Raw genomic sequence first — 57,671 nt, forward strand, 5'->3', positions numbered from 1 at the left:
CGGCGCCGTCGCCGTGTACATGTGCACCACGACGTTCGGCAGTCCCTCGACCGACTCGTACGTCCTGGCGATCAGATCGTCGCGGGCCGCGGTGAAGACGACGATCGTCACGTCCTCGGGCACCAGGTCCAGACGCACGAGGTCGCGGACGAAGTCGAAGTCGGTCTGGCTCGCTGACGGGTATCCGACCTCGATCTCCTTGTAGCCGATCGAGATCAGCAGTTCGAAGAATCTGCGTTTGCGCTCCGGATCCATCGGCTCGGCGAGGGCCTGGTTGCCGTCGCGCAGATCGACGGGCACCCACAGCGGGGCGGTGGCAGTGCGTTGCGCCGGCCAGGTGCGGTCGAGGTCGGGGACGGGAACGCGGTCCCAGATCGCGCGGTAGCGATCGGAGGGCATCGGCGAGGGTTGCTGGTTGTTCCATGTGGGGACGGTGCCGGTCATGACGGTCTTCTCCTGGGAAATGGGATGCACGAGACGACCGACGCGGCGAAACCCCGCGGCAGGGTGCCGGCCTTCAGGCCCCGCCGCGGCAGTGGAGGAGAAGTCCACGGAACGCCACGGCGCTAGACTAGGAGAAAATCACTCATCAGACAACCTGAGGAGTTTTGCGTGACCTCGTCGATACGACGCCACCTGCTGACGGACCAGGCGGCGGACCTGCTGCGCGCGCGGATCGCGAGCGGAGAGTGGGAGGTCGGTGCCAAGCTCCCCGGGGAGACCACGCTGGCGGCCGAGCTGGGCGTCGGGCGGTCGACCGTCCGTGAGGCCGTCCGGATGCTCGCGGGCCTCGGCATGGTCGAGTCACGGCAGGGGGCCGGCGTGTTCCTCCGCAGGTCGTCGCCGCGGCAGGATTGGGACCGGGTGCTCCGGACCGAGGAGATCCGGCACGTCGTCGAGGTGCGCCACACCGTCGAGATCGAGGCGGCCCGGCTGGCGGCGTCCCGGCGCGACGAGTCCGATGTCGCGGCGCTCCGTCGGGCGCTGGACGCGCGGGCCGCGGCGTCCGGAGCCAGTGCTGCCGCGTTCGTCGACGCAGACATCGCGCTGCATCGCGCGGTCGTGGTCGCCGCACACAACCCGGTGCTGACCGAGTTGTACGAGACATTCGTCCCGCGGCTGCGGGAAGCGATGCTCGACCTGACGGCGGCGCTGGACCTGAGTGCGGACAACGAGCCCGACGCGGACGCCCACCGACTGCTGGTCGAGGCGGTCGCCGACGGCGACGCCGAGGAGGCCGTCCGGGTCAGTACCGACCACCTCATGCGGCTTCGCCACCCGTGAGTACTTGTTAACCGCCGGCGGTTAACAAGTACTCACGGCTGGGAGTCGGGCTCGGGGTCCCCGGTGTGCGGCGTGCGCTTGGTGGTCGGTGAGGACTGCTCCCGGCGCTCGAACTCGAGGTCCATCTCCAGGTCCTCGTGCTGGTTGTGCCGGAACAGGATGAAGAAGACCACCCAGCCGACGAGCGCGACGAGGATGTAGCTCACGACGCGGTAGACGAACACGGCCGCGAGGGCCTGCGACGCGGTAGCTCCCGCCGCCGTCAGCGTCGCGATCAGGGTGCCGTCGACGAACCCCAGCCCGCCCGGGGCCAGTGGAATGCTGCCCACGGCCTTGGCCGCGGCGAACGCGATGAGCAGACCCGCGAACGACGGTTCCGCGCCCACCGCCCAGCACGCGAAACCGAGGCAGGCGACGTCGGCGAGCCGGTGCACCGCCGACCACCCGAACGTGATGACGGAATCCTTGCGGCTCAGCTCGACCGAATCGAGCTGGCTCAGGATTTCCTTCCACCGCTCGACGCCGGTCTCGGGGGGATTCTTGCGGAACTTGTTGTACCGGGTCAGCACCCAGTGCCCGATCGACTCGATCGAGTCGGGATTACGTGAGATGTAGCGCAGCCCGTAGAACAGGGCGAACGCGGCCACCAGCGACAGCGCCAGCGTGACCGGACTCACCTTGGTGCCCACCGCGAACGCGCCTGCGGCGCCGAGCAGCGCGAGGCTGCCCGCGGCGATCACTCCGGAGATCGCCAGCTGCCAGGACGCGACGATGGGGGTGGCACCCCATTTGCGGGTCTGCTTGTAGGTGAAGGCGGTGGAGAACACCTGACCGGCCGGCAGGCTCACGGCCATCGCGGTGCTCGCGTAGATCACCGACACCGACTTCAGCTGACTGACGACGACACCGCCCGCCTGCAGCAGGCGCTGCTGGACTGCGCCGTACCCGCTCAGGGAGACGGCCTGGGCTGCGATACATGCCGCGACCCACCCCCAGTGGATCTCGGTGAGTGCTTTCCACGAGTCGCTGAGCGTGGGCCACAGGTAGATGCCCTCGACGGTCAGCAGGGCCAGGAGGCCGGCGCCGAGTAGCCATTTGATCCACCAGTATCGACTTCGCTGCCGAGGAGGCTCGGCAGTGGGCGGGTCGGATCGAGGCTGGGCCACCTGGCCAGCGTAACCAACGGGTAGCGGATTACTCCGGATAGTCCTCCGGCCAAGCCAGATGGGTGTTGCGGCGCCGCCCCCGCAACTGGACTTGTTCGCCGAGTTCCCAGTGCGCCTGTTCGTCGTCGTCCGCGAAATACAGGGCACTCGTCGAGGCCAGCACGCGGCTGGGGTGGAGTTTGGCGAGTTCGGTGAGCCGCGACGCCTCGTTGACGGGGTCGCCGATCACCGTGTACTCGAAGCGTTCGGCGGCGCCGATGTTGCCGGCGACGGCGAGGCCTGCGGAGACGCCGATGCCGACGTCGAGGCCGGTGATCTCGTTCAACGCGAACCGCAGCTCCCGGGCTGCCGCCAGCGCCGCCGTCGGTGCGTCGGGGCGGTCGAGCGGGGCGCCGAAGATCGCGAGAGCCGCGTCACCCATGAACTTGTTGACGAAGCCGTGGTGCCGGTCGATCACGTCGACGACGACGCGGAAGAACTCGTTGAGCAGGTTCACGACCTCGCCGGGGGGACGCTCCGCGGCGGCGCCGGTGGAGCCGACCATGTCGACGAACAGCACCGCGACGAACCTCGTCTCGCCGCCGAGTTCGGTACCGAACTGCAGTGCCCGCCGCGCGACGTCCTCGCCGACGTGCTGGCCGAACAGTTCGCGCAGCAGTCGCCGTTCGTCCGATTCGCGCATCATGCGGTTGAACCCGACCTGCAGTCGCCCGATCTCGCTGCCGTCGAACACCTCGACGCGGACGTCGGTGGCACCGCGCTGGACGCGTTCGATGGCCCGCCGCAGCTGCTTGATCGGGTCGGAGATCTGGCTGGCCGTCAGCATCGACAGCGCGAAGGCCTGCGCGATCGCGATGATCGACAGCAGCATGATCGCCCACGCGAGCGCGTTCGGGGAGAACACCAGGTCGGTAGTTATCTGCGTCACGCACAGCAGGATGATGCCGATGACGGGCATCAGCGTTCCGAGCCCCCAGGTCATGGCCATCCGGGTGCCGACGCCGGGCGCCATGGTCCGGTCGAACTCGCCCTCGCTGAGCGCGCGGGCGGCCACGGGACGCAGGATGCGTTCGCCGAGCATGTATGTGAAGCCGAACGTCGTGGTTGCGGCCATGCAGACGGTGACGATGACGGCGACGGCGAGTTCCGGCATCTCGGTGATGGTGAGCAGCACGAAGATGATGCCGCCGAGGATCCACAGCACCAGGTGCACGATCGCCTGCCGCAGCGGTGCGTGCAGCGCCGACATCTGCTCGCTGCGCGTCGGCGGACCCCCACGCAACTGCCAGCGGACGACCGACCTCAGCATCATCGCGGCGGCCGTGAGACTCACCACGGCGGCGAATGCGAGGTAGCCACCGAAGATCGCGACGTTGCGGACCCGGTCGGCGATGATTTCCTGCGATTCGGGGATCGGCACGCCGTACCGCACGAACGCGAAGACGAGGATGGCGCCGATGAAATTGGCGAGGAGCATCGAAACCATATAGAGCGGCCATCTGCTGCGGACCGTCGCCGCGATCGCTCTATAGGATTTCCGCACGCCGTTCAATTTAGCGGGGGGTGTACCGGGTGGCGTAGGACACGTCCCCTAAAGGGCGCATATGCGTTCCCCGCGCGCGTGTTTCCCACGCGAATCGCCCGGCACTGTCCGAACCTCGATACGCTCCGCACGTGAACGCGAACGAGCAACGCTCGGACACTGCCGCGGTAACACAGGGCGGGGGCCATCCCTCGGCGTCCGTGCACCCGGTGGTGCGGGTGGCGGCCGAATGGACGTGGCGGCTCCTGGTCATCTTCGCGGGTCTGCTGACCCTCGGCTACATCGTGACCAGGCTCGACACCGTTCTCATCCCGGTGGGTCTGGCGCTGCTCTCGTCGGCGCTGCTGGTGCCGCTCGTCGACTGGCTGCAGGCCAAGGGCGTGCCGCGGTCGGCTGCCGTCGTGGTCGTCCTCATCGGTTCGATCGGCATCGTCGCCGGGATCATGACGTTCGTCGTCGAGCAGTTCATCGAAGGTCTCCCCGGCCTCACCGAGCAGTTCGAGGCGAGTGTCACACAGATCCAGGGGTGGCTCACCGACGGCCCGTTGCACTTCAGCGAGGATCAGATCCGGCAGGCCGGCGACTCGGTGGTGAAATCCATCCAGGACAACCGCCAGCAACTGACGAGTGGGGCACTGACCACCGCCACGGTCGTCGGCGAGATCTTCACCGGTGCCCTGCTGACGCTGTTCACGCTCATCTTCTTCCTCTACGGCGGGTCTCAGATCTGGGAGTTCGTCACCCGACTCGTCCCCACCACGTCACGACGGCGGGTCCGGCTGGCGGGGAGCCAGGGGTTCGGCTCGCTGATCGGATACGTCCGGGCCACGGTGGCGGTGGCCGCCGCGGACGCCGTCGGAATCGGCGCGGGCCTCGCGATCCTGGGGGTACCGCTCGCCCTGCCGCTGGCGTCGCTCGTGTTCATCGGCGCGTTCATCCCGATCGTCGGTGCGTTCCTCACCGGATTCCTCGCGGTGCTCGTCGCCCTCGTCACCAAAGGATTCCTCACCGCGCTGATCGTGCTCGGCATCATCATCGGGGTGATGCAACTCGAGGCCCACGTGCTGCAACCGCTGCTGCTGGGGCGCGCGGTCCGGCTGCACCCGCTCGCAGTGGTGCTCGCCATCACCACCGGCATCGTCCTCGCCGGGATCGTCGGCGGCCTCCTGGCGGTGCCGATCGTCGCACTGCTGAACACGGCGGTGCGCTCGCTCCTGTCCACGGATCCCGACGCCACCTACGACGCGCTCGAGGTCGACGATCCGGCAGTCCCGCTCTACCCGGCGGAGGCCGACGGCCCGCACCCGCCGCACCCCGCCGACCCGCATCTCGCCGACCCGCATCTCGACGACCCGCATCTCGATGACACAGCGCAGACCCATGACCGACCGGAATGAGCACCGCACCACCCGCCTCCACTACCGCCCACGAGCGACGACCGAGCTCGACACCCAGCCGGACGCACCGCTGTGGCGGGCGGCGCAGGCGTTCCGCCTCGTCACGCTGGTGTACGCGATCAGCTACCAGATCGTGTCCGTGCAGTACTACACCCATCAGCGGCTGAGCTGGTTCCTCGTCGCCCTGATGGCGGTGTGGTCGGGACTCTCGGCCGTCCTGCTGTCCCACGGGAAGGTCCCGCGCTACCAGGTGGTGATCGCCGACCAGCTGATCGTCATCGCGCTCATGGCATCGACTCGCCTTGTCTCCGATCACGATTGGTACAGCCACCATCAGACGCTGCCGACGACGCTGTGGGTCACCAACGCGGTGATCTCCGCCGCCGTGTTCGGCGGTCCGTGGCTCGGGATGGCGTCCGGTGTGCTGATGGCGACGGTGAGCGCGGTGGTGCGCGACCAAGTCAACCTCGACCTGTGGCGGGACGCGACGGCACCGGTCCTGGTGTCGGTGGGTCTGGCGCTCGGGCTCGCCACCACCACCGCGAGGCGTGCGCAGGCCCAGCTGGAGCAGGCCGTGCGGTTGGCCGCCGCCACCGAGGAACGGGAACGACTCGCCCGTGAGGTGCACGACGGCGTCCTGCAGGTGCTCGCGCTCGTCCGTCGCCGCGGCAACGAGATCGGGGGACCCGCAGCCGAGCTCGCGGATCTCGCCGGCGAGCAGGAGGTGGCCCTGCGCATGCTCATCTCCGAGCAGGGGGCGGGTGTGGCGTCGGATCTGGGTGGAAGCGTGATCGATGTGCGACTGCTGCTGGGCACGCGGGCGAGCACCACTGTGTCCGTGTCGACGCCGGCGGATCCGGTGACGATCGAGCGTGGCCGGGCAACGGAACTCGTCGCAATCGTCGACACCGCACTGTCCAACGTCGCACTGCACGCGGGGACCGGTGCCCGGGCGTACGTGCTGCTCGAGGATCTGGGCGACGAGGTGATCGTCAGCGTCCGCGACGACGGCAGCGGAATCGCCCCGGGACGGTTGGCCGAAGCCGAGGCCGAGGGTCGCATGGGAGTATCGAAATCCATTCTGGGCCGCGTCGGTGCGCTCGGCGGCACCGCCGAACTCGACACCGAACCCGGTCAGGGCACCGAATGGGAGATCCGCGTGCCGAAGGGAGACGAAACGCATGGGTGACACGGAGACCGACGAGCAGATCACCGTGATGGTCGTCGACGACCACCCGATGTGGCGGGACGCCGTGGCCCGCGACCTCGAAGGCGCCGGATTCACCGTGGTCGCCACGGCCGACGGCGTCGCCACCGCGGGACGTCGGGCGGCGGCGACCCGACCCGCCGTCGTGCTCATGGACATGCAATTGCCCGACGGAAACGGTGCCGCGGCCACCGCCGCCGTTCTCCAGGTGTCGCCGGACAGCCGGGTGCTGGTGCTGTCGGCGTCGTCCGAGCGTGACGACGTCCTCGACGCAGTCAAGGCCGGCGCGTCCGGGTACCTCGTGAAGAGCGCGTCCGTGGTGGAACTGCTGGACGCGGTGCGGGCCACCGCGGCCGGGCAGGCGGTGTTCACACCGGGGCTCGCCGGACTCGTGCTGGGAGAGTACCGCCGGATGTCGAGTGCGCCCGCCGACGAGCAGGGTCTTGCCGTCCCCCGACTCACGGAACGGGAGACCGAGGTCCTGCGGTTCGTCGCGAAAGGGCTCAGCGCCAAGCAGATCGCGACCAAACTGTCGCTCAGTCACCGCACCGTCGAGAACCACGTCCAGGCGACCCTCCGCAAGCTGCAGCTGGCAAACCGCGTCGAGCTGACCAGGTATGCCATCGAGCAGGGCCTCGAGTAGCCGTGAGTACTTGTTAACCGCGGGCGGTTAAGAAGTACTCACGGGCGCTAGCCTGGTCGGTATGGAGGCACGGGACCTACGCGTATCGGATGCGGAGCGCGAACACGTCGGCGAATTGTTGCAGCGGGCGGTGGGCCAGGGGATGCTCTCGCTCGGTGAGTTCACCGAACGGATGGACACGGCACTCGCCGCGAAGACGCGGGCGGAGCTGAACGTCGTCCTGGTGGATCTGCCGGGAATCCAGCTGATCTCGGAGTTCACGCCGCCGCCGTACCCCGACCAGCCGTACGTGTCTCGCCCGGCGCCGCCGGTTCCGCCGGTCGCGCACCGGTCGCCCGCGCCGCCGCCGGGCGACGTCATCCGGGGCCGGATGTCGTCGGTCAGCCGCACCGGCTCGTGGAGCGTTCCTCCCGCCCTCCAGGTGAACACCCGGCTGTCGACGGTGACGCTCGACTTCACGCGGGCCGTCATGGCTACGCAGGTGGTGCACGTGACCATCGACGACTACGCGAGCACGATCTCGCTGGTCGTGCCCGAAGAGGCGACGGTCGACCTCAACGGCGTCGAAACGGTTGGCGGTTCCGCGACCAACAAGGTGCGGACCGGCCCTCCCATCGGCCCGCTGCACGTCGTCGTCCGGGGCAAGGTCAGGTTCGGGAACGTGACCGCCAAACACCCTTTCGGCACCTCGATTCGCCGAATGTTCGGGTAGCGCGACGCAGGCCTCTCGAGTAGGCCTACTCATGTGTGGGGGCCGTCGCCGCAGGACGATTGATCCATGTCCACACCTGGTACTCCTTCGATCGACCCGCGGCTGGTCGCGCAGCTTTCCGGTGACTTCTCGGCGCTCGGGCAGCAGATGCGTCACGTGGGTGAGAACCTCGCGGTCCTGCAGGCTCAGCTCGCAACCATCCAGAGGCCCCAACCCCAACCCCAGCCGGCGCCGCAGCCGATGTACCGACCCCCGGTCGCCCAGCCGCCCCCGCCGCCCGCACCGGCCGTCCCGTACCGCCCCGCTCCGCCGCCACCGCCCCGGGTGGCTCGGGTGGCTCGCGAACCCTGGTGGCAGCGCGACGGGGTGATCAGCCGCGTGCTGGCCGTCGCGGGTGTGGCCGTCACCCTGATCGGAGTCGTGATGCTGCTGGTGCTGGCGGCGCAGGCCGGATTCTTCGGTCCGGAACTGCGCGTCGTGGCGGGCGGGTTGTTCTCGGCCGGTCTCGTCTACACCGGTGCCCGTGTCTTCGGGCGGCCCGGCGGCCGGGTCGGCGCGATTGCGCTCGCGGCAACGGGTATCGCCGGCGCCTACCTCGACGTCGTGGCCGTCGCGGTCGTCTACCACTGGTTGCTGCCGGTGCTCGCGATGGTCGTGGCACTCGGGATCGCGGGAGCCGGTGTCGCACTCGCGGTGCGGTGGGGTTCGCAGCCCCTCGCGCTGCTCGTGGTGACCGGCGCCGCCGTGCTCGCACCCGTCCTCACCGACGGCATCACGCTCACCCTCATCGGATTCCTGTTCGTCATCCAGGTCGCCAGCTTCCCCGCGCAACTCGGTCGCGACTGGCTGTACCTGGCGATCGCGCGGACGTGCCCGGTGGTGATCGCCTTGCTGATCGCGATCGCGAGTTCCGGACTGTCCGACCGGCCGGAGAGGTTCTGGCTGCTCGCGTCCGCCGCTCTGGTCGCCCTGTTCGGGCTCGTCTCGTCGATCATCCTGTTGCGCAGCAATTCTCGTGACGTCACCGCGACCGCGATGATCGTCACGACGGCCGTCCCGACGCTGGTGATCGGCCACCTCTTCGACCGGCTCGGGTCCACGCTCATCGCGTTGGTCCTGGCCGCCGCGATGTTCGCCGCGTTCGCGGCGGCGCGGTCGTTGCCGCGACACGCACGGATCGCGCTCGCGGGCGTGGGTACCCTCGCCCTGCTCGAGGCCTGCCTCATCGGATCGAGCGAAGACCTCGCGCCACTCGTCCTGCTCGGGGTGGCGGCACTGTTCCTCACCCTCGGCGGGCAGGCGGACTCGCGGATCGCGTATGCCGTCGGTGCGGTCTTCACCGTCGTCGGCGGGTTCGCCTTCGTGATCACCGTGCCCCCGTTCGTCCTCGTCGACGAGGACAGCGCGCTCGACTCGCTCGGGGTGACCACGGTGCTGTCCTCGCTGGTGCTGGCGGGAACCGTGTTCCTGTTCGTCTGGTACGCGCACACTCTGAAACTGTTGAGCGCCAACACCGCCCAGCCGTGGTGGGTGCTCGCCGGGCTGGTGATCCTGTACGCCGTCACCGCTGCGACGGTGTCCGCGGGCACGGCGCTCACCGGGACGTCGGCAGGATTCATCGCCGGACACTGCGCCGCGACCATCGCGTGGATGGCGGCGGCGACGGCGGCCCTGGTGTTCGGACTGGCCCGCCGCGACTACGCGCACACGGCACTCGGGGTCGGACTGGGATTGACCGCCGCGGCGCTGGCCAAACTGTTCCTTTTCGACCTGGCCACCCTCGACGGCCTGTTCCGCGTCCTCGCGTTCCTCGTGGTCGGCCTGCTGTTGCTCCTCGCCGGCACCCGCTACGCGCGTGAATTCGCGGAGCGGGAGGCCGGACGGGGAACGCCGAACGGCTCCGTCAGCGCCGGTTCTGCCGAGCGATGAGTTCGCTGACGCTGACGGCGTTGCCGTCGTCCGCGCGGTGCCTGCCGCTCGAGGCGTCGTCCGGATCGACGGGCGGTTCCTCGACGCTGCGGCGGCGCGAGCCGTTGGCAGGCGTTCCGTTGGCAGGGGCGCCGTTGGGCGGGGTGCCGTTCGCGGGCGAGCCGTTGCTGCGCCTGCCGCCGTTCACGGGTTCCGAAGGCTCGGCGGCGCGACGTCTCGACGGAATCGGCGGCACCGGGCGGGTAGGAGACGACTGGGGGGTCTCCTGCTCGTACGGTGCGGGCACCGAGCGCGGCGAGCGGGTCGGCAGTGACGGCGCCGACGCACTGGGTCGCGGTTCGGCGGGCGAGGAGATCGGCCGCGGTTCGGCGGCCGACGTGGACCGGAGGTCCGCGAGCCAACTCTCGATCGGACGCGACTCGGTGGCCGGACCCGGGGCGGGGGCCGCCGGACGGGGCCGCGGAACAGGACGCGACTGCGGTGCGGGCCGCGACTGCGGTGCGGGCCGCGACTGCGGTACGGGCCGCGACGGCGTCGGGGCCGGGCGCGGCGGAGCAGGCTGCGGCAGCACAGTGGTCTGCGGTTCCGCGGTCGGGGTCTCCTCGATCTCCTCCGGTGCCCGAGCGGGACGGCCGGTCGCCGACCGGCGGGCCTCGTTCTGCGCCCGGCGCGCCTTCGCGTCGTCCTCGGACATCTTCGCGGCCAGCGCCCGCGCGGTGACCAACGGGATCGGCTCGGTGAGCGGTTCCGGTTTGCGGGGTGCGGGCGGCGCCGCGAGCTTGCGCTGCGGCGGGACGGCACCGATCGGGGTGAGCTCCGGGACGTCGGTGGGCATCAGCTCGTTGTCGAGGATGGGCTCACCGAGACCCGTCTTCTCCTGGATTCGCTTCATCCACGCCGGCGCCCACCAGCAGTCGTCGCCGAGGAGTTTCATCGTGGCGGGGACCAGGAACATACGGATGAGGGTCGCGTCGATGATCAGCGCGGCGATCATGCCGTAGGAGATGTACTTCATCATCACGAGTTCCGAGAACCCGAACGCACCGGTGACGACGATGAGGATGAGCGCGGCCGCGGTGATGATGCGGCCCGTGTGCGCCGTGCCGATGCGGATCGACTCCGTCGTACTCGCCCCCTGCGCCCGCGCCTCGACCATCCGCGAGAGCAGGAACACCTCGTAGTCGGTGGACAGGCCGTAGACGATCGCGATGATCAGCACCAGCACCGGCGACATGATCGGGCCGGGGGTGAAGTTCAACCACTCCGAACCGTGACCGTCGATGAAGATCCACGTCAGGATGCCGAGCGTGGACCCGAGGCCCAGCGCGCTCATCAACGCCGCCTTGATCGGCAGCACCAGCGAGCCGAACGTCAGGAACATCAGCAGCGTCGTCAGGACGAGGACGGAGATCACCATCGTGGGCAGGTGGTCGAGCAACGCGGCGATACTGTCCTGCTCGATCGCCGGGGTACCGCCCACCAGTACCTGCACGCCGTCCGGACTGTCCATGGCGCGCAGATAGTCGATGGTCGGCTTGGACTCGTTGCGGTCGACGAGGCCCGCCTTGAGGACGACCACACCGTCCTTGGCCGCACCCTCCGGGGTGAATCGCTCGATCAGCCCCGGCGCGCCACTGGCCTCCTTGATGATCTGGCCGAGCGCCTTGTTGTCGGCGTCGGACACGACCAGCTTGACCGGTTCGGTGCGCAGGTTCGGGAAGATCTCGTCGAACTGTTCCTGCGCGGCTCGCGTCGAGCTGTCCGGGGGAAGATAGGTCTCGTTGATGCCACCGAACTTGATGCCCGTCAGCGGCACGATCAGCAGGAGCAGACCCACGACGATCGGGATGGTGACCTTGAGCGGGTTACGCATCACCCAGCGGGTGAGCCGGCCCCAGATGCTCGCCTCGATCTCTTCGGTGTTCTTGGTCTGACGGAAACGGTCGAGGCTGAGGGCGTCGATGCGCTTGCCGAGGATGCCGAGGATCGCGGGCAGGATCGTGATCGACGTCAGCGCCGCCAGGCCGACCGTGGCGATGGCGCCGTAGGCGACGGACTTCAGGAAGCCCTGCGGGAACAGCAGCAGACCGCCGAGGCTGGCGACGATCATCGTCGCCGAGAAGACCACGGTGCGACCCGAGGTCATCACCGTTCGGCGGACGGCGGAGCGGGTGTCGTACCCCTCCGCCATCTCTTCTCGGAACCGGCTGACGATGAACAACCCGTAGTCGATGGCCAGACCGAGCCCCACGAGGGAGACCACGGGCGCGACGAACGAGTTGACCTCGGTGAAGTTGGTGATCAGCCGGACGACGCCGTTGGCCCCGACCACGGTCAGGCCGCCGATGATCAGTGGCAGCGCCGCCGCGACGACACCGCCGAACACGAAGAACAGCAGGATGCCGACGGCCGGGATCGCGAGGATCTCCATTCGCCTGATGTCCTTGGCCATCGTGTCGTTGAGCGCACCCGACACGGGCTGGAGTCCGGCGAGCTGCACGTCGACGCCGTCGATGTAGAACTCGTCCTTGACGTCGCGGAAATTGGCCGTGACCTCGGTGTCGTTGTCACCGACGATCGCGATGCTCTCGATCGCGTGCTGCTTGTCGGCGTCCGCGGCGGACGCCAACTGTGGTGCGCTGCCGACCTTGAAGTAACCGCCGTTGATCTTGAGGATCTTGTCCGGGTGTTCCGCGGCCAGCCGCTCGAGGTTCTCGACGACCTTCGCCTGGAAGTCGGGGTCCTCGATCGTCTTGCCCTCGGGCGCCGTGTAGAGCGCCACGACGTCGCTGTTGGTGTCGCGACCGAAGGTGCCGTCAGCCAGCTTCGCCGCGGCGACCGACTCCGAGCCCGGATCGTCCCAGCCGCTCTGGCTGAGATGCTTCTCGAGGCCCAGGCCGTACGCGGCCGAACCGAGCAACAAGGCAACCATGATGCCGATGACGGTGAATCGGGCCCGGTAGACGACGCTTCCCCAGCTCGCGAACACTGATCAACTCCTACTCGGCAGCACTCTTCCGCCCGACGAGCAGGGCGGAAAGCGGTCGGAACGGCTGCAACCAGGCACCCTCGTCGGGCAGTGTGTCGAGGCTGACCCGAGGGAGTGGCTCCCGGAACACGCCGGGGATGTCCTCGAGATCGACGAAGTCCAGAAGGTCGGACGCGACCGCCCAGCTGGCGTGCTCGCGGAACCCGAGTATCTGGACCGGAATGCCGGTCGCGGCGATGTCCTCCAACGGTTCGCGAAACGCTTGACCGTCGGCGGAGGCGACCATGACACCGGCCAGCCCTTCGCCGTGACGAAGGGCGATGTGGTCCAGCATGTCGGAATCGACGTCGCTGTCCTCATCGATCTTCGGCTTGGCGAACACCGCGAAGCCCACATTACGCAAGGCTTCGACCCACGGTCTCACGACATCGGCGCTGCCAGCCGCGATGTTGGTGAAGACCGTCGCCTCGGGTTCGAGTGTGTCGGTGCCGGACGCGGACAGTTCCGCGGTCCGGGAGAGCAGCCAGCGGCCGAGTGCGTCGAATCGTGGCCGGTAGGCCGCCGTGGGCCGGCCGCCGAGGATGGCGCCTAGACCCATGTCGAGGTTGGGTGCGTCCCAGACGAGAAGGACCCGCTTCTGGTGGCGTCCGTCACGTGCACCCACCACGGGAGATCCTGACGACACCGCGGTGCCTGCCGGGGCCGCGCCGGCTATGTCGGAGTACTGCTCGCTGACGCTCATGACCTGATCTTCCCCCAAATCAACTCGGTGATCGCACTGCCGACCTGGTGGGCCTTGTCCTCGAACTTCGTCACCGGACGCTCGTGCGTCATCGGCGATTCCCAGTCGAGGGAGGTCAGGAGGGGTTCCGCGTTGCCCGCCTCGGCGATGGCCTCGGCGTACTCGGCATGATCTGTTGCGACATGCAACACACCGCCGGCCTTCAGCCGACTCGCGATCAGGGCGAAAGTGGGGGACTGCAGCAGGCGCCGCTTGTGATGGCGGGCCTTCGGCCACGGGTCCGGGAAGAAGACACGGACTCCGGTGAGCGATTCCGGTTCGATCATGTTCTCAAGGACATCCATGGCGTCGCCGCGCAGGACCCGGATGTTCGGGATCTCGTCCCGTTCGATCTGTTGAAGCAACTGTGCGAGCCCGGGCCGGTAGACCTCGACGGCCATGAGGTTCACGTGGGGTTCGGCCTTCGCCATCGCCGCGGTGGCGGTGCCCGTTCCCGAGCCGATCTCGAGGATGAGAGGGGCGTCACGGCCGAACCACGACGGCGCATCCAGGCGATGGTCCGAGACGTCCGCGCCGATCCGGGGCCATTGCCGGTCCCACGACTCCTGCTGCGCAACGGTCAGAGCGCCCCTGCGCGAGCGGAAACTTGTCACCCTCGGGTGGAGACGGGACCCCTTCGAGTCCTTCGTCTGCCCCTCCTCGGGGACGGCGGGTGCATCCTGATCAGCGTGGTTCACCGGACCATTGTCACGCATGAGGGGCGTTTCTGGCATACGGGTCTGAAGTTCACCTTGAGACTTTTTCGATAATCCGGTGCCCAGCCTGCACGGTTGCCCACGCCGATTCGGGGTGGGTCTGACAGAATCGGCGCGGGACGAAGGGGGGTGACTGCGTCGTGGGCACTGCTGATGCCGGGGGCAGGGAACTGGCGGATCTCGCCGAACGAATGGCGGCACTGGACGGGGATTCCGGCGACCGTGTGCGCGACGCCGTGGCCGCGTTTCGGGCGCCGATCCGGGTCCAGACCGCGGGTCGAGCGGGTGTGGGCAGGTCGACCGTCGCCGCGGCACTGACCGTGAACGGGATCGCCGACGCCGTCGTGGAGGAAGCGGACGCCGTCGACGTGCCCGGCGCACCCGACCCCGCGCTGGACGGCGACGTCGTGGTCTACGTCCTCGTCGAGTCGGTGCGCGACGCCGACCGGGACGCCGTGCGGACACTGGATCCGGCGCAGGCTCTGTTCGTCCTCAACAAATCCGACACGTTGGGCGCGTCGCGCGCGGCAGCCGACGCCTGGGCGACGGCGACCGCGCGTGCCGCCGAGTGCTCGGACGAAGGCGGCCTCCCGGCTCTGCCCCTCATCGGAACGCTCGCAGGAACGTCAGCGGAGTCCGGAATCGATGCGGTGTCGGCCGCCGTCACCGACCGGATCGCACGCACCCGGGCGCGCCGCGGCGAGACCCTGCTGAACGCGCTGCGGTCGCACGCGGCGCGCAGCCCCGCGTCCCGCGACGTGCTGGAGCGGTATCTCGCCGGCGACCACGCCGTCGCGCTCGCCGCCGCCGCGGCCCGGCTTCATCTCGCCGACTTCGCCGCGGAGGCGCCGGAGCCACCGCGCAGCGCCGCGGACGCGGCCCGGTGCGCGGACTGGTGGCGCGCGCAACTCGCCCGGCAGCCGACGGCCCGCCGCCGCCGGGCGGTCGTCGACGTCCGGCGTCACTACGTTCGCGTCTGGCAGCAGCTGAGCGGCAGCCCCGGAACGTGACGACGCAACGGCTGTCGGATCTACCCGCCGAGACCGTCGACGTGGTGACGCGATGGAATCCGGACGGCGTCGCCCGCCTGACGTCCGGTGGAGCCCCGCAGCGCGGTGTCTTCGTGGCGGGGCCGCGGCACGCAGGGAAGACCACGCTCGTCGGCGGGCTCCGCGCACTCGACGCGTCCGGGCTCGCGTTCGTGGAGGACCCGATCGACGCCCGCGTGATCCTGATGGTGTTCGATGCCGCGGGACCACTCGGACGGGAGGAGCTGTCCGTCCTCGACGTCGTCGCGCGACCGGCCCGTCCCGTGGTCTTCGCGCTCACCAAGACCGATGTCCACCGGAACTGGGCGGGTGTGAGCGAACGCAACCGGGCCCTGCTCGCCCGGCACTCGACGCGATTCGCCGACGCGGAGATCCACCCGGTGGCGGCGGGTGGCTCCGGGGCCGAGGCGCTGCTCGCGGCGCTCCTGCGTGCCGCCCGCGCCCAGGGCCCCGACCCGCGCTCCGCCACCGAGGCCGTGCTCGAGCAGACCCGGCGCATGATCGTGGCCACCGCCCGGTCCGTGCGAGAGACCGAGCCGGGCGCGGAACTGCGCGCCGAGCGGGTTCGCGCGCTGACGCTGCGGGACGGCAGGCGCACCGAACGGGTCGCGCAGCTCCGCGGTCAGGTCCAGCTCGCGAAGGTCGAGTTGATGCACGAGGTGGCCGCCCAGTGTCGCGCGGCCGGCACGACCGCACGCGCCGAGATCGACCGCGCCGGCCGCGGGACGCTCGAGGGTTACCCCGACCGGCTCGCCGAGATGGTGCGCGAGAGAAGTGGTGCGGTCGATGCCGCGGTGACCGCGCGCCTCGACGACCTGCGGTCGCGGGTCGGCGTCACCGTGTCCGCTTCCGGGGCCGCCGTTCCGCTACCGGAGCCGGTTGCGCCGGACGGGCCAGAACCGCGACACCGCGGACTCGAGGACCGGATGACGATCCTGATCGGTGCGTCCGCCGGGCTCGGTCTGGGGAGGCTGGTGGTCTCGCCGCTGTCGATGGTGCCTGCGCTCGACATCGCAACCATCCCGCTCACCCTCGCGCTGGGAGCCGTGGCGGCGTGGTGGCTGACGAAGGCACGCGGGCACGTCGCCGAACGCGCCCACATGCGGCAGTGGGCCACCGACGCGTTGGTGCACGCGCGGTCCCAGTGGGAGCAGTTCGTCCTCGGCCGGCTGCTGGCGGCCGAGGCTCGGGTGGGCGAGGCGATCATCGCCGAGAGCCGGGTGTGCGCCCGGGACGTGGACGAACGGGTCGCGCAGATCGACGGCGAACTCCGTCGCCTGGCCGCGAGACGCAACGGGCAGCTGTCGTCCTGCGAACGCGACCTCGGGGCGGTCGACCGGGGTCTGCAGGAGGTCCGCAGGCAGCCGGGGGAACCGAATCGCCGCAGCGAACGTCTGAATACATAGATGCCTGACCGAGGTTCGCCCGCTTTCGTGTGGAATCGTGTTGAATTATCTTGATATGTCTTGATTTGTGCGGGAAACTGGTCCGAAATGCGAAGGGAGACCGCGGTGGCGACGACTGAGAGTTTTCTGGTCCCGGACGTGCCGGACCTCGATCCGGACACGTTCGGTCACGATTCCGGGGCGGTCGCGCTCACCGATCCGACCCACGACATCGACGGAGACGGCATCCTCGACACCCAGACCTTCGACGCGGGCGACGCCGTCGTCATCGCCTCCGACCTCGACTCGGACGGCGACGCAGACCATCTGACGATGATCCACGAGGACGGTGCCTATGCGTCGTGGGAGTTTCGCCGCGACGGCGACGGCGTCGTGCACTGGCAGCAGACCGATGGCGGGACTCTCGGTAACGGCTGAACACCTCCGAATCCGCACTGCAGACGCGGGAAAGGCCGCTGGTAGCTCTACTGAATCGTTTCTGTGACCATTCCAACCGCACCCGATTCCCCGAGATGGGACTCGCGGCGTTAACCTCTAGGGATAGGACACCCGGCGCCCGCGTCTTCCATGTGGCATGGACGGCCTGGCTGGACCCCGCCGAGAGGGGAAATCGGACCGTCTGGCACTCGCTGCGAGGTTCTCTCAGCGGACGGCAGATGGTCCGGTTCCGGCTCACCCCAGGAGAGTTTGATGACCTCAGCGACCATTCCCGGTCTGAACGGAACTGACGGCACGCCCCCCACGGAGCACAGTGAGCTGCTCGCCTGGGTTCGAGAGGTTGCCGAACTCACTCAGCCCGACCGCGTCGTCTTCGCCGACGGCTCGGACGCCGAATGGGATCGACTGACCGAGCAGCTCGTCGAGGCCGGTACGTTCACGCGACTCAACGACGAGAAGAAGCCGAATTCGTTCGTCGGCAACTCCGATCCGTCGGACGTCGCACGCGTCGAGTCCCGCACCTACATCTGCTCGCGTGAGGAGATCGACGCCGGGCCCACCAACAACTGGATGGACCCGACCGAGATGCGGTCGCTCATGACCGACCTCTACCGCGGCAGCATGCGCGGACGCACCATGTACGTGGTGCCGTTCTGCATGGGTCCCCTCGGTGCCGACGACCCGAAGCTGGGTGTCGAGATCACCGACTCCGAGTACGTCGTCGTGTCGATGCGCATCATGACGCGCATGGGTACCGCCGCGATGGAGAAGCTCGGCACCGACAAGCCGTTCGTGAAGGCGCTGCACTCGGTCGGCGCTCCTCTCGAAGAGGGCCAGGCCGACGTCCCGTGGCCGTGCAACGACACCAAGTACATCACCCACTTCCCCGAGGATCGCGAGATCTGGAGCTACGGGTCCGGCTACGGCGGAAACGCGCTGCTCGGTAAGAAGTGCTACTCGCTGCGCATCGCGTCGGCCATGGCCCACGACGAGGGCTGGCTGGCCGAGCACATGCTGATCCTCAAGCTGATCTCTCCGGAGGACAAGCCGTACTACATCGCGGCCGCGTTCCCGAGCGCCTGCGGCAAGACCAACCTCGCGATGATCCAGCCGACCATCCCCGGATGGCGCGCCGAGACCCTCGGCGACGACATCGCGTGGATGCGCTTCGGTGAGGACGGCCGCCTGTACGCCGTCAACCCGGAGTACGGCTTCTTCGGCGTCGCGCCGGGCACGAACTACGGGTCGAACCCGAACGCGATGAAGACGCTCGAGGCCGGCAACTCGCTGTACACGAACGTCGCGCAGACCGACGACGGCGACGTCTGGTGGGAGGGTCTCGAGGGCGACCCGCAGCACCTCACCGACTGGAAGGGCAACGAGTGGACGCCCGAGTCGGGGGAGAAGGCCGCGCACCCCAACTCGCGCTACTGCACCCCGATGTCGCAGTGCCCGATCCTCGCGCCGGAGTGGGACGACCCGCAGGGTGTTCCGATCTCCGCGATCCTGTTCGGTGGACGCCGTAAGACCACGGTTCCGCTGGTCAGCGAGTCCTTCGACTGGCAGCACGGCACGTTCCTCGGTGCGACGCTGTCGTCCGAGCAGACCGCTGCCGCCGAGGGTGCCGTGGGCACCGTCCGCCGCGACCCGATGGCCATGATCCCGTTCATCGGCTACAACGCCGGCGACTACCTGAACCACTGGATCAACCTCGGCAAGCACGCGGATTCCGAGAAGCTGCCGAAGATCTTCTACGTCAACTGGTTCCGTCGCGGCGACGACGGCCGTTTCCTGTGGCCCGGTTTCGGTGAGAACTCCCGCGTGCTGAAGTGGATCGTCGACCGTATCGAGCACAAGGCCGGCGCCGAGTCCACCCCGATCGGATTCGTTCCGACCGCAGCCGATCTGGAGCTCGGCGGCCTGGACGTGGACGCCGACGACGTCGACGAGGCGCTGAAGGTCGACGTCGACGAGTGGAAGCAGGAGCTGCCGCTCATCGAGGAATGGTTCGAGTTCCTCGGCGAGAAGGTTCCCTCCGGCATCCGTGACGAGTTCGAGGCCCTGAAGCAGCGCCTGAGCTAGTCCCTCCCCGGTGACCGAATGTCACAGTGGTTCAGTCCGACTGAACCACTGTGACATTCGTCGTTTCAGGGGAGAAGTCTGCAGTAAACGCATACCATTCGGTTTGTAAAGCCTCGATTCTCGAAGCTTGCACCCGACGAAAGGATTGCAGATGCAGACAGGGACCAGTAGGGGCATGAAACGACTCGCCGGAGGTGCCGCACTCGCTGCCGCAGCCGCCGCCACCGTAGCCATGACCATGCCGGCGACCGCTTCCGCAGCGACGGAAGTCCAGCCTCCCACCGTGGTGACCGCGGTCGACGGAAACACCCTCGACATCACCGTCACCAACCCCAACGTGTTGAATCTGCTGGACGCCCAGTCCTGCGGTGCCGTGGCATTCGACGCCACCAAGTTGCCCGCCGTACTCGCCGATCCCACCGTCGTCCTCGAACCGGGATTCGTCGCATGGGCCACCAACCCGATCGAGCGCGTCGTCGCGAACGCCGCAGGCAACGCGGTCAAGACGTTCACCACACCGGAACTTCCGGACGGCGCATACGCGGTCATCGCCGAATGCCTGTCGCTGACCACGGTCGCCAACCCCCAGACCACGCTGCCGCAGATCGTCCTCGTCGGCGGTCCGCTGGGCGGGGTCCAGTTCGGCAGTTAGGCGCTGCGCGCCCGTGAGTGGTCGAGGAGTCCCTGGACTCGTCAACCACTCACGGGCGGCGAAGCCGCCTACCCCGTGTAGCCGGGCGGCATGAGGACGGACTTGGTCTCGCAGAACGCTTCGAGCCCTTCCGGTCCGTTCTCACGACCGATGCCGGAGGCCTTGTAGCCGCCGAACGGTGAGCCGGGGTCGAATGCGTACCAATTGATGGCGTAGGTGCCGGTGCGGATCTGCTTCGCGACGGCGAGACCGTGATCGATGTCGGTGGTGTACACCGAGCCGGCGAGTCCGTAGTCGGAGTCGTTGGCGATCTTGATCGCCTCGTCCTCGGAGTCGTAGGGGATCACGGACAGGACGGGTCCGAAGATCTCCTCGCGGGCGATCGTCATCGAGTTGTCGACGTCCGCGAAGATCGTCGGCTCGACGTACCAGCCCTTGTCGAGGCCTTCCGGACGGCCGCCGCCGAGCACCACGCGGGCGCCCTGTTCCTTGCCCTTGGCGATGTAGCCCTCGACGCGGTCGCGCTGCTTCTCGGAGATCAGGGGTCCGAGTTGCGCGGCGGGGTCGGACGGATCTCCGACGGTCATGAATCCGGCACCCGCCACCAGGGCGTCCAGCACCTCGTCGTAACGGGAGCGCGGGGCGAGGATCCGGGTCTGCGCGACGCATGCCTGCCCGGTGTTCATGAGCCCGGACATCACCAGCATCGGCATCGTGGCCGCGAGGTCGGCGTCCTCGAGGATGATGGCCGCCGACTTGCCGCCCAGTTCGAGGGAACAGCGCTTGAGGTTCTGTGCGGCGATGGCGCCGATCTTGCGGCCGACGGGACTGCTGCCGGTGAACGTGATCTTGTCGATGCCGGGATGCGACACCAGGTATTCGCCGGTCTCGGCGCCGCCGGGCAGGACGGAGATGACACCCTCGGGGACCCCCGCCTCGGCGAAGATCTCGGCGAGAAGGTGTGTGGAGAGCGGGGATTCGGGTGCCGGCTTGAGCAGGACGGTGCAGCCGGCGAGCAGCGCCGGGGACAGCTTGTTGACGGCGAGAAACAGTGGCACGTTCCAGGCGAGGACCGCGGCCACGACGCCGACGGGTTCCCGCAGCACCTTGGTCTGTCCGAACGCGCCGGTGCGGGTCTGCTCCCACTCGAACTCGTTTGCGAGACCGGCGTAGAAGTTGAGGGTCGCGAGCGACGGTGTCTGCTGCATCATCCCGACCATCGCGGGCGGCTGACCCATCTCGGACGAGATCAGCGCGTTGAGGGCGTCGCCGCGCTCCTCGATGAGTTTCGCCGCCTTCGCGAGGATCTCGCCGCGCTCGGCAGGAGTGGTCTGCGGCCACGGGCCTTCGTCGAATGCGCGCCTGGCCGTGGCGACGGCGTCGTCGATGTCGGCCGGCGACGCGACGGGACAGCTGCCGACGCGTTCCTCGGTTGCCGGGGAGAACACTTCGAGCACCTGATCGGTGGCCGGGGCCACCCACTTGCCGCCGATGTACAGCTTGTCGTAGTCGGTCATGAGTCCATTCCTCGTGTCGTCCCCCCGGTCAGGAGGCGGTGTCGGTGAAACTGTCGAATCCGTATCGTGCGTGTGGGCCGATCGCCGCGACCTCGAACAGCCCTGTCCCGACGACGGTCCCGCCGCCGTCCTCGAGTCGGAAACGGGTGAGATTGTCGACGGGGCAGAACATCCGGAGTCCCGGTTCGATCTCGGACGCTCGTTTGCGCAGTCCCTGCACCACGAGTTCGCCCTGCCACATTCCGTGACGCCAATCGGCTTCGAGGCCGTACCCCGTGCCGATACCGATGTAGTTGGGTACCAGGAGGTCGCAGGTGACGGTGACGACCTCGCCGGTCGGGCGGTGGAAACTCAGCGACGCCGACGTGACGTCTCGCGTCCCCGGTTCGAACTTCAGCTCGTGTTCGGGTCGGCCCAGCCATTCGGGTTCGCGGTCGGCGTCCGGCCAGATGCGGACGGCTTCCTCGACAATGCGCCTGCCGAGTTCGTCCTCCTGCAGGACGACCGAGACGGAATAGTCGTCGAACTGCATCACCGAGTAGATCCAGAAGAAGTTCTGGATCCCGTCGACCGCGCGTCGCCCGGGCGGCTCGGACTCGCCGACCGGGCGCACTCCCCATGACCGGTCGCGGTTGCCGCGCCAGGTGTCGGGGGTGACGGGGCGGCTCTGCCCGTCGATCGTGAGTTCGCCTGCCCAGGAGCCGGTCTGGACGAAGCGACTCGTGTCGAACGTGACGCGCTCGAGTTGCCTGCGGAAGTGGCGGGGCTCCAGCGTCGCGGGGATCGCGCCGTCGAAGGTGAGGTCGAAGGACAGGTCGTAGTCGCCGGGCTCGAGCACCACCCGCAAGCGTTGCAGACCCTCGAGGACCTCGACGCGGAACGGCCCGACGGTGCTGACGGCGCGGTCGTGACCCAGCGCGGCCGACCCGCGGACGACGATGTGGTCGTCGCCGCGGCGGAGCACCGCGAACGCGTCCGTCACGCCGAGATTGGGGTACTGCCCGAGACCGATGATGAGGAAGAGGTCGGACTCGGCCGAGGGGTAGCAGTTGAAGTAGTAGCGGTCGTAGAAGTTGCGATCGGACGTGGCGACACGCCGGATGGGTTCGGCCACCTGATGGATGGGGTAGTCGTCCATCGGGGAGAGCGGGTTTCCCGCGTAGTCGGCGGTCATCGGATCTTCTCCCAGTACGTGCCGTCGAGCATTGCCTCGAGCGACGCGCGGTGCATGATCATGTCGTCCGGGTCCTCCGGAGCGACGGCCTGCCCGAAGTGGATGGCGCGCTCCTGGATCCGCAGCATGATGGTGGCCTGCCGCAGCGCCGCGTAGGCGGTGTAGTACTCGAGATCGCGGGGCGTGTGACCCGTCAGCTCCTCGTACAGGGCGGCGAGGTCGTCGAGGCGCAGGAAGTCCGGCATCCCGTCGAGTCCGGCTGACGCGGCGATGTCCTCGAAGAACCGGTGCAGATACGTCATCCAGCCCAGGTCGAGTTCGCGGGGCCCGAGTGTGGCCATCTCCCAGTCGAGTACGGCCACGGGCCGGAAGTCCTCGAACATCATGTTGCCGATGCGGGCGTCGCCCCAGCAGAAGACGGCGGGGGAAGGGTCGTCCGGGAGGTTGTCCTCCATCCATGCGAAGCCGCGTTCGATCAGCGGGGACCGGGGGCCGGACAGCGTCGTCCACTCGTAGTAGTCGCGTTGCTGCCGGATGTGCGCGGCGAGCGCCTCGGTGACGGTGGGGCCGGAGCCGGGCAGTTGCAGGAACGCGAACCGCTCCCAGGGCCGGTCGATGTCGTGCAGCTGCGCAAGCACATTCACCGCACTGTGCTGCAGCAGGGCGCGCTGCTCCTCGGTCGCCTCCGTCACCCACGACCCGAAGTTGTAGGGCATCACGTCCGGCGGGACCTGCCCGGAGACGCGGGCCATGACGAAGAACGGGGCGCCCAGCGGACCGGGATCGGATTCGGACCAGTAGACGACCGGGACCGGGACGGCGGAGTGCTCCCGGACCTGCGCCATGACCTGGAACTGTCCGTCGAGGTCGTACTCCGGGAAGACGGGCATCGTCGTGTCGGCAGGCGCGACCCGCGCGACCAGCGGATGAACCTCGCCGGACCAGGTGGCGTCGAACAGGATCGTCTCGCTCGACATGCCGTTGGCGTCGGGGAGATGGACGTGCGTGACCTCGGGTGCGGCGTCGGGGGGCAATTGGGCGGCGAGCCAGCGTTGCAGTGCCTCTCGCAGCACCTCCGGATCGCGGCGGGAGTCAGTGGGCCGAGCGACTTCGGACGAGTGATCGGAGTCGTCGGCGGATCGGGCAGTGCTCGTGCTCACGGTCACCTCCTCTCCTGAACGTGGTGTGACCCTGAACACTAGAACACGTTACAGAATTTCGGAACAGGTGAGGAGATCCCGCTGCGTCAGCCCTCGTCGACGGCCAGGACTCCCGCCCCGACGAGGGTTCCGGCGGCGCCGAGTTCCGCCGGGACCACCCGCAGATCCGCGACGAACGACAGCCGGGCGTGGCGGGCGGCGGCCCTGCGCATCGGGTCCCACAACGCGGGCCCGGCCTGCGCGAATCCGCCACCGATCACCGCGAGGTCGACGTCGAGGAGGGCTGCCGCGGACGCGATGGCCTGCCCCAGTGCGGTCCCCGCGCGGTCGAGGGCGGCCACGGCGACGTCGTTCCCGTCCGCGGCGGCCCTCGCCAATTCGACGCCCGTCGTCCCGCGCCATCCCCGCGATCGGGCCCAGCGCACGGACGAGGGTCCGCTCGCCACCGTCTCCAGGCACCCCACCCCGCCGCACGTGCACGGCTCGGTTCCGCCGGGGACCACCAGGTGACCGATGTGTCCGGCGTTGCCGGTCCGGCCGGTGGCGATGCGGCCGCCGAGGACCACTCCGCCGCCGATGCCGGTGGACACCACCAGACTCAGCAGGTCGGGGACGCCGCGCCCGGCACCGCGGTGATGCTCGCCGAGAGCGGCGGCGGCGCCGTCCATCGCCAGCCTCGCGGGGACGCCGGGAAAAAGTTCCTGCACCAAGCCGACCAGGCCGAAGCCGCCCGACCACTCGTCGATGTTGATGGGTGACGCGGTGCCGGAGACCGTGTCGACCGGTCCGGCGCAGGCGATGCCGACCGACGTGATCGTCGCCGCTCCCGCAACCTCCCGCAGCAGCGCGGCGCACGCGTCCGCGACTCCGGTCGCCGGCGTGGGGGTGGTCGCCGGATGCGGCACCGTGCCGTCCGCGTCGACGATCCCGGCGGCGATCTTGGTGCCGCCGATGTCGAGAGCCAGCGCGACCACGGTCAGTGCTTCCGCATCACGAGCACGAGGTTGCTCACCAGGAACTCCCGCAGTCCGGGGACGCGCACCATCCACCACGCCCAGCGCGGATGGTACCGGGGGAAGGCCGCCAGGAAATCCGCGTCGGGGGCGCGCCGGGCCCATCGAAGCCCTTCGGCCGCACCCACTTTGAACAGGGAGACGCCGTAGCGGTTCTTGGGTTCGCGGCCGTTCTTGCGCAGGTAGCGACGGGCCGCGTACTCGCCGCCCAGTGCATGCCACGGCCCGGTCTCGTGGCCGCCGAACGGGCCCCACCACAACGTGTACGACAGCACGATCAGGCCGCCGGGTTTCGTCACCCGAACCATCTCGTCCGCCATTGCCCACGGTTCACCGACGTGCTCGGCGACGTTCGAGGAGAAGCAGACGTCCACCGACGACGTCCGGAACGGCAGCGCCAACCCCGACCCGCGCACCGCGCCGCCCACGGCGAGGCCCGCGGCATGCATCTCGGACGGATCCGGCTCGACCGGGATGTACCGGGCGCCGGCCTGCTGGAACACGTCCGCGAAGTAACCGGGCCCGCCGCCGACGTCCAGGACCGTCGTCCCGGTGAGATCCGATTCGGTGAGGCCGCCGTACAGGTCGCCGATCAGTTCGACGGAGTCGCGGGCGAGGGCTCCGTAGAACAGGTCGGGTGCGGTCTGTTCGTGCCGGAAGTCGCTGAGCAGGCCGAACGACCGCTTCAGGGTTGCCCGTCGACCGAATCGCCGGGTCACGGGAGGCGTCGTCACGAGACTGAACCTTAGCGAGTGCGGCCGCCGGGGCCGCAATCCGTTCGCGGTGGCTGCAACATCCGGTCGAACACGACCGATAGGGTGTTCGGGGACTACAGCGCGGAACGCCCGCCCCGAGACCACATGTACCGCACCGACCACAGGAGTATATGAACGTGCGAGAGGTTCTGCTGCTCTGCTGGCGCGACACCGGTCACCCGCAGGGTGGCGGCAGTGAGCGGTACCTCGAGGAGGTCGGCGCCCAGCTCGCGGCGCGGGGAATCAAGGTCACCCTCCGCACCGCCGGTTACCGCGGCGCCCCCAAGAAGGAGACCGTCGACGGCATCGAGATCAGCCGGGCGGGCGGGCGGTACAGCGTCTACCCTCGCGCCCTCGCCGCGATCGCCGCGGGCCGGCTCGGGTTCGGACCGCTGCGCGGCATTCGGCCCGACGCCGTCATCGACACCCAGAACGGCATCCCGTTCTTCTCCCGCGTCGTCGCCGGTGCACCCGTGACGCTTCTCGTGCATCACTGTCATCGCGAGCAGTGGCCCGTGGCGGGCCGGTTGATGGGCAAGATCGGCTGGTGGGTGGAATCACGGTTGTCGCCGCGCACCCACCGGGACGACCAGTACCTCACCGTGTCGCTGCCGTCCGCCGACGAACTCGTCGAACTCGGCGTCGAGCGCGAACGGATCGCGGTGGTACGCAACGGCGCCGACGACATTCCTGCCGGCGTGGACATCGGCGGCGCCGACACCCGGACCGCGCACCCCAGCGTGTGCGTCCTGTCCCGGCTGGTGCCGCACAAGCAGATCGAGGACGCCCTCGAGGCCGTAGCGTCGTTGCGTCCGACTATCTCCGATGTGCACCTCGACGTCATCGGTGGCGGCTGGTGGGAGCAGAATCTCCGGGACCGCGCGCACGAACTGGGCATCGGCGACGCCGTCACGTTCCACGGGCACGTCGACGAAACCCGTAAACACCAGTTGCTGTCGCAGTCCTGGGTGCATGTCATGCCGTCCCGCAAGGAGGGCTGGGGTCTGGCCGTCATCGAGGCCGCCCAGCACGGGGTCCCGACCATCGGTTACCGCAGTTCCAAGGGGCTGACGGATTCGATCGTCGACGGCGTGACCGGTGTGCTGGTCGGCAATGCGGAAGCGGCGACGGCCGACGTCGGCGAACTGACCGCGGCCGTCAACGCCCTCCTGCTCGACCCCGAGACGCGCATGGTTCTCGGTGAGAAGGCGCGGGTTCGCGCGGGTGAGTTCTCCTGGAAGCACACCGGTAACGGCGTCCACGAGGTGCTGGCGGCCACGGCCGCGGGCCTGCGGACGTCAGGGCTGGTGTCGCCGGCGCTGGCGCGTCCGGGCCTCGAGCACGCACGCGCCGAGTAGACCGCCGGCCAGCAGCAGCGCCCACAGCACGTGGGCCGCGACCACCGTCGCACGCACCCGGTCGGACGCCTCGTGCCGCGCGACGTCGCCGCCGACGCGATACAGCTCCAGATGCCCGTCCGAGAACTGTCGCTCCAGACCGGCCAGGGTGGTCGCGGATTCGCCGCGCGGCCCGGGCGTGTCGCGCTCGACCAGGACCCACCGGACGCCCAGCGACGCGAGTTCGGCGGCGGAACCGCCGGTGAGCAGCACCCGTTCCACCTGCTGCGCCCGGGACCCCTCGCCTTCCACCGTGCCACCCGCCACCACCAGTTCGCCCGTCTGCAGCACGTCGTCCGGCAGCATCCTCGGGGCGGGGTCCAAGACGGGAGCGGCACCGCTGTAGGAGAACTTGCGGAACATGCCGGTGGGCAGCACGGCGACGTCCCCGTTGTCCGACTCGTGCTCCATCTCGGCGGCTACCTGCTGCCACGACGGCGGATAGTGGACCGGGCGCAGCGCGCCCCCGACGCCCCACGCGAGGTCGGGGAGGGCGAGCAGCACGACCAGGACGGCCGAGACGGACCACGTGCCGGGGCGTCGCAGCACCGCGACCGCGGCGGCGAGCGCATACATCGGCGCCGCGAGCGCCACCCACTTCTGCGCGTCCCGGAGCAATCCCGCGCCGGGGACGTTCTGCACCAGCCAGCGGCCGGCGTCGAGTCCCCACGCGGTCGCGCCGAGTGTGGGCAGCAGCACCGCCACCAGCGCGAGCGCCGACAGTGCGGCCACCACGGGATGCCGTCGCCGCCGCCACAGCGCCGGGAGTCCGCACAGGACGACCCCGAGCAACAGAAGCGTTCCGACGAGAGCGAACGGTGTGGTCCGGGTGTCCGGGACGGCGGTCTCGTTCCACACGCCGCCGAGTCCGGCGAGACTGCCCAGCGTCGCCAGCCCCGGCTCGGCCCGCGCCGCGAACGCCGCGACCCCCGCGGGATCGGAGCCGTCCCCGCCGCCGCCGGCCAGTGCCGTGGCCGCCAGCCACGGCGCACTCGCGACGACGAACGAGCCCAGCGCGCCCGTCACCCGGAGCCACGCGGCCGATCGTCCGCCCGGGAGCGCGAGGACGGCCACCGCCGTCACCGCGGCGAGCAACGCCCCGGTGGGTGTCAGACCGGCCGCGGCGAGGCAGGCCACCAGGGCGAACCATCCCCGGCGGTGACCCCGTCGAATCGTGACCGCCGCGCACACCGTCCACGGCAGCGCCGCGTACCCGGTCAGCAGGCTCCAGTGGCCCTGCAGCAGTCGCTCGGCGACGTACGGGTTCCACACCGTCACCGTCGCGGCCACCAGCTGCGGTCCGAGCCCCGTCGTCGGCAGCACGGTGCGGACCATCCGCGCCGCGCCCCAGCCCGCCGCCCACAGCGCCAGCAGCAGAATCGCCTTCACCACCACGCCGCCGTCGACCACGACGCTCAGCGTCGCGAGCAGAGCGTCCTGCGGCACGGCCCGCGCGGCGGCGTCCGTGAGGCCGAGCGCCGAGTCGGTGAGGTACGAGCGGGGAGTGCTGACCGCGTCCCGCAACAGCAGATAGCCCGGACCGAGCAGCGGCCCGAGGATCAGCAATGCCAGAAGGAGGCTGTAGACCGGCGCGACGAACGGTGCTCGGCGCCGGGCGGTCATGGGCCGTCACGATACGTGGTGCATCGACCCGGCTCGCACGGCACGTAGTGCATCATGGGGCGCATGCCACGCCAGACCCTCACCAGCTCGGCGGTCGCCGGCGTGACGATGGTGACGGCGGGCTCGATGATCGCGAACACCGCGTCCTACCTGCTGCATCTGCCGGCGAGCCGCTGGCTCGGCCCGGCCGGCTACGGGGAGTTCGCGAGCCTGCTCGCGGCTCAACTCGTCCTCGCCGTCCCCGCCCTCGCGCTGCAGACCGTCGTCGCCCGCGAGGTGGTCCGGGGCAAGGGAGCCCACGCGGTCCGCCTGCTGGGGTACCGCTGCGCGGTGATCGTCGCGGTCGCGGCGATGCTGCTCGCACCCCTCGTGTCGTGGGCCCTCGACACCGGCATGCTCGCCACGTTCTCGGCGCTCATCACGGCGCCCGTCCTGGTCCTGCTCGCCACCGAACAGGGACTGCTGCAGGGCGCGGCACGGTTCGGTCCGCTCAGCGTCGTCCTCGCGGCAGCCGGTGTCGCGAAGGTCGTTCCCGCGGTCGTGGTGCTGGCCGTCGGCGCCGGGCCGGGGCTCGCCCTCGCCGCCAGTGCGGTCGGCACGGGGCTGGTGGCCCTGTGTGCGCGCCTGTTCGCCGATTCCGCGATCACCGGGGAGTCGAGCACCCGGATCGGTGTCGCGGCCGTACTGAAGGCGTCGCAGGTGCAATTGGCGCTGATCGCGTTGTCGTCGATGGATCTGGTGATCGCCCGGATCGTGCTCAGCAACGACGACGCCGGCCTGTACGCGCTGGGCGCCGTCGCCACCAAGGCCGCGTTCTGGCTGCCGCAGGCAGTCGGGGTGGTGCTCTATCCGCGGATGGCGAATCCCGCGCACTCCGCCCAGGCGATCCGATCGGCGCTCGCCGTCCTCGTCGGACTCGGTGCGGTACTCGTCGCGGGCGTCGCGGTGGCCGCCCCCCTCGTTCCGCTCCTCGTCGGCGACGCGTACCAGCCCGTCCAGTCGCTGCTGTGGCTGTTCGCGCTCCACGGTGCCTGCCTGGCCGTCCTGCAGGGTGCCCTGCTGTCCGCCATCGCGGGGGAGCGGACACACCTCGCCGTGATCGCCTGGATCGGCCTCGCCGTCGAGATGACCGGCATGCTGACCCTCGCGTCCACGATCGGCCAGTTCATCGCCGTCGCCGTGACGGTCGCGTCGAGCACCGCACTGGTTGCCAGCGTCCTCGCCGTGCGCAGCGCGCGGCGTGATGCCCCGCGCCCGATGTGACATCGGGCGACACCGCACGGGCCGCCCCCTGGGAACGACGAAGGGGACCTCGGTGCACTACCGAGGTCCCCTTCGCACCGGACTACGTGGCGTCCGGCTCTACAGCTCTAGCGCTCGTCGTACCTGCGCGGATCTTGCACGGGAATCTCTTCCGTCTTGTCCGTGGTCCAGTCGTGCTGCTCGGTGGGAGCCTCCGACTTGTCCAGGTCGACGTGGCGGCCACCGTCGCTCGGCGGGTAGTCGTCGCCGGCGGTGTGCGCGGGCTGCCTGCCCTTGCCGCCGCGCAGACCCAGGACGAGTCCTGCGATCAGGGCGATGACGCCGAGGATGCCGGCGATGATCGGCACGGTGCGACCGAACGTGCTGATCTTGTCCATGCCGTCCTTGGCCTGCTGGACCTGGTATTCGATGGTCTGCTCGTTGAACGGCAGTTCCACCTTCAGGACGTCGATCTCCGGCTTGTCCTTGTTGCGGGCGTAGTACTGGTGCAGCTGCTCCTGGCCCTTGACGACGACACCGGTCTCGGGCTCGACCCACAGGTCACGCACGTTGGTGTACCAGCGGGTCATCGTGACGGGGAGGGTGCCACCGGGGACGCCCCACGCCTCGGCGGGCAGCGTCAGCTTGTTGGTGGGCGAGCTGACCACCTTCGACAGGTCGACCGGATCGATCGTCTGGTTGTAGTGGTACACCTTCAGGCCGTTGATCTCCGTCTCCTCGACGAAGTTGATGTCCTGGGTGGCGCGCGCGCTCAGGTCGAAGTAGGGGTAGCTCTGCTTCTCCGAGTTGAACGGGAACTTGTACTGCAGTCCGTCGCGCGGAACTTCCTCGGCAGGCTGGTTGGGCTGCGTCTGGATGGTGCCCACCGGATCGTTGGTCGGCATCGACGTCTTGCGGTCGACGGTGTTGCGGTCGACGATCGCGGACAGCAGTCCGGTGTCGCCCTGCTTGTCGGTGCGCCGCAGCGTCTGCCCCGCCTGGAGAGTGACGACGTCCGCGTCCGCGGGGTCTTCGGTGGTGACGTAGCGCTGTGACACCAGTGGAACGTTCGTGTTGACTTCGGCCTTGCCTGCGAGAAGAGCCTGCGAGTTGAGCACGCTGCCGGAACCTTCGGCGATCGTGGTCACTTCGAGGTCCAAGGGCGTCTTCTCCAATTTGCCCACCGTGTAGGTGGGAATGAGAATGGCGACGGCCAAGAGGAAGGCACCGAGGCCCACCAGAATGCAAGCAAGTATCCGGCTCGGCCCTGAGCGCTCCGCCATGCTTTCTCTCCTAACCCAATTCTGTCGATTGAGATTCCCCCACCGGCAGCACGGCTGCACGGATCGCATGGAGCCCACATCGACACCACGTGAGGCAAAACACTAACAGTCTCGAATGCGCATTTGCCCCATCGGATAGTAAACGCATCGGCCGTTCGCCAGCGAAGTGACTCGAACGGAGTTTTCCGTCACAGCCCCCGGACCAGGCACACTGTTGGTGATGAGCACCTCGGCCACCACCATGAGCACGACCGCACCGCCGCGCAGTTTCATTCCCGCACTCGAGGGAATGCGCGGTCTCGCGGCGCTGGGGGTGCTCGTGACACACGTCGCGTTCCAGACCGGTGCGACGCACGTGCCCGTTCTCGGGCGCATCTGGGGACGATTCGATCTGGCGGTGGCGGTCTTCTTCGCCCTGTCCGGATTTCTGTTGTGGCGCAGCCATGCCGGGGCGGCGCGGGGGATGGGCCCCGCCCAGGGAATCGTCCGGTACTGGATCTCGCGGGCGACGCGCATCCTGCCCGCGTACTGGGTCGCCGTGGCGGTGGTGTTGACGTTCCTGCCCACCGCGAACGCGAGTTACCGCACGTGGTGGGCGAATCTCGGTCTCGTGCAGGTGTTCGTGCCCCTCACGCTCACCGACGGTTTGACCCAGATGTGGAGTCTGTCGGTGGAGGTGGCCTTCTACCTGGTGCTTCCGCTGCTGGCGTTCGCGCTGGTCCGGTTGCGGGGTCCGGCTGCGCGGCTGCGGGTTCCGGCGATTCTCGCGTTGATCGCGGTGAGTCTGACGTGGGCATTCGTGCCGGTGTCGACGCCGGGTGGCATTCATCACGACAACTGGCTGCCGGGGTACCTGCCCTGGTTCGGGGCGGGGATGTTGCTCGCCGAGCTGGCGGTGAGTCCGCCCGGCCGGATGCACCGCTGGGCGCATCATCGCGTCCGGATGTTTCTCGTCGCCGCAGTGGCATTCGCGCTCACCGCGACCGACCTCGCCGGCCCAGAGGGGCTGGTGCGTCCCGAACCGTGGCAGTACGCCGTCAAGATGGCGCTCGGCGCCGTCATCAGCTTCGCGCTGATGGCCCCGCTGGTGCTGTCCGACACGTCCACCCACCGCTACCTCGCGAGTCCGCTCGCTCTCGCCGTGGGCCGATGGTCGTACGGCATCTTCATCTGGCACCTCGCGGTGCTGTCGATCGTCTTTCCGGTGTTCGGGCTCGTTCCGTTCACCGGCCACTTCGTCTACATCCTGTTCCTGACGACCGTGATGAGCGTCGCGGTCGCGTCGGCCAGCTACGCGTTGGTGGAGGAACCCGCCCGCCGCGCCGTCAAGCGCTGGGAGGCGCGCGCCAGGAGCGCCGACCGTCCGAGTGGCAGCACGGCCAGCCCGGTGGCGACGAGCGCCAGCAGCAGCGGGAACTGAACGAGGAACGAGTGCCCCACGTATCCGCCGGGTGCCCGCCACGGGCCGGTGGAGAGCATCGCCATGCCCAGCATCGTCGACGCTCCGGCGACCCCCACCAGCACACGCGCGGTGGTGGCGGCTCCGCGTAGGCGGACGAGGGTCACGGCCAGCAGCGTCACCACTACCGTCGTCGCCGCGCCGACGGGACCACCGATCACGGTGGCGGCAGCGAGGATTCCCAGCCACCCGACCGTAGCGCTGCCCCAGGTCCGGGGTGCCGGGCCGGGATCGCGCTCGCGTGCACGGCGCGGCCGCACTGCGGCGGCGATCAGCGGAATCAGCAGCAGCAGACCGCCGAAGATCCCCAGGCGGTACCAGTGGTCGGTGGGGAAGTCCAGGGTCACCGTCCCCTCGGTTCCCGCGGGCAGGATCCACCCCTGCTGCCAGCCGTCCACGACGATCGGTGTCAGTTCGCTGCCGTCCGGTGCGGTGGCCACCCAGCCGACGTTGGTGCTCTCGGGGACGACGACGACGCGTTCGGCGTCCGAGCGGGGCACCGTGAGTTCCCGGTGGTTCTCCGTCCATGCGGTGGTCGACACCTGCTCGGTCGGAACGGCCTGGGCCTGCGGTCCGGCGTCGAGGCGGAGACTGTCGACGAAGAACGCCGACCCCGGGTCGACGGTCACGTCCTGGGAGCCGGCTCCCAGCGGAACGGGGCCGGGGGTGTCACAGACGGTCGCGGGAACCGGGCCACCGGAGAGCACTTGCCCGACGGTTGCCGTGACGCTCGTCCGCACCGGCTGCCCGCCGATCGTCACGACCGGCCCCTCCTCGCAGGGCACCGTCACCGGGCGGGCGCCGGCGTCGTCGGCCGGACCCGAACCGGGCAGCAGGACGCCGTCCTCGCCCAGCACCCCGACCTCGGCGAGGCCCGCCGGCTGCAGTTGGGCGAAACCCAGCGCGTTCTGATCGAGGGTGCTCTTCCAGGACACGAGGCTGAGCACGATCCGGTCGGTCACCCGGGGTTCGACCCTCACGGTCCCGTCGTCGTCGACGTCGCGCACCTGCGGTCCGTTCCCGAGGTCGACGGCGACCCGGTCGGGGGCGGCGGGCACGGCGCCCGCGCTGGGCGTCAGTTGCAGGCCGGTGACCAGCGTGGGTTCGGGAAGGTCGATCGTGAGGGTCGGTTTCGCGCCCTTGCCGGTGGTGGTGTCCTGCTTCGCCGACCAGCTGGTGCGCGGATCGTTGTCGGTGGCGGCGAACGCCGACCCGCGAAGGTCGGTGATGTTGCTGGTCCCGTGGGCGGACGGTGAATCCTTCTGGGTGAGAAGCTCTTCCAGTGGTGCGCCGTGCCGTGCCCGCAGCATGAGCTGCGGTGTGACCGCGGTGGGTTCGGGCACCGACAACGTTCTCTCGAACGTGCCGACCTCCTCGGGCGGCAGGACGAAGGCGTTACTGCACCGCACGCGGTCCGGGGACTCGGCGCACGAGTTGCGGCCGGGGAGTTCCTGGCTGAGATCCCAGCCCGAGACGGACGCGCCCTCGGGGGTGGGAGGCAACACGGTCCGGTACCGGATCGGCACGGTGACCGGGGCGTCACGCTGGGAGAAGTCCTCGACCGACACCTCGCTGATGCCGAACTGTGTTCCCGCGGAACCATTCTCGGTCCGGGTCGCGGTGATCCGCACCCACGGGGTGACACCGCCGGGAACGGACACGGCGATCGGTTTGCCCGGGGCGTCCACCTTCACGGCCGTGCTGCCGTTGGGGGTCGACACCTCCATCCAGCGGACGGGGGCGCCGATCGCGGCCGGGCTGGTCGTGATGTGCAGCAGAGAACTCGTGAGTGGGGTGTCGAAGTCGATCTGGAGCCACTGGCCCAGCGCCCGCTCGATGCCGTTGCTGAACCAGCCCGTCGCCGGGTCGCCGTCGACGGTCGCGGCGGCGCTGCTGGCGGGGGAGCTGCCGCCGAGTTGCGTGGCGTCGGACGCCGCACTCGACACGCTCAGCGTCGCGCCCTCCCACTGCCCCTCCACCAGCGGGGTGTCCGCCACCGGATAGTCGGGGACGAGATTGAACGTGCGGCGGGCGTCGTCCGGGGTGCGCAGTGCCGAACTGTGATTGTCGACCTGGCCGTAGTCGGTTTCCCGGTTCCGGGGCGTGTCCGTGACGGTGACGTCGTCGACCGGCAGTCCGGCGCGCGTCGCGTCCGCGGCCAGCAGCACCGGTCCGGCTCCGGGCAGTGCGCCGTTCTCCCGCAGGCGTTGCAGCGATTCGGGCCCGCCCTGCACGCGGGGGATGCCGTCGAGGTTCGCGGTGTACGGCCCGCTCGTCGTCGGCGAACCGTCCGGCATCGACACCTCGAAGATCTCGATCGCCGGATACCGGGGCCGTAGGTCGCTGTCGATCACCAGGCCTTCGACGTCGCCGGGACCGATGTCCTCGCCGAACTCCGCGACCTGCGTGAATCCGGGCGAGCCGGTGACGGCCTGGTGCGCGAGCAGTGGGCGCGTCGATCGCGACGTCTCGGGGTCGAGGTCGTTGCGGAGGACGAGGTAGTGGATGCCCTGGCCGAGCAGGGTCTGCGCCATGCCGTCCGAGGGACGGCCGTCCGTGATGAGCCGCTGGATCGAGTCCATGGCGCGGATGGTGCCGGGCGGGGTGAGCGGGACGGCGTCGCGGGACGCCCACGGCGTGGACGCCAGCGCCTGCATCGGTTCGTCGCGGGTGAGACCCCAGAGCTGGCTGCCGAACGGTGCGCCGGGCACCACGAGCGCCCGCTCCGCGTCGGAACCGTCGGGGCTCGTGCCGCCGGCGTTGTCCTCCAGCCACGAGGCGGCCTGCTGCCAGTAGTCGGGGACCTCGGAATATGTGCCCCGCGGTGCGAGCTTGCCCGTCCACGCCAGCGACGTCGCCAGGGTGAGGGCGACCAGCACCAGGCTCGTCACCGCGACCATCGGTTCGCGCTCGGGGTGCGCGAACGCGCTGCGCCACCGCGCGACCGGCACGGACCCGGGCAGCGGCACCTTCGCCAGCAGGTGCGCCAGCCCGAGCACGAGGGGCAGTCGGACGAGCGGCTCGAGTTTGTGGACGTTCCGGAGGGGCGCCCCGGTGGAGTCGAGGAACAGTCGCACCTGCTCGGCGAAGGGGGAGCCCAGTTCGCCGATGTATCCGGCCGCAAGTCCGGCGACACCGACGAACAGGATCAGGGTGAGGCGGCCGCGGGCCGGCATCGACCGCATGCACAGTCCGGCGAGCCCGGCGGCGGCGATCAGGCCGGTCGCCGCGACCGCGGCGGGCTGGGTGACGAGGACCGCGCCTGCGATGCGCTCGGGGGAGACGAACGGCGTCCAGCTGTCGGTGCCGCGGAGGATCTCGGCGAGGGACGTCCACTGCGTGGTCACCCCGGACGACTCGATGTAGTCGAGGAACGGTGGGCTCACCTTGCCGAGCAGCAGCAGCGGCACGATCCACCACAGCGTGGCCAGCGCCAGGAACGGGAACCACCACGCGGTGAACACCCACCACCGACGGTTGGGCCGGTGCGCGATCCACCACAGACCTGCGACGAGGCACGCGGCGACGGTCGCGACGGCGTTGACGGCACCCATCAACGCGACGGCGAGCGCCGACTGGGCCGCCAGCCGTGCAGATGAGTGCCACCGTGTGTTCCGGGACGCTTTGTCACTCACCTGGGAGAGGGCGCCGACCACGGGAAGAAGGACCCACGGCGCCAGCATCATCGGGAGGGTTTCCGACGAGATCGAACCGAGGGTCGTGAGGACACGGGGGGAGAACGCGAACGCGACACCCGCGATGATCCGGGACGAGCGGCTGCCGACGCCGAGCGCCTCGGCGAGACGGACGATGCCCCAGAATCCGGCGACGAGCAGCAGGGCCCACCAGATCCGCTGGGTGATCCACGGCGGGACACTCAGGACGTCGCCGAGCGCGAAGAACGCGCCGTGCGGAAAGAAGTAGCCGTAGGCCTGGTTCTGCACCTGACCCATGGGGGCCTGGCTGCTCCACTGATGCGCGGCCCGTTCCAGGAATCCGATCGGATTCTGGGACAGGTCGTACTTGGTGTCAGCGGCGAGCCGACCGGGGGTTTGGAGAAACGCGAGAAGAAACGCTACGACAGAGGCGCCGAACAGCCACCGCCGTGACAGAGGCTCCGCCGAGGGCGCCATGGACGACATGGCCGCCGACTCGGGGGAAGTGCGGGAACTTGTTGAGCCGGCGCTCTCAGCGGCTGCCGTACTCAACCTGGTTCAGGAGCGAGGAATCCGCGTTGCCGCTGCGGTCGATCTCGGGACGCGTGTTGTCCTGTGCGGCTGCGGTGATGCCGAGCGTCGCCACGGTGCCGAGAGCGACACCGACCACGGCGCTGACCACACCGGGCACAAGGAACTTCCCCATCAGACATCTCCCACCGTCGTGCCATCGACGCACACGGCTACTCCCGCGTACGAATTGCTCGGGTCAAGGTATCACCCGCGGGCCGCCGAACTGCCGATTGGTGCTCGTGGGCCGCCGTTTCTGCAGATCACGGGCCCTGCTGCACGCCGAGCGCCCGGAGCAGCGTGCGCAGTTTGGTGGTCGTCTCGTCGAGTTCGGACTCAGGGTCGGACTCGGCGACGATGCCCCCGCCCGCCGTCGCCAGTGCCTCGAGTCCGTCCGCGGCGATCTCGGCGCAGCGGATGGCCACCACCCAGTCGCCGTCGCCGTCGCCGTCGCACCACCCGACGGCGCCGCCGTAGAACCGCCGATCCTCCTCGACGTCCCGGATGGTCGCGAGGGCGAGGTCGGTGGGGGTGCCACACACCGCGGGGGTCGGGTGCAACCGGGTGGCCAGGCTCAAAGCGCTGGTCGACGCGTCGCGCAGCACGCCTTCGATGGGGGTCGCGAGATGCCACACCTCGTGGGTGCTCGTCAGAACCGGGGAGTCCGGGACGGTCAACTCGGTGCAGAGCGGCGCCAGGACGTCTCTGATCCAGGCCGTGACGAACGCGTGCTCGGCCAGGTTCTTCGTGGACTCCAGGAGTCCGCGACCTTCCTTCTCGTCGGCCTCCGGATCGGCGCGCCGCGGGGCTGTTCCGGCGAGGGGACGGCAGGTGACGCGTCGCCCGCGTCGGCTGAGCAGCACCTCGGGGCTGGCGCCGACGAGGCTGTGGCTGCGGAACCCCTCGCCGGCCGCGGAGAGGTCGACGGCGAACCCGTTGGCAGTGGGATTCTGGTGAATCATTCTCGCGGCCAACGCTTCTGCGGAGATGGGGGTGTCGGCACGGAGGGTGACGCTGCGGGCTGCGACGACCTTGCCGAGAGCGCCCTCGCGCAGTCGGTCGACGAGGGACCGCACCCGGGCCACGTGCTCGGTGGGGTCGGGAATTTCCCGCGTGAGGCGTACGGACGGGAGGTCGGGAACGGCACCGGGCCGCCACGGGCCGTCCGTGAATTCCCACGATTCCGGGGCGGTCAGCGCGGCAGGACGCTGGGGATCGAACGGCAGCGCTCCGACGATCAGTTCGGTGTCACCGTTCGAGAGGGCCGCGACAGCGGCTGCCGCGGTGTCGTACCCGTGCCGCGCACCGGACGTACGCAACGTCCGGTCGGCGCGGGAGAGAAGGAAGCCGTCCATGGTCACCCGACAGTAGTCGGGAGCCCGGACTACTTCCCGGGAGGCACGATCAGCACCGGGCGGTGACTGTGGCGCAACACGTGGTCGGCGACGCTGCTCTGCAGCAGTGACCGCAGGCCTGTGGTGCCGCGGGTGCCGGTGACGATGATGTCGACCGCGAGTTCGTCGGACGTCTCGACGATGGCCGTCCAGATCGTGCTGGTGCATTCGATGCAGCGACCCTCGGTGGCAAGTCCGGCGGCCTCGGCGAGTTGGACGCCCTCTTCGTTGGTGACCTTGGCGTCGGAGAACGCGACGTCCTCGGTCTCCTCGTCGGGCACCCACTCGGGTTGCATCACACCGGACAGGCCCGACATGCGCGCGGCCTGACGGACCATCGGCTCCCACACCGTCACCAGCACAGCGCGATTGGAGGCGAGGAATCGACCTGCGCACTCCACCGCACGCTTGGCGTTGTCGGATCCGTCGTAGGCGATCAACATCAAACCACCGGGCACTACGACCTCCTGAGTACGGGCTTCCTCTGTGTCCAGATTACCAAGACGGGCGGCAGCGGTCGTCGATTCGGGACCTGCCGCGGGGGCGCCGACGGCGAACTGGGCTACCGTCGAACCCATGCGGATCAAGTATGCACTCGCGCTCGCTGCCTGTACCGGCCTCGTCGCCGGATGTTCGTCGGGTGGTGGCGAGACGGTCGCGGAGTCGTCGTCGACGACACCGTCGCCGTCCTCCGTCGAGCCGGCGTCGCATACCGGCACCGCAGCGCCCGCAGCCGCGCCGGCGTCGTGCGAGACGGAGTTCCTGCAGTCTTTGCCGTTGCGGCGCAAGCTCGCTCAGCTGCTGAACGTGGGAGTGACCGGCACCGCGGATGCGGCTCAGGTGGTCCGTGACGAGCAGATCGGCGGCATCTTCGTCGGAAGCTGGACCGACGAGGCCATGCTCGCGAACCGTGAGATTCCCCAGGTGGCGTCGGCGTCGTCGCTGCCGCTGATGGTGACGATCGACGAGGAGGGTGGGCGCGTGTCGCGCGTCGAGAACCTGCTCGGAGCCGATCCGTCCGCCCGGCAGACCGCAGCCACGATGACGGAGGAGCAGACGTACCAGATGGCGCTCGAGCGCGGTCGTGGACTGAAGGACCTCGGTGTCACCGTGAACTTCGCCCCCGACGTGGACGTGAGCAGTCAGCCCGACGACAGCGTGATCGGCGACCGCTCCTACTCCGACGATCCCGCCGTCGTCACCCGCTACGCGGACGCGTACGCGCGCGGAATGCGGGACGCGGGAATCCTGCCCGTCATCAAGCACTTCCCCGGCCATGGATCGGCGTCCGGCGACTCGCACACCGGGGCCGTCACCACCCCGCCTCTCGACCAGTTGCAGACGAAGGACCTCGTCCCGTTCCGGAACCTGGTGTCCACGGGAGTCGGCGTCATGCTCGGTCACCTCGAGGTGCCGGGTCTGACCGCGCCCGGGGTTCCCGCCAGCATCAGTCCCGACGCGGTGGCGCTGCTGCGCGGCGGCACCGGATACGGGGCGCCGCCGTTCACCGGACCGATCTTCACCGACGACCTCAGCGGCATGCAGGCGATCACCGATCGGTACGACATCACCGTCGCCGTCGAGACCGCGCTGGAATCCGGTGTCGATGTCGCCCTGTGGCTCACCACCGACGACGTCCCGCGGGTGCTCGATCACCTCGAAAGCGTTGTGGCCTCGGGCAAGCTGCCGCAGCAGCGTGTCGACGAGGCGGTCCTGACCGTCGCGCAGGCCAAGGGCGTCCTCGCCTGCTAGTGCGCGGTCCGCGACCGGGTGCTGGTATTCTTCTCGTCCGCCGGTCGGGCCCGCTTTATTACCGTAGAGTAAGATAGCGGGTTCGACGATGATGGAGGGCGAATGGCCGGCGGCACCAAGCGACTGCCGCGCGCAGTGCGCGAGCAGCAGATGCTCGACGCTGCTGTCGACGTCTTCTCCGACAGAGGTTTTCACGAAACGTCCATGGACGCGATCGCGGCCAAGGCGGAAATCTCGAAGCCGATGCTGTACCTCTACTACGGTTCCAAGGACGAACTGTTCGCGGCGTGCATCCAACGCGAGGGCCTACGCTTCGTCGAGGCGCTCGCTCCGGCGGGCGATCCGGGGCTGAGCCCGCGCGAACAGCTGCGCCGGGCCCTCGAGGGGTTTCTCGGGTTCGTGGGCAAGCACCGCAAGTCGTGGATGGTGCTGTATCGCCAGGCGATGGGGCAGCAGGCGTTCGTGGGGTCGGTGCAGTCGAGCCGCGACCGGCTGATCGAGCTGACCGCGCACCTGCTCGAGTCCAGCACCAAGGATCCCGAGCCTGGACAGGATTTCGAACTGATCGCCATCGCCCTCGTCGGTGCGGGTGAGGCGGTGGCCGACCGCGTCGCCGGCGGCGAGATCGAGGTCGACGCCGCCGCCGATCTACTGGAATCCCTGGCGTGGCGTGGCCTCGCGGGCAAGAAAAAGCCGGAGTGAACGGGACGCTCGTTCGATCAGATCGAACGAGCGTCCCGTTCGTCCGCGTCAGCGCAGTGTCGCGGTGAGGTGCGGGTACCCCTTCTTCGGGTGCTTGATCGACAGATCCCAGCCGTCGCCGGTCTGATCGGCGTACACGTTCAGCGTGGACGGCAGCAGGATCGGTTTGCCGAAGCGCACGCTGTACGTGACGGCGTCCGGGATCCGGCCCTCCACCGAGCCGAGGACGGCGGCCGCACTCCACATGCCGTGCGCGATGGTCTTCGGGAATCCGAAAGCCTTGGCGCCCAACGTCGACACGTGAATCGGGTTCCGGTCACCGGACACCGCGGCGTACTTGCCGATCGTCTTCTGATCGACCCGCAGCGTTCGCAGCGGGCGCGGCGGCTCCTCCTCGGCCTTCGGTTCGGGGCCGGGCTGACCGGACAGCGACGTCTTCTGCTGACGCAGGAACGTCGACGTCTGCTTCCATACCAGTTCGCGTCCGACCCGGATCTCGCTGATCACGTCGATCAGAAGCCCCTTGCGGTGCTCACGCAGATTCTCCGCGTGCACCGACACATCCAGGGGCTCGATCACCGAAATGGGACGGAACTGTTCGATGACGTTCTCCGCGTGCACCGAACCGATGGCGGGGAAGGGGAAACCGTCGGACACCATCAGCTTCATCACGACCGGGAACACCAGCGTGAACGGGTACGTCAGCGGCAGGTGGTCGCCGAATCGCAGTCCGGTCACCCGGTCGTACGCCGCCAGGTTGTCGGGGTCGACGCGCACCCCGTTCAAGACCAGCGTCGTGTCCGGGGCACTGTGCCCGCTCGCGCCGATGACCGGCAGCGCGCTGCGCACGGCACGGGTGTAGATGTCGAGCGTGCCCGGCTTCTCCGTGAGTTGCACGACCTTGCCGGACATCACGCCCCCAGCAGGCTCTGGCCGCAGACGCGGACGATCTGTCCGGTGACGGCGTTGGACGCGGGGCTCGCGAAGTAGGCGACGGTCTCGGCGACGTCGACGGTCTCGCCGCCCTGCAGCAGGGAGCTCATACGACGTCCGGCCTCGCGGGTGGCGAAGGGGATCGCCGCGGTCATCGCCGTCTCGATGAAGCCCGGTGCGACGGCGTTGATCGTGATCTTCTTCGCCGCGAGCACCGGCGCGGAAGCCTGCACGAGTCCGATGACACCGGCCTTGGAGGTGCCGTAGTTGGTCTGACCCCGGTTGCCCGCGATGCCGGCGATGGAGGAGACGTCGATGACGCGACCGCCTTCCTTCAGTGCACCCTTGGCGACGAGGACGTCGGTGATGCGCTGCGGCGCAAGAAGGTTGACGCCGATCACCATGTTCCAGCGGCCCTCGTCCATGTTGGCGAGGGTCTTGTCGCGGGTGATGCCGGCGTTGTGGACGATGATGTCCGCGCCGCCGTGCCGTTCGAGGACGAACTCGGCGAGCTTGTCGGCAGCGTCGTCCGCGGTCACGTCCAGGGCGAGGGACGTGCCGCCGACCTTGTTGGCGGTCTCCGACAACGCCTCACCGGCGGCCGGAATGTCGGCGCAGATGACGTGCGCGCCGTCGCGGGAGAGGACCTCGGCGATGGTCGCGCCGATGCCGCGGGCCGCACCGGTGACGATGGCGACCTTCCCGTCGAGCGGCTTGTCCCAGTCGGCGGGTGCGACGGAATCCTCGGCGCCGACCCGGATGACCTGGCCGCTGACGAACGCGGACTTGGCCGACAGCAGGAACCGCAGCGTGGATTCGAGGCCCGACACTCCTGCGGATGCCTTCGGCGAGACGTAGACGAGCTGAGCCGTGGCGCCGCGCTTGACCTCCTTGCCGACGCTGCGGGTGAAACCCTCGAGCGCGCGCTGGGCGATGTGCTCGTCGACGCCGGACGTCTCCTCGGGGGGGGTGCCGATGACGACGACGCGCGCGGACGGCGCGAGTTTGCGGATGACCGGCTGGAAGAACTCGAACAGCTGCTCGAGCTCGGTGACCGAACCGATGCCGGTGGCGTCGAACACCAAAGCGCCGTACGTGTCGTCACCCGATCCCGCGGCGGGGTAGTCGGACAGCAGTTCGCGCAACGGCTCGACGAGACGGCCCTTGCCGCCGATCAGGACCGGGCCGGCGAGCGGCGGTTCGCCGTGCTTGTATCGCCGCAGGTTCTCGGGTCGCGGCAGTCCCGCTTTCGCGGCGATGAACGCGCCGGGTGCGGATGAGAGGAACTGGGAATAGAGGTCGGGAGCTCCCTTGCTGGCTGCCACGGTCCTACCTTCTGTCGTCGTTTGGCGGTCAGTCACCGAGCACCGAGTGAAGTGCGGTGTCGACAAGTAACTTACTCCTGAGTAAGAATAGTAGCCAACAGGTAATCGCACCAGATCCTTGGAGACGTCAGTGACCAGCAAAGCTCGCACCAATTCGAACTCCGCAGCGGCGCCGAAGCCAGGCGGAAAGCAGCAGCGTCCCGTCGCGATCGTCGGCGGAAACCGCATTCCGTTCGCCCGCTCGGACCGGAAGTACGCGCAGGCGTCCAACCAGGACATGTTCACCGCGACCCTCGACGGCCTCGTGAGCCGCTTCAACCTCCAGGGCGAAAAGCTGGGCCTCGTCGCGGGCGGCGCCGTGCTCAAGCACAGCCGCGACTTCAACCTGATGCGCGAATGCGTCCTGGGCAGCGCCCTCAGCCCGTACACCCCGGCCTTCGACCTGCAGCAGGCCTGCGGCACCGGACTGCAGTCGATCGTCGCCGTCGGGGACGCGATCGCGGCCGGCCGCATCGAGGCCGGTGTCGGTGGCGGTGTCGACACCACGTCGGACGCGCCGATCGGCGTCAACGACGAACTCCGCGAGTTCCTGCTGTCCCTGAACCGCGCGAAGAGCACCGGCGACCGCATCAAACTGCTCGGCAACGTCCGCCCGTCCATGCTCGGCATCGAGATCCCCCGCAACGGCGAGCCCCGCACCGGGCTGTCCATGGGTGAGCACGCCGCCATCACCGCCAAGGAATTCGGCGTCCGCCGCGAGGATCAAGACGCACTGGCCGCCGCCAGCCACCAGAACATGGCTGCCGCCTACGACCGCGGATTCTTCGACGACCTGGTGACGCCGTTCCTCGGGCTCACCCGCGACGACAACCTGCGGCCCGACTCCAGCGCCGAGAAGCTGGCCAAGCTGAAGCCGGTCTTCGGGGTGAAGGCGGGCGACGCCACGATGACGGCGGGCAACTCCACCCCACTCACCGACGGCGCGTCCGCGGTCCTGCTGTCCACCGACGAATGGGCCGCCGAGCGCAAGCTTCCGGTGCTCGCGCATCTCGTCGACTCCGAGACCGCGGCCGTCGACTACATCCACGGCAAGGACGGGCTCCTGATGGCGCCGACGTACGCCATCCCGCGCCTGCTGGCCCGCAACGGCCTCACCCTGCAGGATTTCGACTTCTACGAGATCCACGAGGCGTTCGCGTCCGTCGTGCTGGCGACGCTGCAGGCGTTCGAATCGGACGAGTACTGCAAGGAACGCCTTGGCCTCGACGGCGCACTGGGGTCCATCGACCGCAGCAAGCTGAACGTCAACGGGTCCTCGCTGGCGGCGGGCCACCCGTTCGCCGCGACCGGCGGACGCATCGTCGCGTCGCTCGCCAAGATGCTGGCGGAGAAGGGCTCGGGCCGCGGCCTGATCTCGATTTGCGCCGCCGGCGGCCAGGGTGTGACGGCAATCATAGAGGCGTGATCCGACTGGCCTTTCCGGTAGCTGGGAGACCGGAAAGGCCAGCGTGCACGCAGTGCGAGCGGGGATCCGGCAACGAGGGGTGGCCGGATCCCCGAAATCTTTTCCGACAGGTGTAACGCTGGAGATTAGCTGGCGATATCCCTGTCAGCCCCGTGTTGCTGCCTGACCCCCGACCTGGCAGCAGCGCGGGGCTCTTGCATTTCCGGCGGCCGGTACGCTGACGTGGGGGTCTCGACCGGGCCTCGCTCGGATCGGATCGCGCTTGAAATGCAACGAGCACCGACGGCAAGCTGAGGCCCGCACGAAGGACAACTCGGTGAGAGGGCCACGGTGAACGACGAAGACGGCGACAAGGGGAGCAAGGCACCCGAACGGTCGACGCCGGACCCTTCCGCGACGGCCGAGAGCGTCGAACCCGAGAACGTGGCCGACCCGCCCGCCCCGGAACCGGACGAGGTCCCGGCTCCCGACGAGGCTGCGGCTCCCGAGAACGCTCCGGCTTCCGACGAGGCTCCGGCTCCCGACGCTCCGGCGGAACAGCCGAACGCCGACGACGCCCCGACGACGCAGCTGAACCTCGGTGACCTCGGGGAACGCTCCGAGGAGCAGGCTCCCGACGCGCCGTTGTGGGTGGAGCCCCCGGCGAACGAGGACGTCACGCAGGTGATCCCCGCCATTCCGCCGGGTCCCGTTCCCGGGCCGACGCAGGCGTACACCACACCGGCGGACGAGCCGACCGTGGTGGCTCCGGCCGCCGCGGCGCAGATCCCGCCGCAGCCGGCGCCGGAACCGTCGGCGCCCGCCGAGCCGTCCGCGGAACCGACCAAACCTGCGCGTGCTCCCTGGGTGAAGATCGCCGCGGTCACCGGTGGTGTGATCGCTCTGATCGGCATCGCCTACGCCGCGGACCTCGCGGTGTCCTCCGGAAAAGTCCCGCGCGGGGTGACCGTGGCAGGCGTCGACGTGGGCGGTTCGTCCCGCGAGGAGGCTGAGGCCATTCTGCAGGCGCAGGTCGGCCCGCGCGCCGATCAGCCGCTGACGGTGACGGCCGGCGACGTGTCGACGCAACTCGTTCCGTCGGCCGCCGGGCTCGGTGTCGACTGGGAGGCCACCCTCGACCGGGCCGATTCGCAGCCACTCAACCCGTTCACGAGGCTCACGTCGTTCTTCACCACCGACGAGATCGGTGTGGTGTCGACCCGCAACGAGGCCGCACTGGCCTCCGCCGTCGACGGTCTCCGCACCGAGACCGATCGCGCGTCCCGTGAGGGGACCGTCGTGTTCGAGGGCCCGACCCCGGTGCCGGTGGACCCGTCGACCGGGCAGAACCTGAACGGGGAGGGCGCCGAGGCGGCGTTGACCGAGGAATGGGCGTTCGGCCGGACGGTGGAACTGCCCGTCGACGTCGTGCCCGTGACAGTGACGAAGGAAGGCGTCCAGCGGGCGCTCGCCGAGGTTGCGGTGCCCGCTGCCTCCGCCGATCTGGTGGTGACCGGTCGTGACGGCAAGGTCGCGACCGCGGCGCGTCAGCAGATCGGTGCCATCGTCGGCTTCGAACCGGACGGCAACGGCGGGCTGAAGCCCACCTACAACATCGAGGCGGCGATCGGCATCCTGGCGCCGCAACTCGTCTCGACGGAGATCGCACCGAAGGACGCGACGATCACGCTCGACGGCGGATCGCCCACCGTCGTCCCCGCGGTCGTCGGCGACCTGGTGCAGTGGCCCAAGACGTTGGAAACGCTGCCCGAGTTGTTGCGCGGCAACGGTTCTCACACCACCGCCGCGGTGTACGGACCTGTCCCGCCCGCCCTCACCACGGAGGCCGCGCAGGCGCTCGGCGTGAAGGAAGTGATCGGCGAGTTCACGACCGGCGGCTTCTCTGCGGCGTCGGGTACCAACATCCGGCTCGCCGCCAGCGAGATCAACGGGGCGCTCGTCAAGCCGGGCGACACGTTCTCCCTCAACGGGTACACCGGCCCGCGCGGCACGGCCCAGGGGTATGTGGAGTCGGGCATCATCAACAACGGTCGCCCGGACACCGCGGTCGGTGGCGGTGTGAGCCAGGTGGCGACGACGCTCTACAACGCCGCGTACTTCGCCGGCATGGAGGACGTCGCGCACACCGAGCACTCGTACTACATCTCGCGCTACCCCGAGGCGCGCGAGGCCACCGTCTTCGAAGGCGCCATCGACCTGCAGTTCCGCAACACCGGCAAGACGGGTGTGATGATCCAGGCCATCGGCGGCGCCTCGGATCTGACCATCAGGTTCTGGGGAACCAAGACGGTCGACGTCGAGTCGATCACCGGCAACCGGACCAAGCCGACGGAGCCCGACACGGTCACCCTGCCCGCCGGCGATCACTGCATCGCCTCCAGCGGCGCACCGGGATTCACCGCCAGCGACACCCGGGTGATCTCCGATCACGCCACCGGCCAGGAAATCTCCCGGGACACCAGGACCGTCCGGTACGACCCCGTCCCGATCGTCAAGTGCGAGGCACCCGCCCCTGCACCCAAACCCGACGAGCGCACCCCCGCCGCCTCGCCGGCCCCGTCGGAAAGCCCGAAACCGACCACCCCGAAGCCGAATCCGAACGACGGCGAGTAGCCGCACTACTTCTCGGTTCGCGCACCGCTTTTCGAGCCCGAGAAGTACAGCGTGAACCGAGAAAGGGTGCGGCTATAGCGACCGCACCGTAAGCCGCTCGGCGGACGGGAGGGGGCGCCTGCGTCACCCAGCCTCGTGGCGACCCGGCACGGGCGAACGCGCGACGGACACGCTCTGCCACCAGCCCCGGCGACCCGAGGTCGTCCCAGGTCCACCGCACCACCTGGAATCCGAGGTCGCGCAGCACGTCCTCACGTTGCTTCTCGGCGAAGACAGCGTCGCCGGGGGATTGCCCGGGTTTCAGCAGCCGTCCGTACTTGACGCGTCCGTCGGTTTCTCCGAGCACGATGCCGTCGAAGTGGAAATCGACGCGCCCGATTCGGCGCCCGCCGGGTTCGAACACCTCGCCTTGCTGGGACGGGGCGGGCAGCCCCGCACTCGACAACATGACCCGGCTTCGAGATTCACCGACGCTTTCGCTGCGCCCGCTCACGAAGCGGACGACCCTTCGCGCCGCATCGACGCCGTGACGACGCGCAGCACGGGCGAGTTCGGCGTCCAGGTCTTCTCGGCTGATGCCGAACCTCCGGACGGCCGCGTCACCCAACACGACGGCCTGCTCGAACGGCAGAGTTCTCGCGAGGTCGATCACGGTCCGCGCCGGGAGGGTCAGCGAGTGCCCGTCCACCACTGCCACGTGCTCTCCGATGGGCGCGCAGTGCACCGTGGTCCGCCGCTTGATCCGGCCACCTCCGAGTCGGTTTCTGGTGACGTGCACGCGGTCGAGGGGCGTCTTCCACAACGGCAGCCCGTACACGACGGCCGCGGATTGGTGGCTGAGCACCGCGTCGTCCGACACGGCGTGAACTGTCGAGTCGATGAGGAAGCGATGACGTTCCTCCTCGCCGAGCGCCGAGTACATCGACGCGGAGAGATATGCGCCGCGGCCGATGCGCTGCCATTCGCCGCGCGTGTACAGGCGTCGGATCTCGTCGTCGCTGTAGCCGCGGTTCAACGCCTCCTGGCGTCGCAGCATCGCGCCCGGGTCATGTTCCATGGGAACGATTCTGGCCGGAGCCACCTGAAGAATCCGGTCCGAAGGACCCGGCTCTGGATGGACCGAGGCTTGTGGACAACTCCCGCACTCTTTCTCGGCTCCCGCACTACCTGTGGGGGCCGAAAAGGGGTGCGTCCACGAAGAAAGAGTGCCGGAGTCCACGTGGTCGGGACACGAAAAAGCCCGGCGGCCGGGGAGGTACCCCGGCCGCCGGGCCGTGTGAAGCCGATCAGAACGCTGCTTCGTCGAGCTCCATGATGTCGTTGTCGATGTTGGCGACGATGCTGCGGGTGGCGGTCAGTTCCGGCAGCACGTTCTTCGCGAAGAAGGACGCGATGGCGACCTTGCCCTCGTAGAACGACTTGTCCTTGTCGGAGGCACCCTCGTCGAGGGCCTTGATCGCGATCTCGGACTGGCGGAGGAGCTGCCAGCCGATGAGCAGGTCGCCGACGGACATCAGGAACCGGACGGAACCGAGGCCGACCTTGTACAGCTCGGACGGCTGCTCCTGCGCACCCATGAGGTACCCGGTGAGGGTGGCGGCCATGGTCTGGACGTCCTCGAGGGCGGTGGCGAGCAGGGCCCGCTCGGCCTTGAGGCGACCGTTGCCTGCCTCGCTGTCGATGAACTTCTTGACCTCGCCTGCGACGTGGGCGAGTGCCACACCGCGGTCGCGGGCGATCTTGCGGAAGAAGAAGTCCTGCGCCTGGATGGCGGTGGTGCCCTCGTACAGCGAGTCGATCTTGGCGTCGCGGATGTACTGCTCGATCGGGTAGTCCTGCAGGAAGCCGGAGCCACCGAAGGTCTGCAGGCTGTCCGTCAGGTACTGGTACGCCCGCTCGGAGCCGACACCCTTGACGATGGGGAGCAGCAGGTCGTTGACGCGGAACGCGAGGTCCTTGTCGGCACCGGACACCAGCTTGGCGGTGGCCTCGTCCTGGTGCGCCGCGGTGTACAGGTACACGGCGCGCAGGCCCTCCGCGTACGCCTTCTGCATGGCGAGGGCGCGACGGACGTCGGGGTGGTGCGTGATGGTGACGCGCGGCGCGGCCTTGTCCGTCATCTGCGTGAGGTCTGCGCCCTGGACGCGTTCCTTCGCGTAGTCGAGGGCGTTGAGGTAGCCGGTGGAGAGGGTGGCGATGGCCTTGGTGCCGACCATCATCCGGGCGTGCTCGATGACGTCGAACATCTGCGCGATGCCGTTGTGGACCTCGCCGACGAGCCAGCCCTGGGCGGGAATGCCGTGGCCGCCGAAGGTGACCTCACACGTGGCGGAGACCTTCAGGCCCATCTTGTGCTCGACGTTGGTGACGAAGACGCCGTTGCGCTCGCCCAATTCGTTGGTCTCGAAGTTGAAGTGCGTTTTCGGGACGAAGAACAGCGACAGTCCCTTGGTGCCGGGGCCTGCGCCCTCGGGGCGGGCCAGGACCAGGTGGAAGATGTTCTCGAACAGGTCGTCGGAGTCGGCGGACGTGATGAACCGCTTGACGCCCTCGATGTGCCAGGAGCCGTCGTCCTGCTTGATGGCCTTGGTGCGGCTTGCGCCGACGTCGGAACCGGCGTCGGGTTCGGTGAGGACCATGGTGGCACCCCAGCCGCGCTCGACGCAGGTGGCGGCCCACTTCTTCTGCTCTTCGGTGCCGTTGTGGAACAGCACGTCCGCGAACGCGGGTCCGGCCTGGTACATGTGCGCGGCCGGCTGGGCGCCGAGGATCAGCTCACTGATGGCCCACACGACGGACCGGGGGACGGGTACGCCGCCGATCTCCTCGGAGAGTCCCATGCGGTACCACTCGGCGTCCCACAGCGCGCGGAACGACTTCTTGAACGATTCCGGCAGGGTGACGGTGTGGTTCTCGGGGTCGAAGACCGGAGGGTTGCGGTCGGCGTCGGCGAAGGACTCGCCCAGCGGTCCCTCGGCGAGGCGGGCAACTTCACTGAGCATGTTGCGGACGGTGTCGGCGTCGAGATCGCCCCACACGCCTTCACTCAGCGGCTGCTCGAGACCGAGTACCTCGAAGAGGTTGAACTCCAGGTCGCGGACGTTGCTCTTGTAATGGCCCATGTCTTCTGTCTCTCCCAGTGAGATGGTGCGGTCTATCCGTTAGTACCGCCCAAGTTATTACTCGTCGGTAACATCAGCGATATTACGCCCGATTTACCTGACTGCCAAGACTCGGGCGGTGCGCGACGACGAGCGCGTCGATCGCCGTTCCGGCGTCCGTCTCGCGGAAGCGCCGTTCGGCGACGTCGACGGAGAGCCGCCCGTCGAACGAGTCCACCAAATCATCTGGCGTGTACAGGATTTCGGGGTCCTGGGGACCCCCGACTCCCTGCGACAAGTTAACGGTGTCATGCCCCAAAATCATGAGGATTCCATCAGGTTTCAGCGCAGATATGGCGCGGTTCACAACCTGCAGACGCTCCTCGGCGGCGAGATGGAGGTAGATCATGAGCACGAGGTCGTACTCGCCGCCGAGGTCCGAATCGGTGACGTCTGCGACGCGGTAGTCGAGCCGTTCGCGGACCGAGCGGGGCGCCTCGGCGGCCACCCGGCGGGCCTTGTCGACGGCCACGGCCGAGTAGTCGAGCCCCGTCACCTCCCAGCCGCGGGTGGCGAGCCAGTGCGCGTTGCGGCCCTCGCCGCATGCGAGGTCGAGTGCGCGGCCGCGGGGGAGCGAGGTGACCCGCTCGACCACGACGGCGTTGGGTGGCGCGCCCCACACCAAGTCGCTCTGTGAATACCGTTCGTCCCAGGCAGCTGCATCCATGCCCCGACGCTAGTACGCGGGCTACGGCGTGAGTGTGGTCCGCATGAGGAGCACGTTGTAGTTGTTGTGCACCGTCGTGAGGAAGTAGAGGTCCCGTCCCGACGACCACGGGTGGATGTAGGCGCCGTACGCGCTGGGCAGCTCCCGGGTGTCGACGAGCACCTCCGGTGGGCCCCACGGTCCGGTGACCGACGGTGAGCGGCGCATGACCACGGAGTTGTACTGGTCTGTGGTCAGCATGAGGTATTGGCCGAGGTACTCGTTGTACGCGACGGACAGTTCGCCGACTCCGCCCGGCATGATCGGCTTGGCGACGTCGGGGTTGCCCTTGATCCACTTGGCGCCGTCGAAGTATTCGTACGCGCCGAGGTCCATGATCTGGGGTTCCGGAACCCGTGCGATGTGGACGAGCCCGCCGCGGCCGGCGGGTGTTCCGTACTGGTAGACGAAGCCGTCGGCCTTGACGAAGGCACTCATCTGGAAGTTGGCGTTGCCGCCGACGTTCGGGCGCTGCGTCTCGGGGGCGACGGTCCAGTTCTCGCCGTTGTCCTGTGAGTAGACGAGACCGGAGTAGTTGGTGTCCCACGTTCCCGCCGGTCCCCAGTTCTTCACCGACATCATGCTCAGAACCTGGGTGTTGCCGACGGCGACGCCGGCGGTGGGGATGCGGCTGATCTCGACGAACGGAATCTTCGGGCTCGGGACGAGCTCCTTGGACTGGCCGAAGATGTCACGCGGGGAGCTGTCGAAGTTCATCCCGTCGGCGAGGATGCCGTCCGAGCTGCGGAACAGTGTGCTGCTGCGCCAGGCCCACAGGCTGCCCGACAGCAGGTTGGGCAGTCCGAGGCCGGCGGAGTCGCCGAAGGCCGTGAGGACCTGGCCCTGGCCGTTGTCCCACATGATGCCGAGGTCGGTGCCGAGGACGTTGGCGTCCTGGGTGCGGTTCGGGCTGAGCATGCCGGTCTGCTGTGCGACTGCCTGGGTGCGTCCGGTGAGGTGCGGAATCCCGTTGGTGCCGTTGAGTCCGGGGATCGGATTGATGGCGTTGGGATTCGCGGCGGCCGGGCCGGCGAATGCGATCAACGTCACGGCCGCGCCGATGAGCGACGCTGCTGCAAGAGCTCTGGTTCGCTTCACGAAGGACACTCCATCTCTAGCAGCAGGCGGCACTGCGTGGCCCGAAGAGACCACTCCCCCTACCGGTGATCAACTGCTGGAAATCGCCAGAAGTCTAACAAGTCTGTCCTTACGAAAGTGTCGGTTTGACCGCCGTGTTCGTTTCATCGGCGCCTCCACCGAACCGATGTTACCGATGAGTAACAGGAACCGGTGCTACCCGCTGGGCGGTCGCCGACGTAACGTGTGCTGGCGACAAGTCCACACTGCGCGTAACCACGCGGGACCTGATGAGGAGATCGATCGATGGGAAAGCAGATTGCCACCGTGGCTGGAGGTCGGCAGTCCGCCCTTCTCGGGCTCGGCGTGTACCGGCCCGAACGGGTCGTCACCAACGACGAGATCTGTGAACTGATCGACTCGAACGACGAGTGGATCCAGTCGCGCTCGGGAATCCGCAACCGGCGGTTCGCGGCGGAGGACGAGAACGTCGTCACGATGTCCATCGAAGCCGGGCGTAAGGCGATCGAAGCGAGCGGGATCGATCCCGAGCAGATCGGCTGCGTCATCGTCGCCACGTCGACGTACCTCCTGCTGACCCCGCCCGCCGCGGCGGTGGTGGCCGACGCCCTGGGCACCAACGGGCCCGGAGCATTCGATCTCGGCGGTGGCTGCGCGGGCTTCTGCACCGCGCTGACCGTGGCGTCGGATCTGGTTCGCGGAGGATCCGTCGACTACGCCCTCGTCGTGGGTGTCGAGAAGATGAGCATCACCACCGATCCCACCGACCGCGCGACGCGGTTCATCTTCGGTGACGGCGCCGGCGCCGTGGTCGTGGGCAAGAGCGACGTCGCGGGCATCGGTCCGGTGGAGTGGGGTTCGGACGGCGCCCAAGCCGACGCCATCGTGCAGGACCTGGATTGGTACGAATACATCACGACGCCGGGTGCCACGCGCCCGTATATCAAGATGGCCGGTACCGCGGTGTTCCGCTGGGCCGCCTTCGAGATGGGCAAGGTGGCCCTGCGGGCGATCGAGAAGGCCGGCATGTCGGTCGACGATCTCGACGCGTTCGTCCCGCACCAGGCCAACTCGCGGATCACCGAGGTGATCGCCCGCAGCATGAAGCTCCCCGAGAACGTGCCCGTGTCCGACGACATCGCCGAGAGCGGCAACACGTCGGCCGCGTCGGTGCCGCTCGCCATGGAGGAGATGCTGCAATCGGGCGCCACCAAGCCCGGCGACACCGCCCTGCTGCTCGCCTTCGGCGCCGGGCTGTCCTACGCGGCCCAGGTCGTGACGATGCCGGTACTCGCGAAAGACTGACCCGGCCCCGTAGGGGACAGGAAAGCAGGGGTCGATGAGCGTCACCCGGCAGTCGGTCGCCGTCGCGGTGCTGATATCCGGCGCCGTGGCCCTCGCGGGCTGCGGCGGCGGGAGCACCGGCGGCGGCAGCACCTCGACGGTGTCCGGCTCTGCGGTGGAACTGAACTCGGGCGGTGACTGCGCGGGCCGCGACGTGATCGTCGACAGGGACGGTGCCGTGGTCGTCCTCGACGGCGAGTGCGGCACCGTCACCATCGAGGCCAACGGCGTCTCCGCGAACGTCGCGACGTCGAACGCGGTCGTCGTGAACGGTCAGGACACCAACGTCGTCGGCGGGCAGACCGGAACGCTCACGATCTCGGGGCGCAGCAACAGTGCCACCATCGACGTCCTCGAGTCGATCGACGTGCAGGGCAACGCCGTCACCGTGCTCGGCAAGCAGGCGGGGCGGATCTCGGTCAGCGGCAGCGGGAACTCCGTGACCGTGGACGACTCCGGTTCGATGACGGTGAGTGGCAACGACAATTTCGTGCGCGCCGTGTCGCTCGACTCCCTCGAACTCACCGGGTCCAACAACTCCGTCGACTGGGATTCCGGTGCGCCGGCCCCGTCGGTCGACACGGGCTCCGAGAACCGGCTCACCCCGCCCGGCGCGTGATCACCGGGCTCCACAACCGGTGAGCACCGCGGCCATCGCATCGCGCTCGGGCGGGGTCACCCAGAGCCGGTACGCCACTTTCACTTCCACCTGACGCGCCACGTAGGTGCAGCGGTACGCCGCCAGCGGGGGCAGCCATGTCGACGCGTCGGCATCGCTCTTGCGCTGATTGGTGGGTCCGTCCACCGCCTGCAGATTGCGGGGATCGTTCGCGAGGTCCGCCCGCGTCTGCGCGTCGAGGAGCTGAGCGCCCTTCTGCCACGCGTCCGACAGCGCCACCACGTGATCGATCTGCACGGCATCCGACGTCTTCGTGCCCCTGGTGAACGCAATGATGGTGCCCGTGTAGAGATCCCGCAACGTGCCCGACTGCACCACGCAGTTGCGGGTGCGGTCCCGTGAGGTGATGTCGACGAGGTCGCGTCGCAGGATGTCGTTGCGGGTGTCGCAGCCGTTGCGTCCGAGTTCGACCGACACGTTGTCGGTCCAGCTGGCGCCGAACAGTTCCCGGTCGTACCCCGTTTTGGGTGCCCGGCCCTTCACCTCGAGGGTGGACAGCTGAGTGAACGCCGTCTGTATCTGTTGTGTGTCAGTGACTTCCGAGGGTGCAACCGGTCCGGTTCCGGCGGCAAGGGTGTCGTCGGGGTCGGGGGTGAGCATCGTGACGAGCACGACGACGAACAGCCCGGCGAGGATCCAGGGCCACTTCGTGCGGATGGTCGTGATGATGGAGCCGGTGTTCGGTACCGCAGAGCGGGGCATGAATCTCTCCTGAAATCAACGCTGTTCGTCATTTCTATCAGGAGTGGCCGCGCGGACCGGTGATCGACGCGGGTTTACGTGGTGGCGCCCTGCAGCAGAGGAATCAGCAACTCGTCGTCGCTGAGTGCGCCGTGCTGCCCGGGGAGGGCGGACAGCCTCGACTCCGCCTTGCGCCGGACCACCGCGACGCCGCCCTGGGCGATGGCGACGACGTCCCCGATGCGGCCCTGCACCTCGGACCGCACAGCCGGTCCGAACAGTCCCGCGGTGACGGCCTGGTCCCTCGTGCCGATCCACATGCGGTGTCCCAGTTCGCTCCTCCACCGGTCGGCGACGTCGTGCCCGGCTCCGGCGCGGGTGTGGACGTGCCTGCACCGCGGTTCGCCGGCTAGCGCCACCACGTCGTCCGACAGGGCGGGAGTGGCGTCGAAGTCGATCTTGTCGGCGTCGTCGACGGTGACCATGCCGTGGTCGGCGGTGACGTACAGGTGGGTGTCGGGTTGTGCCGCCGCGAGTCCCGCGGCGAGCTTCTCGACGAGCCGGTCGACGAGGGTGACCTGGTGCAGCCAGGATTCGGATCCCGGTCCGTAAATGTGCCCGAGCGTGTCGATTTCGCTGAGGTAGCAGTAGGTGAGGGTGCGGTCGCCTGCCCGGGCCGCGGTGACGACGTGCGCGATCAGGTCACCGTACGCGTGTATTCCTGCGAACGTGCCGCCGCGGAGGACGGCGCGGGTGAGCCCGGACCCGTCAAATTTCGCGGGAACCACCGTCGTGCACCTGATACCTGCTGCCGCGGCGCGTTCGAACACGGTCGGTGCGGGCTGGACGACCTCCGGCACCAGCCGGGTCAGTTCGTCGCCCTTGTGGCCCGCGCGCCACGACAACCAGTTGAGCGTGCCGCGAACCTCACGAACGTATGACTGGTAGCCGGTGATGCCGTGACTGCCGGCCGGCAACCCCGTGCCGAACGACGCGATGCTGGTGGCGGTCGTGGTGGGGAAGCCGGCCCGGATCGGCCGTCCCGTCAGGCTGTCGAGAAACGGGGCGTGTTCGCGGTGACGACGCAGCAGCGTCCAGCCGAGGCCGTCGATCAGGAACACCACGGTGTGCCTGCTGTCCGGCAGGTGCAGCCGATTGGGTTCGCCGGCAACGCCCAGTGCGGCGAGAACGGACGGCATCAGCGCAGACAGCGTGGGCTGCGAATACACGTCGAGCGGGGGCGCCGTAACGGTCATGACTTCCACTATGGTGTATCGGCTCGGCCTGCACTACGGGTTGTCGGCTCGGCCTGCACTACGGGGTGTCGGCTCCGCCGACGCGGTGGTACAGGTCCACGGGCTGGCCGTCGGACGGAAACGGCAGAGACGTGTAATTGAGCGGAGCGACGTAGCCGGGGCTCACATGCCAGTGGAATCGCCGCAGCAGGTGGTGCATGACCGTCTTGATCTCGGCGCCCGCGAAGTGCATCCCCAGGCATTTGTGCACGCCGCCGCCGAACGGCTCCCACGCGAACCGGTGAACCTTGTCCTCGCGGCGTTCGGGTGCGAACCGTTCGGGGTCGAACCTCTCCGGATCGGGCCAGTACTCGGGCATGTGATGGGTGAAGTGCACGACCACCGACATGTACGTGCCCCGGGGGATGTAGTGGCCGAGCACCTCCGTGTCCTCGACCGCGCGGCGGGCGACCACCGGGACCGGCGGCACGAGGCGCAGGCATTCCTTCATCACGAGGTCGAGGTCGGTCAGTTCGTCGAGTTGATCGTAGGTCGGGGTGGACGTGCCCAGTGCCGCCGACTGCCGTCTGCACCGCTCCTGCCAGTCGGGGTGCTGACCGAGGTACTGCATCATCGTCGACAGCGTGATGGTGGACGTGTCGTGCGCCGCCATCAGCAGGAAGATCATGTGGTTGACGACGTCGTCGTCGCTGAACCGCTGCCCCTCTTCGGATTCGATGTGGCACAGCGCGGAGAAAAGGTCTTCGCCGGCGCCCGCGCGACGCGCGGGCAGGTAGCGGCGGAAGAACTCCTCGAGTCGTGCGCGCCCGTCGATGCCACGCTTCCATCGCGTTCCGAGCAGGGGATACCGGATCACCGACGTGGCGGCCTGCACACAGTCGATGAAGGCCCTGTTGATCTCGGCCATCTCCCGGGGCGTCGACCCCTCGGCGCCGCCCATGAAGATGCTCGTGGCGAGATCGAGTGTCAGCTCCTTCAGCGCCGGGTACGCGGCGAAGCCCGCGGTGGGCTGCCAGCCGTCGAGGCCCTTCTCGACGGCTGGATGGAGTGCCTCGGTATAGCGCGACAGCCGGTCGCGGGTGAAGGCCTGCTGCATGATTCGCCGGTGGGCGAGGTGTTCGTCGCCGTCGAGGAGCATCAGCCCGCGGTGGAAGAACGGCCCGATCAGCACGCTCCACCCGTCGCTGTTGACGAAGGCCCGGTCCTTGTTCTGCAGCACCGTCTGGCAGCCGTCCGGTCCGAGCACGGTGACCCACCGTTTGCCTGCCATGCTCAGCCACGACACGGGGCCGTAGCGATCCCAGCGACTCTGCAGCAGTCCCATCGGGTCGCGGAAGTAGTCCAGTGAGTGTCCGATGACGGGGAATCCGGCATTGCCCGAGATGGGTTGCAGGGTGCTTTGCGGTGGGGGAGCAGCGAGAACTTTGGGCATCGGCCCTCCTGGTGGCATATGTGACAGGACACGCTGTCAGATGCCTGTAGTGTGCGTCACACCGGCGGGTCTGTCAACATCGAGTCATGAGTTCACCGGCGCGCCAGTACCGCGGTCGAAGTTCGGAGCAACGCGCCGCGGAGCGCCGCGCGCGACTGCTCGAGGCGGGACTGCAGGTGTTCGGCACCGTCGGCGGCGAGAAGGCGACCATGACCGCGATCTGCGCCGAGGCGAAGCTGACGGAACGCTATTTCTACGAGAGCTTCCGCGACCGGGACGACCTGCTG

The 57,671-nt window shown here is 68.8% G+C and carries 45 protein-coding genes and 1 pseudogene (2 of these 46 only partly in view); 21 read left to right on the top strand and 25 right to left on the bottom strand.

Features of this window, described 5'->3' with window-relative positions; genetic code table 11:
• On the bottom strand, positions 1-444 hold the 5' portion of the coding sequence (locus RHA1_RS25275; protein ID WP_011597384.1) for a 2-isopropylmalate synthase. Its footprint begins 1,260 nt before the window's first position; only the first 444 of its 1,704 coding nucleotides appear in the window; its start codon is at positions 442-444; the stop codon falls past the left edge of the window.
• Between the two features lie 168 nt (positions 445-612).
• Here RHA1_RS25275 and RHA1_RS25280 point away from each other — a divergent pair, with 168 nt between their 5' ends.
• On the top strand, positions 613-1,284 hold the full coding sequence (locus tag RHA1_RS25280) for a FadR/GntR family transcriptional regulator (RefSeq protein ID WP_011597385.1): 672 nt from the start codon (positions 613-615) through the stop codon (positions 1,282-1,284).
• A gap of 32 nt (positions 1,285-1,316) precedes the next feature.
• Here RHA1_RS25280 and RHA1_RS25285 read toward each other — a convergent pair whose 3' ends face one another.
• Both RHA1_RS25285 and RHA1_RS25290 read right to left on the bottom strand, forming a co-directional pair.
• On the bottom strand, positions 1,317-2,450 hold the full coding sequence (locus RHA1_RS25285; RefSeq protein ID WP_009478197.1) for a lysylphosphatidylglycerol synthase transmembrane domain-containing protein: 1,134 nt from the start codon (positions 2,448-2,450) through the stop codon (positions 1,317-1,319).
• A 28-nt stretch (positions 2,451-2,478) separates the two neighbouring features.
• Entirely contained in the window at positions 2,479-3,936 is a 1,458-nt protein-coding gene (locus RHA1_RS25290) for an adenylate/guanylate cyclase domain-containing protein (protein WP_005258596.1), read from the bottom strand.
• A 188-nt stretch (positions 3,937-4,124) separates the two neighbouring features.
• Between RHA1_RS25290 and RHA1_RS25295 the strand changes: the two genes are divergently transcribed.
• The 5 genes from RHA1_RS25295 (at position 4,125) to RHA1_RS25315 (ending at position 9,881) form a co-directional block, all read left to right on the top strand.
• Complete coding sequence (locus tag RHA1_RS25295; RefSeq protein ID WP_011597386.1) at positions 4,125-5,390, top strand: AI-2E family transporter; 1,266 nt, start codon at positions 4,125-4,127, stop codon at positions 5,388-5,390.
• Positions 5,374-6,579 (top strand): MacS family sensor histidine kinase, encoded by a 1,206-nt coding sequence (macS, locus tag RHA1_RS25300; protein ID WP_011597387.1) that lies wholly within the window; start codon positions 5,374-5,376, stop codon positions 6,577-6,579. Before RHA1_RS25295 ends, macS begins: the two co-directional genes overlap by 17 nt.
• Positions 6,572-7,240: a response regulator gene (locus RHA1_RS25305; RefSeq protein WP_009478200.1), complete on the top strand. Its 669-nt coding sequence runs from the start codon at positions 6,572-6,574 to the stop codon at positions 7,238-7,240. Before macS ends, RHA1_RS25305 begins: the two co-directional genes overlap by 8 nt.
• Positions 7,241-7,301: 61 nt before the next feature.
• Positions 7,302-7,952, top strand: coding sequence for a DUF1707 SHOCT-like domain-containing protein (locus RHA1_RS25310; RefSeq protein ID WP_011597388.1), 651 nt, complete (start codon positions 7,302-7,304; stop codon positions 7,950-7,952).
• A gap of 66 nt (positions 7,953-8,018) precedes the next feature.
• Positions 8,019-9,881 carry a DUF2339 domain-containing protein gene (locus tag RHA1_RS25315; RefSeq protein ID WP_011597389.1) on the top strand — a complete coding sequence of 621 codons (1,863 nt, stop codon included), beginning with the start codon at positions 8,019-8,021 and terminating at the stop codon, positions 9,879-9,881.
• On the opposite strand, the gene RHA1_RS25320 is transcribed toward RHA1_RS25315, so the two are convergent.
• Genes RHA1_RS25320 through trmB form a run of 3 tightly spaced genes read right to left on the bottom strand, consistent with a single transcriptional unit; the run spans position 9,856 to position 14,385 of the window.
• Positions 9,856-12,870, bottom strand: coding sequence for an MMPL family transporter (locus tag RHA1_RS25320; RefSeq protein WP_011597390.1), 3,015 nt, complete (start codon positions 12,868-12,870; stop codon positions 9,856-9,858). The two genes, RHA1_RS25315 and RHA1_RS25320, sit on opposite strands and share 26 nt — an antisense overlap.
• 10 nt (positions 12,871-12,880) lie before the next feature.
• Positions 12,881-13,612: an NYN domain-containing protein gene (locus RHA1_RS25325; protein ID WP_009478204.1), complete on the bottom strand. Its 732-nt coding sequence runs from the start codon at positions 13,610-13,612 to the stop codon at positions 12,881-12,883.
• Complete coding sequence (trmB, locus tag RHA1_RS25330) at positions 13,609-14,385, bottom strand: tRNA (guanosine(46)-N7)-methyltransferase TrmB (protein ID WP_011597391.1); 777 nt, start codon at positions 14,383-14,385, stop codon at positions 13,609-13,611. The genes RHA1_RS25325 and trmB overlap by 4 nt, the downstream gene beginning before the upstream one ends.
• A 122-nt stretch (positions 14,386-14,507) precedes the next feature.
• On the opposite strand from trmB, the gene RHA1_RS25335 reads away from it, so the two are divergent.
• The 5 genes from RHA1_RS25335 to RHA1_RS25355 all read left to right on the top strand — a co-directional run bounded on the left by RHA1_RS25335 (position 14,508) and on the right by RHA1_RS25355 (position 19,994).
• Positions 14,508-15,377: a hypothetical protein gene (locus RHA1_RS25335; RefSeq protein WP_011597392.1), complete on the top strand. Its 870-nt coding sequence runs from the start codon at positions 14,508-14,510 to the stop codon at positions 15,375-15,377.
• Positions 15,374-16,822, top strand: a complete 1,449-nt coding sequence (locus RHA1_RS25340) for a GTPase Era family protein (protein ID WP_011597393.1) — start codon at positions 15,374-15,376, stop codon at positions 16,820-16,822. The genes RHA1_RS25335 and RHA1_RS25340 overlap by 4 nt, the downstream gene beginning before the upstream one ends.
• 105 nt (positions 16,823-16,927) lie before the next feature.
• A complete protein-coding gene (locus RHA1_RS25345; protein ID WP_081437534.1) occupies positions 16,928-17,239 on the top strand; it encodes a DUF6802 family protein in 312 nt (103 codons plus the stop codon).
• A 273-nt stretch (positions 17,240-17,512) separates the two neighbouring features.
• Positions 17,513-19,342: a phosphoenolpyruvate carboxykinase (GTP) gene (locus tag RHA1_RS25350; RefSeq protein WP_009478209.1), complete on the top strand. Its 1,830-nt coding sequence runs from the start codon at positions 17,513-17,515 to the stop codon at positions 19,340-19,342.
• Positions 19,343-19,493: 151 nt separating this feature from the next.
• Entirely contained in the window at positions 19,494-19,994 is a 501-nt protein-coding gene (locus tag RHA1_RS25355) for a hypothetical protein (protein WP_011597395.1), read from the top strand.
• 68 nt (positions 19,995-20,062) lie between these two features.
• Here the strand turns inward: RHA1_RS25355 and RHA1_RS25360 are convergent, their stop codons facing one another.
• The 5 genes from RHA1_RS25360 to RHA1_RS25380 all read right to left on the bottom strand — a co-directional run bounded on the left by RHA1_RS25360 (position 20,063) and on the right by RHA1_RS25380 (position 25,577).
• Complete coding sequence (locus tag RHA1_RS25360) at positions 20,063-21,511, bottom strand: aldehyde dehydrogenase (RefSeq protein ID WP_011597396.1); 1,449 nt, start codon at positions 21,509-21,511, stop codon at positions 20,063-20,065.
• A 28-nt stretch (positions 21,512-21,539) separates the two neighbouring features.
• Complete coding sequence (locus RHA1_RS25365) at positions 21,540-22,685, bottom strand: Rv3169 family protein (RefSeq protein ID WP_011597397.1); 1,146 nt, start codon at positions 22,683-22,685, stop codon at positions 21,540-21,542.
• The gene (locus tag RHA1_RS25370) at positions 22,682-23,851 is read right to left on the bottom strand and encodes a phosphotransferase family protein (protein ID WP_011597398.1); all 1,170 of its coding nucleotides are present in this window, start codon (positions 23,849-23,851) and stop codon (positions 22,682-22,684) included. Before RHA1_RS25370 ends, RHA1_RS25365 begins: the two co-directional genes overlap by 4 nt.
• 80 nt (positions 23,852-23,931) lie before the next feature.
• Complete coding sequence (locus RHA1_RS25375) at positions 23,932-24,819, bottom strand: ROK family protein (RefSeq protein ID WP_009478214.1); 888 nt, start codon at positions 24,817-24,819, stop codon at positions 23,932-23,934.
• 2 nt (positions 24,820-24,821) lie between these two features.
• Positions 24,822-25,577 (bottom strand): class I SAM-dependent methyltransferase, encoded by a 756-nt coding sequence (locus tag RHA1_RS25380; RefSeq protein WP_043781169.1) that lies wholly within the window; start codon positions 25,575-25,577, stop codon positions 24,822-24,824.
• A gap of 173 nt (positions 25,578-25,750) precedes the next feature.
• Between RHA1_RS25380 and RHA1_RS25385 the strand changes: the two genes are divergently transcribed.
• Positions 25,751-26,971 (top strand): glycosyltransferase family 4 protein, encoded by a 1,221-nt coding sequence (locus RHA1_RS25385; protein ID WP_011597400.1) that lies wholly within the window; start codon positions 25,751-25,753, stop codon positions 26,969-26,971.
• Here the strand turns inward: RHA1_RS25385 and RHA1_RS25390 are convergent.
• A complete protein-coding gene (locus tag RHA1_RS25390) occupies positions 26,912-28,633 on the bottom strand; it encodes an MmpA family trehalose lipid delivery protein (RefSeq protein WP_011597401.1) in 1,722 nt (573 codons plus the stop codon). The genes RHA1_RS25385 and RHA1_RS25390 overlap by 60 nt on opposite strands.
• 63 nt (positions 28,634-28,696) lie before the next feature.
• Between RHA1_RS25390 and RHA1_RS25395 the strand changes: the two genes are divergently transcribed.
• Positions 28,697-29,896 (top strand): polysaccharide biosynthesis protein, encoded by a 1,200-nt coding sequence (locus RHA1_RS25395; protein ID WP_050787521.1) that lies wholly within the window; start codon positions 28,697-28,699, stop codon positions 29,894-29,896.
• A gap of 107 nt (positions 29,897-30,003) precedes the next feature.
• Here the strand turns inward: RHA1_RS25395 and pgfA are convergent, their stop codons facing one another.
• Complete coding sequence (gene pgfA, locus RHA1_RS25400) at positions 30,004-31,158, bottom strand: cell envelope lipid trafficking protein PgfA (protein WP_011597403.1); 1,155 nt, start codon at positions 31,156-31,158, stop codon at positions 30,004-30,006.
• A gap of 241 nt (positions 31,159-31,399) precedes the next feature.
• Between pgfA and RHA1_RS46320 the strand changes: the two are divergent.
• Positions 31,400-32,425 (top strand): annotated as a pseudogene (locus RHA1_RS46320) (acyltransferase family protein); the annotation flags it as partial.
• Between the two features lie 23 nt (positions 32,426-32,448).
• Here RHA1_RS46320 and RHA1_RS53285 read toward each other — a convergent pair.
• From RHA1_RS53285 to RHA1_RS25420, 4 genes are all read right to left on the bottom strand, one after another.
• Positions 32,449-36,759 (bottom strand): alpha-(1->3)-arabinofuranosyltransferase, encoded by a 4,311-nt coding sequence (locus RHA1_RS53285; protein WP_011597405.1) that lies wholly within the window; start codon positions 36,757-36,759, stop codon positions 32,449-32,451.
• Between the two features lie 46 nt (positions 36,760-36,805).
• Positions 36,806-36,979 carry a DUF2613 domain-containing protein gene (locus RHA1_RS46325; protein WP_005258546.1) on the bottom strand — a complete coding sequence of 58 codons (174 nt, stop codon included), beginning with the start codon at positions 36,977-36,979 and terminating at the stop codon, positions 36,806-36,808.
• Between the two features lie 127 nt (positions 36,980-37,106).
• Complete coding sequence (locus RHA1_RS25415) at positions 37,107-38,198, bottom strand: isochorismate synthase (RefSeq protein ID WP_011597406.1); 1,092 nt, start codon at positions 38,196-38,198, stop codon at positions 37,107-37,109.
• A gap of 29 nt (positions 38,199-38,227) precedes the next feature.
• Entirely contained in the window at positions 38,228-38,695 is a 468-nt protein-coding gene (locus RHA1_RS25420) for a universal stress protein (RefSeq protein ID WP_005243718.1), read from the bottom strand.
• A gap of 118 nt (positions 38,696-38,813) precedes the next feature.
• On the opposite strand from RHA1_RS25420, the gene RHA1_RS25425 reads away from it, so the two are divergent.
• Together RHA1_RS25425 and RHA1_RS25430 are read left to right on the top strand one after the other, a co-directional pair.
• Positions 38,814-39,989 carry a glycoside hydrolase family 3 N-terminal domain-containing protein gene (locus RHA1_RS25425; RefSeq protein WP_011597407.1) on the top strand — a complete coding sequence of 392 codons (1,176 nt, stop codon included), beginning with the start codon at positions 38,814-38,816 and terminating at the stop codon, positions 39,987-39,989.
• A gap of 102 nt (positions 39,990-40,091) precedes the next feature.
• On the top strand, positions 40,092-40,691 hold the full coding sequence (locus RHA1_RS25430; protein ID WP_005243713.1) for a TetR/AcrR family transcriptional regulator: 600 nt from the start codon (positions 40,092-40,094) through the stop codon (positions 40,689-40,691).
• A gap of 48 nt (positions 40,692-40,739) precedes the next feature.
• Here RHA1_RS25430 and RHA1_RS25435 read toward each other — a convergent pair whose 3' ends face one another.
• Both RHA1_RS25435 and RHA1_RS25440 read right to left on the bottom strand, forming a co-directional pair.
• Positions 40,740-41,603 (bottom strand): MaoC/PaaZ C-terminal domain-containing protein, encoded by an 864-nt coding sequence (locus tag RHA1_RS25435; RefSeq protein WP_009478227.1) that lies wholly within the window; start codon positions 41,601-41,603, stop codon positions 40,740-40,742.
• Positions 41,603-42,949 carry a 3-oxoacyl-ACP reductase gene (locus RHA1_RS25440; RefSeq protein WP_011597408.1) on the bottom strand — a complete coding sequence of 449 codons (1,347 nt, stop codon included), beginning with the start codon at positions 42,947-42,949 and terminating at the stop codon, positions 41,603-41,605. Before RHA1_RS25440 ends, RHA1_RS25435 begins: the two co-directional genes overlap by 1 nt.
• A gap of 130 nt (positions 42,950-43,079) precedes the next feature.
• Here RHA1_RS25440 and RHA1_RS25445 point away from each other — a divergent pair, with 130 nt between their 5' ends.
• The gene (locus RHA1_RS25445; protein ID WP_011597409.1) at positions 43,080-44,414 is read left to right on the top strand and encodes an acetyl-CoA C-acetyltransferase; all 1,335 of its coding nucleotides are present in this window, start codon (positions 43,080-43,082) and stop codon (positions 44,412-44,414) included.
• 330 nt (positions 44,415-44,744) lie between these two features.
• Positions 44,745-47,027, top strand: a complete 2,283-nt coding sequence (locus RHA1_RS25450) for a VanW family protein (RefSeq protein WP_011597410.1) — start codon at positions 44,745-44,747, stop codon at positions 47,025-47,027.
• A gap of 1,286 nt (positions 47,028-48,313) precedes the next feature.
• Here the strand turns inward: RHA1_RS25450 and RHA1_RS25455 are convergent.
• The 3 genes from RHA1_RS25455 to RHA1_RS25465 form a co-directional block, all read right to left on the bottom strand.
• Positions 48,314-50,149, bottom strand: a complete 1,836-nt coding sequence (locus RHA1_RS25455) for an acyl-CoA dehydrogenase (RefSeq protein WP_011597412.1) — start codon at positions 50,147-50,149, stop codon at positions 48,314-48,316.
• 82 nt (positions 50,150-50,231) lie between these two features.
• The gene (locus RHA1_RS25460; protein ID WP_011597413.1) at positions 50,232-50,855 is read right to left on the bottom strand and encodes a class I SAM-dependent methyltransferase; all 624 of its coding nucleotides are present in this window, start codon (positions 50,853-50,855) and stop codon (positions 50,232-50,234) included.
• A gap of 21 nt (positions 50,856-50,876) precedes the next feature.
• Positions 50,877-51,992, bottom strand: a complete 1,116-nt coding sequence (locus tag RHA1_RS25465; RefSeq protein WP_009478237.1) for a glycoside hydrolase family 183 protein — start codon at positions 51,990-51,992, stop codon at positions 50,877-50,879.
• A 285-nt stretch (positions 51,993-52,277) separates the two neighbouring features.
• On the opposite strand from RHA1_RS25465, the gene RHA1_RS25470 reads away from it, so the two are divergent.
• Entirely contained in the window at positions 52,278-53,297 is a 1,020-nt protein-coding gene (locus RHA1_RS25470) for a beta-ketoacyl-ACP synthase III (protein ID WP_009478238.1), read from the top strand.
• Positions 53,298-53,331: 34 nt separating this feature from the next.
• The gene (locus tag RHA1_RS25475; RefSeq protein WP_011597414.1) at positions 53,332-53,955 is read left to right on the top strand and encodes a DUF3060 domain-containing protein; all 624 of its coding nucleotides are present in this window, start codon (positions 53,332-53,334) and stop codon (positions 53,953-53,955) included.
• Here RHA1_RS25475 and RHA1_RS25480 read toward each other — a convergent pair whose 3' ends face one another.
• The 3 genes from RHA1_RS25480 to RHA1_RS25490 form a co-directional block, all read right to left on the bottom strand.
• The gene (locus tag RHA1_RS25480) at positions 53,956-54,717 is read right to left on the bottom strand and encodes an HNH endonuclease family protein (RefSeq protein ID WP_009478240.1); all 762 of its coding nucleotides are present in this window, start codon (positions 54,715-54,717) and stop codon (positions 53,956-53,958) included.
• 74 nt (positions 54,718-54,791) lie between these two features.
• Entirely contained in the window at positions 54,792-55,952 is a 1,161-nt protein-coding gene (locus RHA1_RS25485) for an alkaline phosphatase family protein (RefSeq protein ID WP_011597415.1), read from the bottom strand.
• A 58-nt stretch (positions 55,953-56,010) separates the two neighbouring features.
• Positions 56,011-57,384 carry a cytochrome P450 gene (locus tag RHA1_RS25490; RefSeq protein ID WP_050787379.1) on the bottom strand — a complete coding sequence of 458 codons (1,374 nt, stop codon included), beginning with the start codon at positions 57,382-57,384 and terminating at the stop codon, positions 56,011-56,013.
• 86 nt (positions 57,385-57,470) lie between these two features.
• Between RHA1_RS25490 and RHA1_RS25495 the strand changes: the two genes are divergently transcribed.
• On the top strand, positions 57,471-57,671 hold the start of the coding sequence (locus RHA1_RS25495) for a TetR/AcrR family transcriptional regulator (protein WP_009478243.1). The gene runs 417 nt beyond the window's last position; only the first 201 of its 618 coding nucleotides appear in the window; the start codon lies at positions 57,471-57,473; the stop codon falls past the right edge of the window.

This window comes from Rhodococcus jostii RHA1, assembly GCF_000014565.1.
GTDB classification, from domain to species: domain Bacteria; phylum Actinomycetota; class Actinomycetes; order Mycobacteriales; family Mycobacteriaceae; genus Rhodococcus_F; species Rhodococcus_F jostii_A.

Excerpts from the sequence above, each read along its gene's own strand:
- RHA1_RS25290 (WP_005258596.1), bottom strand. The coding sequence starts at position 3,936 with ATGGTTTCGATGCTCCTCGCCAATTTCATCGGCGCCATCCTCGTCTTC.
- macS (WP_011597387.1), top strand. The coding sequence starts at position 5,374 with ATGACCGACCGGAATGAGCACCGCACCACCCGCCTCCACTACCGCCCA.
- RHA1_RS25305 (WP_009478200.1), top strand. The coding sequence starts at position 6,572 with ATGGGTGACACGGAGACCGACGAGCAGATCACCGTGATGGTCGTCGAC.
- RHA1_RS25310 (WP_011597388.1), top strand. The coding sequence starts at position 7,302 with ATGGAGGCACGGGACCTACGCGTATCGGATGCGGAGCGCGAACACGTC.
- RHA1_RS25315 (WP_011597389.1), top strand. The coding sequence starts at position 8,019 with ATGTCCACACCTGGTACTCCTTCGATCGACCCGCGGCTGGTCGCGCAG.
- RHA1_RS25325 (WP_009478204.1), bottom strand. The coding sequence starts at position 13,612 with ATGAGCGTCAGCGAGCAGTACTCCGACATAGCCGGCGCGGCCCCGGCA.
- trmB (WP_011597391.1), bottom strand. The coding sequence starts at position 14,385 with ATGCCAGAAACGCCCCTCATGCGTGACAATGGTCCGGTGAACCACGCT.
- RHA1_RS25350 (WP_009478209.1), top strand. The coding sequence starts at position 17,513 with ATGACCTCAGCGACCATTCCCGGTCTGAACGGAACTGACGGCACGCCC.
- RHA1_RS25355 (WP_011597395.1), top strand. The coding sequence starts at position 19,494 with ATGCAGACAGGGACCAGTAGGGGCATGAAACGACTCGCCGGAGGTGCC.
- RHA1_RS25360 (WP_011597396.1), bottom strand. The coding sequence starts at position 21,511 with ATGACCGACTACGACAAGCTGTACATCGGCGGCAAGTGGGTGGCCCCG.
- RHA1_RS25365 (WP_011597397.1), bottom strand. The coding sequence starts at position 22,685 with ATGACCGCCGACTACGCGGGAAACCCGCTCTCCCCGATGGACGACTAC.
- RHA1_RS25390 (WP_011597401.1), bottom strand. The coding sequence starts at position 28,633 with ATGACCGCCCGGCGCCGAGCACCGTTCGTCGCGCCGGTCTACAGCCTC.
- RHA1_RS25395 (WP_050787521.1), top strand. The coding sequence starts at position 28,697 with ATGCCACGCCAGACCCTCACCAGCTCGGCGGTCGCCGGCGTGACGATG.
- pgfA (WP_011597403.1), bottom strand. The coding sequence starts at position 31,158 with ATGGCGGAGCGCTCAGGGCCGAGCCGGATACTTGCTTGCATTCTGGTG.
- RHA1_RS53285 (WP_011597405.1), bottom strand. The coding sequence starts at position 36,759 with ATGTCGTCCATGGCGCCCTCGGCGGAGCCTCTGTCACGGCGGTGGCTG.
- RHA1_RS46325 (WP_005258546.1), bottom strand. The coding sequence starts at position 36,979 with ATGGGGAAGTTCCTTGTGCCCGGTGTGGTCAGCGCCGTGGTCGGTGTC.
- RHA1_RS25415 (WP_011597406.1), bottom strand. The coding sequence starts at position 38,198 with ATGGACGGCTTCCTTCTCTCCCGCGCCGACCGGACGTTGCGTACGTCC.
- RHA1_RS25425 (WP_011597407.1), top strand. The coding sequence starts at position 38,814 with ATGCGGATCAAGTATGCACTCGCGCTCGCTGCCTGTACCGGCCTCGTC.
- RHA1_RS25430 (WP_005243713.1), top strand. The coding sequence starts at position 40,092 with ATGGCCGGCGGCACCAAGCGACTGCCGCGCGCAGTGCGCGAGCAGCAG.
- RHA1_RS25435 (WP_009478227.1), bottom strand. The coding sequence starts at position 41,603 with ATGTCCGGCAAGGTCGTGCAACTCACGGAGAAGCCGGGCACGCTCGAC.
- RHA1_RS25455 (WP_011597412.1), bottom strand. The coding sequence starts at position 50,149 with ATGGGCCATTACAAGAGCAACGTCCGCGACCTGGAGTTCAACCTCTTC.
- RHA1_RS25460 (WP_011597413.1), bottom strand. The coding sequence starts at position 50,855 with ATGGATGCAGCTGCCTGGGACGAACGGTATTCACAGAGCGACTTGGTG.
- RHA1_RS25470 (WP_009478238.1), top strand. The coding sequence starts at position 52,278 with ATGGGAAAGCAGATTGCCACCGTGGCTGGAGGTCGGCAGTCCGCCCTT.
- RHA1_RS25475 (WP_011597414.1), top strand. The coding sequence starts at position 53,332 with ATGAGCGTCACCCGGCAGTCGGTCGCCGTCGCGGTGCTGATATCCGGC.
- RHA1_RS25480 (WP_009478240.1), bottom strand. The coding sequence starts at position 54,717 with ATGCCCCGCTCTGCGGTACCGAACACCGGCTCCATCATCACGACCATC.
- RHA1_RS25485 (WP_011597415.1), bottom strand. The coding sequence starts at position 55,952 with ATGACCGTTACGGCGCCCCCGCTCGACGTGTATTCGCAGCCCACGCTG.
- RHA1_RS25490 (WP_050787379.1), bottom strand. The coding sequence starts at position 57,384 with ATGCCCAAAGTTCTCGCTGCTCCCCCACCGCAAAGCACCCTGCAACCC.